Raw genomic sequence first — 57671 nt, 5'->3', positions numbered from 1 at the left:
TTATTTATCAGTGCTCCAGTATGCGCCCTCATTGTCGCGCTTTGTAGCGGTATCCCGGTATTTTTAGGCGACGTGAATTTCGTTGAAAACTACATGAGTGGTTTTTCGGGTTTTGTTGCCGCATGGTTTTTTATGTTCCTGCTGGGCTCCATCTTCGGCAAGTTTATGGAAGATACTGGAGCTGCCGATAGTGTCGCTGAGTGGATTATTAATAAACTCGGAAAAAGCAAAGCGGTGCTCGCCGTTGTTCTAGCCTGCGCGATTCTTACATACGGTGGCGTCAGCGTATTTGTCGTAGCATTCTCCGTCTATCCGATGGCATTGAGTTTATTTAAAGACGCCAACCTGCCACGCCGCTTTATCCCGGCCGCGCTGGCATTTGGTTCTGTGACTTTCACCATGACCTCTGCCGGTTCGCCGGAAATTCAAAACTGGATTCCTATCGCCTACTTGGGCACATCACCTTACGCTGCTTGGGAAGTAAGTTTGGTGGTGGCGATATTTATGGCGATTTTTGGTTACTGGTGGTTGATGAAGATCATCAAGAAAGCCGTGGATCGGGGCGAACACTTCGTTGAGCGCAAGGGTGATCCGGTATTAATGGATCGGCGGCGCCCGCACCCTATTACGGGATTAATTCCACTCGCTGTGGTGCTGACTCTGTCGTTTATATTCCATACCAAATACGCACAAATGGCCTTAATAATTGCGCTTCTCGGTGGTGTACTCGCCATTATGGTGATCAATTGGAAGTACTTTCACGATATGCAAAGCGCTTTGGGCGCAGCAACCACAGGAGCACTCATCGCCATTGGTAACACGGCTGCAGTGGTCGGTTTTGGCTCAGTTGCCCGGGTTACACCAGCCTTTGAAGCTGCTGTGCTAGCAATGACATCCATCCCAGGGAATGAGTTGATAGGTGCCGCTATCGCCGTCAGCGTCATCGCCGGTTTAACTGGGTCGGCATCGGGTGGACAGGCCATCGCGCTGCCCGAAGTGGGGCCGCACTATCTTGATCAGGGGGTCAGTCCGGAAGAATTGCATCGCGTCGTGTCTATTTCATCGGGTGCGCTCGATTCGTTGCCGCACAACGGGTATGTCGTAACCACGATTCGTGCGATTTGTAATGAAAGCCATAAAGACGCGTACTGGGCTGTAGGTGCGGTCACTGTGGTTGTGCCAGTAATTGGCTTGGCATTAGCGATTACCTTATTTAACTTGTTCTAAGAGGAGTTTCAGATGCAAGGGGTTGTGACCGGCAACATGATGGATACTCCGCTGCTTATCATTGATTTGCTTGATTATGCGCGTCAGCAGTTTCCTGATCAGGAAATTGTTAGCCGCCGTGAAGAAGGCGATATTCATCGTTACGGATATCAGGATTGCTGGAAACGCAGTTGCCAACTTGCCCATGCGCTTGATGGATTAGGAGTGACGTCGGGAGACTGCGTCGCATCCTTGGCTTGGAATACGTACCGCCACATGGAATTGTACTATGCAGTGTCGGGCGTCGGCGCGATTCTGCATACGGTGAACCCGCGATTATTCAGTGAACAAATCCAATATGTGATTGCGCATGCGGACGACAAATATGTGTTTGTCGATCTTAGTTTTGTGCCTTTGCTAGAACAGATTCAAGAGCAGTTACCACGGGTGCGCGGATATATCATTTTGACCGACGAAGCGCACATGCCAAACACAACCTTGGCCAATGTAAAATGCTACGAAACCCTGCTAAAGGATCAATCAGAAAGCTATTCTTGGCCACGTTTTGATGAAAACCAAGCAAGTTCAATCTGCTACACCTCCGGCACTACGGGTAACCCGAAAGGGGTGCTGTACTCTCATCGAGCGATGGTGCTGCATGCGCAAGCCACCGTAAGTAAGCACTTACTTGCGCTCGATACCGACAGCGTTTTGTTACCTATGGTTGCCATGTATCACGCGAGCGCATGGGGGGCACCGTACGCAGCGCCGTTAGCGGGATCGAAACTCGTGCTTCCTGGCGCCGGTATGGATGGGGCAAGCATGTGGCAGCTGATTCGGGATGAAAACGTCAATGTAGGTTTAGGTGTACCCACGATTTGGCTTACCTTGCATAATTTCCTCAGTGAACAAGAGATTACCGAGGTGCCTTTAGAGCGGGTGTGTGTGGGCGGCGCAGCGTCACCTTTAGGTATGGTAAAAACCTATGCAGAACGCTATCAGGTATACTGGCAACCGATTTGGGGGATGACAGAAACCGGCCCTCTGGCAACATCATTGCCACCCACTCCGGCACTGATGGCGCTGCCCAAAGAGCAGCGTTATGAGTTGCAAACCACCGCCGGCAAAGCCGCCTTTGGCGTGCAAATGGAAATTTTTGATAGTAACGACGAGCCGCTGCCCCACGATGGTGAACACAGTGGCGAATTACGTGTGCGCGGCCCGTGGATTTGCTCGCGCTATTTTAAAAATGACGATCTGGCAAGCTTCCCCCAGGGATGGCTAGCAACCGGTGATATTGCGGTGATTGACCGAGATGGCCATATGCGTGTGGTGGATCGTAAGAAAGACGTGATTAAGAGCGGTGGCGAGTGGATTAGCTCGCTAGAAATTGAAAATATTGTGAGCGCTCACGCAGCGGTCAATGAGTGTGCTGTGATTGGGGTCAAGCACGAGAAATGGGATGAGCGCCCGCTGTTGTTGGTGGTCTTGAACCGAGGTGCGCAAGCGGATGCGGATGCTATTTATGCTCATCTCAAAGGAAAAATCGCCAAATGGTGGACACCAGATGCCGTTGTTTTTGTTGATGAGCTTCCAAAAACAGGCACTGGAAAAGTGCGAAAAAATGAACTTCGCGACCACTGGTTTCATTACCTACAGCAGTAACACGATGTCGACTCATGCGCTCTAGCAACGAACATGAATATAATTCACTTTATAGGTTACTTATCATGAATAGATTTCAGTCATTGATCAAACCGGCCATTACCGCACTCGCGCTGAGCATGCTGATTACTGCTTGCTCGCCTGCGCAGGTGCAGGCGTTGCCTTTGGTCGAAAAACATGAGTTTGTCACTCATAACTTTACAACCTTTGGCGGTGAGATGATTCCTGAGGTTCGGGTGGGCTGGGAAGCCTATGGCGAGCTCAATGAAAACAAAGATAACGTTGTGTTAGTGACTCATTTTTTCTCAGGTAACAGCCATGCAGCCGGCCGTTATTCTGAAGATGATGCACAGCCGGGGTACTGGGATGCCATTATTGGTCCCGGCAAAGCGATCGACACCAACATATATTATGTGATCAGTGTCGATACGTTGGTGAATCAAGAGCCGAATAACCCGAATGTCATCACCACGGGTCCGGCAACGACGAATCCGGAAACGAGTAAGCCTTACGGTCTCGATTTCCCCGTGGTGACGATTCGTGATTTTGTGAATGTCCAGAAAGAAGTACTCGACTCCTTGGGCATTGAGAAGCTGCATGCGGTGATTGGCGCATCAATGGGCTCGTTGCAGGCGTTAGATTGGGCCGCCGCCTATCCGGATCGGGTAGAGCGCATGATTTCAGTGATTGGTATGGGTGCGGCTGATCCTTGGACCATAGCCACATTGCAACAGTGGGCCAATCCCATTATTCAAGATCCAAATTGGAATGATGGCAACTATTACGACGGAGAACCGCCTCTGGCGGGTACCCAGCAAACCTTAGGTATGATTACCCTAACGGCCATGCACCCATTGATATTTAATCAGCTGTACGCGGACAGCTCACCGCGGGAAGCTGGGCCATTGCAGGATATTCGGCAGAACTTTAAGGTAGTAGATGGCCTGCAGGCAGCCGCCAAAGCACGCGCAACTTACGCGGATGCGAACCATATCTTGTATTTAGTGCGCGCAAACCAGCTATTTATGGCCGGTTACCAAACCGACTTAGCGTCGGGATTAGCGCCAGTGCAAGCGCGTTCATTGTTTATTCCGGCAACGCGCGATTTATTGCTGCAGCCCTATTTGGCAAAACATACGCACAATACCTTGCTCGAGTTAGGTAAAGAGAGCACTTATGTTGAGTTAGAAGGCCCTTGGGGGCATCTTGACGGAGTTTTTGAGATTCACCAGAAGGCCGATGTTATTAGAGATTTTCTTAATAATTAGAAGAACATAGTATTTGAAGGCTTCATTCTGTTAATAATTTGTAACAAAATGAAGGTATACCACTAAAAAGCCCCATGCTAATTTCTTTAGCACCTAGGGGCTTTTTTATTACTGCACTCACTTGATTGTGCAAACCGCGTGAATGAACGCAAGCCCTAGGTAACTTGAGGCTAATGGAGAGAGCGCAGGCAATGGATCGGCCTACTCAAGCAAATAATTATAATAGCGGCAGAACTTGGGTTTGAACTTGCGCACAAGGATGTGTGCTTCATTTCTTACCTGCGATGCCTTATAAACCCAAATGGACTGGGTAATCGCTTTCAACAACGCTAACACGGATGTCGATGACCTCAAGGAAGAGGTCAGTTTTTACTCATACCCGTTTGCTATACCCACCTGCTTTCATTCAAATAGCCCGGTTCCAGCACGAAGAAGCGCTACGGTGAAGCTATGCGTACTATCTTATAACATTCATCATATTTCAGACAAAACCATATAAATCATGATCTTAGTGATTATATGACAATTGTTATATATTACTCTTTTCTAAATTAAATCCTATTCTCCAGACACCGGTTAGAGTAGTCATGGTGAGCCGGTAGGATGTGGTTCTGTGGGGTATCAAAACCACGCTGCTTTCCATGTACGAGCAAGGGCTCGTGAAGGAAACAAGATATGAAATACGGTATTAAAACAATCGCAACCCTATTCGCTCTTATCGTTATCTACAGTATGCAGTTTACGGCCGTGGCTAACGAAACCTGTCAAACGCTGTTAGCGGGCCAGCACCACAATGCCGGCACCGTGTGTGTGAGCAATGATGCGGATACGGTGACAGTTACTTTTGCAACAAATGGCGCTTGGAGTTTACTGCAAACCCACCTATATGTAGGTGCTGACGCCAGTGGTATTCCTACTAATCGTGCCGGCAATCCACAAATTGGTCATTTCCCATTTGGCGGTCAAGTCAATGGGAGCGTGGCTAGTTACACATTTAACCTTGCCGATTTCGGTCTCGGTTGTAGCGACAGCCTTGCGATTGCTGCTCACGCAGTAGTTGCCGGCGCTTCGGGCACCGAAACTGCTTGGGCTAACGGTACCCGCATGGTCGCCCGCGGTAACTGGGCGATGTGGTTTACTTATCAAGCACAATGTCCTAGCAACCCGCCGCCACTTGCGCAAACCTGTGTAAGCTATGGAACGGGTTATGCGTTTGGTAATGTAACCTTCGGTAGTGTGGGTGAAAACGGTTGGGGCTGGACAATTACTAATGTTGCCCCAGGTGATTCAGGTTCAGCAACTATCTATGCGAATGCTGGCATGCAATACAAAACCAACGATCCGGTTGGTACCTTTAGTTGGAACTATGGTAACAATGGATTCTTTGGCGCAACCTTTACAGCAGACGCGGGCTTTGGATTTAGTGACACTCATCTTCACGTGGGTGGATTTACCACGGAAGTGAATGGCCGTGGTAACTATAACTTCAACGACGCGGTCACTTTATTGGCCCAAGATGAAGTTCATTACTATGGCGAAACCAACGGCGGCACCGTGAATGTGACGGCTCACGTCGCATCGTGTAAGTTCTAACACGCCGTAATTATCAGAAAGCGCCCCTCGGGGCGCTTTTTTTGTGTCTGATTGCGTGTTTTTAACGGTCAATGTTACTTTTTCTTTGCTTTTCTGTTGTGCAAAATCACACTTTTCTATACAAATGTAGTAACGATGTGAAATTATATGAGTAGAGTGCTTGCTAGCACGCATATAAAACTATTGGGAGAGTCGGGTGACCGCATACAATACCCGTTCATCAGCGAGTGCAGTCTACTACGTAGCCGCCTTAACCGGTGCCGCTATGGGTGTATTAGGCTTGTTGTTCGCGTGGCTAGCTGCCCCGCACGCGTTGCTCGAAATTATCTCGCCACGTACGGCTGTTGGCGCGTTAATCGTGTCCTTGGGTTTTATATCCGTGGCGCAAGGCAAACGGTTATGGCAGATAATTCCGGGCTGTGTATGTATCTTGTTAGCGCTCCTGCAAGCGTGGAACCGAATCTTTCTCTCCGGCCTCGATTTAAACTGGTCATTAAGCTTTGTGTTACTGTATGGCATTAACATACACTTTCTTTTCTTAGGACTGGCATTTCTTTTCCCGCCGGGTTCATCGCTTGGTCGATTGGTGTGGCGATTTACCCTGTATCTATCGTTGCTGCTGGCCGTTGGGCTATTGATTTACGCATGGATACCAAATACCACCAACCTTGATTTACCTTTACCCATGAGCTTTATTGCCGTCGCGTTCCTACTTGCGCTAACGGCAGTTATGTTGCACTCACAACTCAAATACCGCTTTTCGCGGTTTGCTTTAGATTGGTCAATTGTTCTGCCAGCTGTACTCGTGTCTACCTTAGGGATTTTTATTTGGTTTTCGTTATCCGCGATGAATGTGCGCGATATCGATGACCGTGCAGAAACCCTGCTCGAGCAAACCATTTCAAATGTTGAGCGGCGGTTAGGCGAACATCACAGCGCCTTAGGCCGACTCGCGCTGCACTGGAGTCATCTATTTAACCAAAATGGCGCGATGCTGACGGATAGCATGGCGTTTTTGCAAGATCATCCCCTGATAGTGAGTGTCGCTCTGTATAACACCGATGGCACCCTCGAGTTTGAAGCCTTGTCGCCCCATGAGCACAACCACTACTGGACCACCTCTGCAGACTTACGCGATCCGCCAAAGGAATGGCTGATGCAAGCGATGGGTGGTGAGAATATTCTCATTTCCAGAGAAACTACGGCCCTTGGCATGCCCTTAATGTATTTAACCTTGCCTATGCATGTGGAACGCTTAAATGAGGCGCAGCAAGTGGTACAGGAGCCGACCAAGCAAGTGGTGATGACGTTGGATGTACGGAGCATTGTGGATACACCAGCAAATCGGTTCTTAGATTTCTTTACCGTGTATGTCGAGTTAAACAGTGAGCTCATCATTTCAGCGATGCCGGTAGGCTTCCAGTACTTAACGAAAGAGGCATTTGAACGCAAATATCCACTGATGTATTCACGCGTGACCCTCATTTTAGAGGAATATGAACGCACATTTTATGTCACGCTTGGAAGCACCGAAGTGATTTGGAAAAATGCCCGTATTAATCAATTCGTGTTTATTTTATCAAGCATGTTTGCGTTGCTATTGGTCGTTGTTGCCGATGCCAATAAACAGCTAAAAGAAGAGCGCGATAAGCTCGATGTACTGGCCACTTATGATGGTGTAACCGGATTGGTTCGTCGCGACGTGTTAGAGCGGCGGTTAAGCGAACTGTTAATGCGAACAGATGCTCGCGTACATGTCATGTTTATTGATTTGGATGGGTTTAAACCCATCAATGACACTTTTGGCATTGCCTTGGGTAACCAACTCTTGGCCGATGTAGGGCGCCGCATTATGCGCGTGACCCGCGATACTGCCATTGTCTCTCGCTTTAGCGGTGATGAGTTTATTTTGGTCAGTCAGGATTACCGCTCGGAAGAACTCAAAGCGCTTACCACCCGGATCCTCTCAGAAATTCGTCAGCCCTTTCTCTTAGACGGTGTGAGTGTGCACCTTACCGCCAGTATTGGGATTGCAGGTGCAGAGAGCATGAAAGGCTCCGCTGAAACCATGATTCAAAACGCAGACGTTGCGATGACCGGGGCCAAGCGCATGGGTGGGGATACTTATTTATTCTTCGCACCTATTATGACAGAGGCATACAACCGCGAGGTAGAGTTGCGCGCGCGCATTCAAGAAGCCATTTTAAATGACGAATTTGAAATCTATTATCAACCGATAGTTGCGACGGAGACGGCCGATATTGTCGGTGTTGAAGCACTTGCACGCTGGCCGCAGGCAGATGGCAGTATGATCTCCCCCGGTGAATTTATTCCGGTGGCGGAGCAAACGGGGCAAATCTATGAAATTAGCGACCTAGTGATGAAAAAGGTGTTTGCCCACCTTAAAACGCTACAAAATAAAGTGAACTGGTTTGTGTCGATTAACTTTTCGGCGAGCTTGTTTCAACGGGGCGATATTGTAAAACGCCTCGATCACTTGCTAGACCAAGCAGGAATTGATGGTCGTCGAATTCATGTAGAAGTAACGGAAAGTGTGTTTGCCGATGACCAACATCAGATTCCGGAAAAATTACGAGCCTTGCAAAAACGGGGTATGAATATTTCGATTGACGATTTTGGTACCGGCTACTCAAGTTTGAGCTTGCTTTATAAGCTGCCGCTTGATGTTATTAAAATCGACCGTACCTTTATTACCGATTTACAACCCAATTCTCCGGCCTACCAAGTAGCCAGTGCGGTGATTGACCTGGCCCATCGCTTAAACAAGCAAGTGATCGTGGAGGGTATAGAAACAGAAGCACAAGTGGCGTTTTGCCGCGAGAAGGACTGTGATTCAATTCAGGGCTTCTTCTATTACCGGCCCATGCCATTTGCCGATTTACTGCAACTGTTAGATCACGAGGTGCAGGTGTAATATCGGTTTATACCGACTGCCCAGCAACCCAACCGGAGCTCCACGCCCACTGGAAATTGTAGCCGCCTAACCAGCCGGTGACGTCGAGCACTTCGCCGATAAAGTATAATCCCGGTTGTTTGAGGCTTTCCATGGTCTTTGAACTTACTTCGTTCACGTTCACGCCCCCAAGTGTCACTTCAGCGGTTCGATAACCTTCAGTACCATTAGGTTTCATCACCCAGGTGTGAATATCGCGGTCTATGCTGTCGATGGCTTGATTGGATAAGTCGGCCAAATTGCTCTGCGGCCATTGCTGACGCGCCATCAACGCTTGCACTAAGCGTTTTGGTAAATAGCGACTGAGCGCATTGGGTAAGGATAACTTAGGCTGCTCTCGGCGCAGATCACGCAGACGCTCACCCACGGAATCTCCGGGCAAAAGATCGATCGCGATAGCATCGCCCGCCTGCCAATAGCTCGATATTTGCAGCATGGCTGGGCCACTTAAACCGCGATGCGTAAATAGCATGGCTTCTTTAAATTGAGTCTGATTGGCCGCGGCAATCACGTCGGTAGCAATGCCAGTTAAATCGGCAAATGCGGCTTTATCATGATCGTGGAGGGTAAAAGGCACTAAACCGGCACGCACAGGAACAATGCTGTGGCCAAACTGCTTGGCAAGCTCATAACCGAGGGGAGATGCCCCTAATTTGGGCATAGACAGGCCGCCGCAGGCTACCACGAGGTTATCGGTTACATAAGTGCCCTGTGAGGTGTCTACATGATATTGGCCTTGATAGCGGACGCTCAGAACGTCCGTGCGCAGTTGCACTTTGGTACCGACATCTTTGCACTCTTGCATGAGCATATTGACGATATCTTTAGCGGAATCATCACAAAAGAGCTGACCAAGGGTTTTTTCATGCCATGGTATTTGATGTTTATCGACCATGCTTAGAAAATCCCATTGGGTGTATCGACTAAGGGCAGATTTACAAAAATGCGGATTTTGCGACAAGAAATGGTCTGGGCTAGCGAACATATTGGTGAAATTGCAGCGACCACCGCCGGAGATAAGAATCTTCTTACCGGCTTGCTTCGCATGATCAAGAATAAGCACGCGTTTTCCACGCTGCCCTGCGCTGATGCCGCTCATTAAACCGGCGGCTCCCGCGCCAATGATGATGACATCATAGGGTGTCTCAGAAGTGCTCATTTCATCCAATCTCATTCGCTAAAGGCGCGCAGTATAACACGGCTCACGGCCACAAAAAGCCGCAGGTAACATACTTTGTTACAAAGTAACTTTTGCCGTTTTCTCCGTTCGTTGCGTATATTTTAAAGGCTGTCCTGAAGTTTTGGCGTCAGTATATTTTATCTAGGGAAAGAGTCAGCCGCTTTGGTTGGCAAGTGAGGACACTATGAAATTACCAATTATTGTCGGGCTTTCGCTCGTATTATCCAGCGTATTTGCAATATCGCCAGTTGCAGCCGGTGAGCGTTGCGACACTGAATCATGTCGCGCCCAAATTGAACGTTTCCAACGCTATGCCCAAAACGGTAGCTTTGAAGCGATGCTTATCTTAGCCGTCGCTTATGCCAATGGTGAAGGTGTTGAACAAGATATCGACGAAGCACGAAAGTGGATGAAAGAGTCGATTCGTTTGCGTAATCCGCAAGCGTTTCATGTGAAATCAAGCTGGCGCCGTCATGGCGTGGTATTTCCACAAGATCTGGAACGTGCCGATCATTTCCGCGATCGCGCCATCGAGTTAGGCTTTGCGCCGGCCATGTACGAGAAGGCGATTGATTTACTGCGTGCTAATCAGCAAGTGGACGAAGCTCTTGAATTGCTAAGTGAAGCGGCAGAGCAAGGTCACCCCGAGTCGATGTACGCGGTTGCACGTTTTTATGAAGAAGGCGTGTTAGGTGAGCAAGACTTGCGTGCTGCAGGCGAAATCTACAAGCACCTCGCAGTGGTAGGTCACGGTGATGCGCGGTCTCGCTTACGGGCAATTGCTGAAGAGTTTGAGCAGCAGTCGGAAGAGGGTCAATCGATTGCTCGCCAGTTACGTGAATATGAGAACATGGAGCGTATTGAAGTGCGTGCCATGACAGGGTCGCTTGAAGATCGTTTAGCGCAAATGAATGACTTGCTATTCAAGCACTTTGATAATCGCCCGCCGTCGGGAACTCGTATTCGTCGCGCTCATGCGTGCTCGGGATTTGGCTGTTCAGTGATATATCAACGAGGTGAAAGTGATTTTGTAGGGCCTACGTTGCTTGAAGCCTTGGGGATGGATCGGTAAGCATCTCGTTCCTATATGAGAAAGCCCAACAATTTATTGCTGGGCTTTTTTTATGGGCCTATTTCAGAGAGGTTAAGCGAACGCCACCAGTGTCGCTGTCACTACGCTGGCCACATCGGGTTGTACATCTGGTTGTACATCGGCGCCATAGCCAAAGATGACGGTGAGTATCAATACCACCACACAAGCGAGCATTAATTTACCAAGCAGTGGTAAGCAGAAGCGGAACCAGCGATCATAAGGCACGCCAGCAATACCGATAATTCCCATCAATACCGCATTGGTCGGTACAATCATATTCGAGAAGCCATCACCGAACTGATAGGCCAAGACGGCGACTTGCCGAGGCACGCCCACCAAATCACTCAGTGGCGCCATCAAAGGCATGGTGACAAACGCTTGCCCACTTCCGGAAGGAACGAATAGATTCAGTATCGTTTGAATTACTAACATACCTACCGCTGAAATGTATGAAGGTACATGGGACAACGGCATAGACAGGCCATTTACAATACTGTGGAGCACCTGACCATCTTCCAAAATGAGGGCGATCCCGCGGGCGACACCGATCAATACCGCGGTGGTCGTGAGATCTTTCACGCCCTCAATAAAACTCTCAGCGGCCTCATCGAACTTTAAACGACCCAATACAGTGATGAGCAGACCCCAACCAACGAAGCAGGCACCGAGTTCGTACAAATACCAACCGAACTGTGAAATGCCGTAAATGGCGATGGCAATGGTGACTAAAAAGGTACCTAAAATTAAACGGTGGCGACCGTTTAATTTCGGATAATCTTGCTGCACTTTGCCTTCTAAGGGACAGGGTAAGTCTGCGACCAAACTTTGCGTGGGATCCGCTTGTACTTTCTTGGCGTAGCTCCATACGTGGTGAAAAGCAATGAGTACAAACGGCAGAATGAGCAAGAGGCGCAGCCACAGGCCCGAATAGGGCGGAACTTCGGCAATGCCTTGGGCAATGAGCACGGTGAACGGATTAAAGGCAGAGACGCCATAACCCACACCGTAACCGGCCACAGTCATGCCCACTGCGGTCATCGCATCCAGTTTCATGGCTTTACACAGGGCCACTAAGATCAGAACGAAGGGAATATATTCGCCGGCGGTCCCAATAGCACCAGAGGCCAAAGAGAAAAAGAAAATCACCATGAAAATTAGTTTCTCAGGGCGATCTTTATGTTTCTCGAGTAAGCGACCAATGAGGGCGTCGACGGTACCGGTGCGGCGCGCAATAGCTAATACACCACCAACGATAAAGACGAAGAAAATAATGTCTTGGGCGGCGGCAAACGCACGAGGAACCGCTGTTAATAATTCCCAAGGAGTGAGAAACTGGCGTTCTTCAACGAGCTCAAAGGTGCCAGGGACAACCACGCTACGTCCGGTGTCTGTGAGTTCAGTTTGGAAAAACCCTTGCGGCACAACCCAAGTTGCAAGCATCGCAATGATCATCATACTGAACAATAAAGTCAGAGTATGTGGAACTTTAAACGCTTTCTTCATAAACAAGCCTATGTGTTGTTATATGTATCATTATAATTAGGTGGTCCGTGCGGACGGCCTGTGTGGGATACGCTAAGTCTATCGGATGCACAGCAGTCAACCAAGCGTAAAATGTAACCCAATTGTTGGGAAATGACGATTTACACCAAGAAAAAAGGAAACCCGATGAAAAAATATGTGTTGCTCCTATGCCTTACGCTCTTTTTGTTTGGGTGTGCTCAACTCAGCCAAATCGCCAGTTATCGTGTTGAACAAGGGCAGTTAGAGCAAATTCTCTGGGATCGCATCAATGCAATGGATACACGCGTGACGATTTTAGGCATGTCGGCGCCGCTCGAAGTGGAAAAGCTGTCGTTAGAAATAGGTCCGGAGGATACTAACTTGGTTCGCGTGCACACGGCATTCACCTTGCAGATATCAGGATTGGGCATGAGCTATCCGATTGCGGTGGAAATGTCGGTGGAAGGCGCGCCTATTTATCGCCACGATCAGCACGCGGTATTTGTGCGCAATCTAGATATTCTCAATGCATCGATTGATGCTGGCGGTTATCGTGGTTCGCTTGGGTTTCTTAATCGAGAAGTGAAACAAATCCTCGATGAGATAATGGCTGAGCAGCCAGTGTATCGTCTTGATGCCGATAATCCGCGTCATCGCATGCTAATGCGCTTCCCTATTTCCATGGAAGTGGAATCGGGCGGATTGCGTTTTCGCGCACAGCAAAACAATGATTAAGTGATTTTGGGGTAAGCTTGCTTAATATAGATATCAAAGCGGTGCTTTTTACTGGTCACTTGTGATTGTGGGGTTTGTCCTGCTAAAAAAGGCGCTTTGTTAGGGCGTTTTACCACGACACGGTAAGTGGCCAGTTCAAGAGCGATGGGGAGTAATCCGTCTGCATCAAAATCGGAGCCAACAAGCTGTTGAAGCATCTGCATATCTTTTTTTACCGCCGCTGATTTTTCCCGTTCAGGAAACATGGGGTCGAGGTACACCGCGTCCGGATTTACGTCTAAAATTTCGTCGGGTAGAGGATCATGTTCGAGCAAGCTACCGGCCCCTAGTACATGCAAGCGTTGGCGCCGCCAATGGTCATTCGGCTGATGGAGTTGAAAGTGCAACACGGCTTGATCGAGGAGCGCATGGACCGCAGGGTTTCGCTCGAGAAAGAACAGGTCGCAGCCGGCGTGGGCTAACATCAAGCCATCACGACCTAAGCCTGCTGTGGCATCTAGCACGCGCGGACGCATGCCGCGTGCTACACCGATAGCCCGCACGATGGCTTCCTGCCTGCCACTTCCCAATTGTTGCCGCCAAGCCTGCCGACCGCGCGTGTAATCAAGCATGAGCGGCTGCATGTCCGGACGCTCTAACCAACGTAACTGCAACCCATCTCGGGTGAGTTCAAGCACGAAGTCTTCGCCACAATGTTGCTGCGGAAGTTGAAAGCGCTCCGCTAACTGCGCAGCTGCAGGCTGTAGTTCCGGTTCAGCGGGAAGTAACGGCACAAGAAAGGTCATGGGTGATACTCCATGTGCCGATGGGGAATGCCATCCTCCAGATATTCATCGCCGAGGACATGAAATCCAAGGGAAGTGTAAAACTCGAGGAGGTAACTTTGTGCATTTAACTCAATGGGGTAATCCGGTGCGCGCTCAATCACTTCCGTAATGGCTCGCTGCATAAGCAGGCGACCGTAACTTTTGCCACGCCCACGTTGATGCACCACAACGCGACCAATATGCGAGGGTTCTTGGTTCGTGCACTGGACCCGCGCATAAGCCACGAGCCCTTGCTCATCAAATGCACATAGGTGGAGCCAATCCGGATCAATGCCATCAATATCTGGATAAACACAATTCTGCTCCACAATAAAAATATCTTGGCGCAGGCGAAAAATATTGTGCACTAACTCGTTACTTAGTTCGTTGAATGTGGAAATCGTGAAATTCAACATGGCATCTCTCCTTGCGCAACGTGACCATCGGCTACTTCCCTACTTTAAGTCCAGGCACCTGCGGAGCAAAGTAAGCAAGTAGTTCCCCTACTTTATTCCGAGTACTGCCATTTTGACTAATAAAACGATGAACTTGTAGTGGGGTAAGGTTAGCACTTTGATACAGTTCACGGGCAAAAACGGTGTCGTGATTGCTGATCAGCACGGGAATACCGCGCTTTGCAGAGGCATCGATGGCCTTTTGCGCTAAAATTGCTTGCTCATCGAGGCCAAAACCATTGCCTGCATAACTGGTGAAATTGGCAGTTGGACTGAGCGGTAAATAGGGCGGATCACAATAGATCACGTGCCCGCGCCGAGCGCGGCGAAAGGAATGCTGAAAAGGCTCGCAGGTAAAGGTTGCCCGTTTTGCTTTCTCGGCAAAGAACTCGAGCTCTTGTTGCGGAAAATAGGGTGCCCGATATTTGCCAAAAGGGACATTAAAAAAGCCGCTGCTATTGTATCGACACAGTCCATTGTAGCCATGGCGATTGAGGTACAAAAAGTACAGGGAGCGTTCGTACGGGTCACGGCTGAGATTAAAATCGGCGCGTATGCCGTAGTACACATGCGCTTGATTAGTCGCCGGCACAAACAGCTTGCGCGCGTCTTCGATAAAAGTTTTTGGGCGCCGCTTGATGATTTTGTACAGGTGAATTAAATCGGCGTTGATATCATTGAGGAGATACTTTTCATAATCGGTGTTGAGAAACACCGAGCCGGCTCCCACGAAGGGTTCAATTAGCTTATCGCCCCCCGGCAGAAGATTACGAATGGGCTCGACTAGGGTGTATTTGCCACCTGCCCACTTAAGAAATGCGCGTTGCTTTGTTTTCATTATTATGGGAACGCCGGGCACCAGTTGAATACGTGAAAAACCGATTGTAACCTGAACCGATCAGGAATAACACGGCCTCAGGCTTGCGCAATCGATTCATTGATAACGCGAGTAAGCTCGGCTTGGGTCACATTACTAAAAATTTCCGCCGCTCCGGGACCGGTCGGCAAAATGAAGCGCATGGTTCCGTCTTTCACTTTTTTATCGCGACTCATCAACTCAAGCCATGTGTCGATGCTCATGGCGATGGGCGGAACAGTTGGTAAGTGGGCTGATTGGATTAGATCGATAATGGCATCGCGATAAGTGGTGCCAATGAAGCCACGCAAACAAGAGAGGCGCGCGGCCATAACCATGCCGGTAGCGACTGCTTCGCCATGCAACCAGCTGCTGTACTGGGTTGCTGCCTCAATGGCATGGCCAAAAGTATGCCCTAAATTCAATAATGCCCGTTGCCCTTGCTCAGTTTCGTCCGCCGCAACCACGCGGGCCTTGATAGCGCAACTGGTGTGAATCGCGTGGGCTAAGGCTTGCGGATCTTTATCCAGCAACGGCTGCATATTTTGCTGCAGCCAGCGGAAGAATTCGGCGTCAGCCATAATGCCGTACTTAATAATCTCAGCAATGCCAGCGCCCAATTCGCGATCGGGTAAGGTGGTGAGCACCTGCGTATCAATAAGAACTGCGGCAGGCTGATGGAAGGCACCAATGAGGTTTTTCCCACCGGGATGATTCACTGCGGTTTTACCACCCACTGATGAATCCACTTGCGCGAGTAGGGTCGTGGGAATTTGCAGGCATTGCACTCCCCGTTGCCAAGTTGCAGCAACAAAGCCGGCAAGATCACCGACCACGCCGCCACCGAGGGCGATGATTACGCAGTCGCGGTCAAAGCGCTGCTTCACCAAAACATCCATGACATCGCTATAGGTGGCGAGGCTTTTATAGCTTTCGCCATCAGGAATGAGCATATGGTGTACGTTATAGGCTTTGTCGTGGTTTTGAAATGCGTGCAGTACGGCGTTCAAATAATGGCCGGCAACCGTTGGATTGCTCAATACCAGAATATTGCGACCATGCTGGGGCAGGCTTTCGTGAAGTAAGGGTAAGAGCTGCTCACTGAGAATGCCGTCGCCAATGAGAATGGGATAGCGCCGCGTTCCAAGTTCAACATGCAAAGTGGAGAGCGGCGCAGTCATGATTATAACCCTAGTTTCTCGATGATTTCGTTTGCCACAACCTTGGCGCTCTGCTCATCGGTTTGAATAACAACATCAGCAATTTCTTCGTAGAACGGGTTGCGCTCGTCAGCAAGTTTTTCCAACACTTCCCGCGGGTTATCCGCTTCGGCAATGAGCGGTCGGCGCTTATCGCGCTCGGTACGTGCCACTTGCTTGTCGATGGTGGTTTTCAAGTACACCACCACCCCGCGCGCGGATAAGCGATTACGGTTTTCTTTGCTGATCACTGAACCACCGCCGGTGGCCAGCACAATCCCAGTATTTTCGGTGAGCTCGTTGATCACTTTCTCTTCGCGATCGCGGAATCCCTCTTCCCCTTCGAGCTCAAATACCCAACTAATATCGGCACCTGTGCGGCGCTCAATTTCAGCATCTGAATCAAAAAATTCAAGGTGAAGGGATTTGGCGAGTTGTCGCCCAATGGTGCTCTTGCCGGCCCCCATAGGGCCGATGAGAAAAATGTTACGCTTATCAGCCATAGCTTTATACGTCACTTCTGTATTTGCTGTATTAAATCAAATGAGTGTCCAACCACCCCTGTGCCCCTGAAAAAGACACGCGATTATCGCAATTTGTATGGGCTATGGCAACCAGAACACGGGGGAGGATCGTGCCGGTAAAAGCGGAAACTCCACAGGGATACAGTCTCGATCGGGTGCGAACAGGCGCAAAAGCCCAGCGTCAGATATGCTTACATGCAGTGTAGACGTTTCTGTAAGTATGGGGAAATACGAAGAAATTGGCATCAGATAAGGTTTTGACTGGGTCGCGATACGCGCTTCTTGGTAATTCTGCGGTGGCGTAAATGCCAGCACGGTTTCGTTCCATTCGACATCAGAAATACAGGGTGTTTGTTGTGTAAATTCCTCATCGCTGCCTGGAGGCGTGTCGGTGTGGTCCACATATCTGTTTTGCCAAGCTGACGGAATCGTGAGCGCAGCGCTGCCTGCCCAGAGCTGTTGCTGGTGCATCTCACCCGATAAGCGCAGTTCTTGCCCATCGAAGATGAGCGATAGGCGATGAAATAGCCAAGGCGTGCTTTGTAAGGCGTGCAGCCAGTGCATCATGTGTTCGCTTGGTCCGAATAGCTGTACTTGGCCCGCATCGTTGGAAAATTGCCAATGGTCAAATTGAATCGGTAGTCTGGGTATAGGTATCGGTGTATCCGCGCGTGTTGGCGCGGGTAAGTCGCGGTCGGCAACTGCCTGGGCCTGCGCTTCTAGAACTCTAAGTTGCTGGCGCTGACTGATTCGCTCCTTAGCGAGAGGCGCCCGCCAGTATATGTCAATCGCCCCCACAATCCCTGCCAGAGTGAACATAATGATAATGACCCGCTGCCAAGCCGAGCGCACCACGAACTTAGCCCATAGCTCCGATCTATCCAACATAGTGAAAGGTCCAGATCACCCGAATCGCGCTAGTGTTTCCAGATTCAGGCGCAATGGTAACTGAGGTTTGTTGCCACAAGGGAATATCGAAGGTGGTTGCGTTGATTGCAAGTGCCTCTCGGTGGGTAAACTGGAGCTCTAACTCAAGTTGCTTGTCAGCCCAAGTTACCGCCTTGAGTGTCGCTGTATCGGCAGGCCACTGCGCCACGTCATGCCAGTGGGTTAGAAAATTGAAAAACGACTGCAAGGGGTGGTGAGCAAGGGAGGCATGTGCGAGCTGAGCCCGAAGTTGCTCTCGCTCCCTTAACTCAAGCGCTGATAGGGCGGAAGGCAAGCGCAGAATCTGAACAGCACAGATCGATACGAGAATGGCTCCGGCAAGCCAGAGTTGCATCACTGCTTGCCGGCGTTGTCGGTACCAGCGTTGGGGAAAGGGCTGGAGGAAATTAAACGTCATAGTCATGTCCCGAAATCGCCTGATCAGTGTTTGGTTGCTTGAGATTAGCGCCAAGCGCCACGGCTACCGTGGCGGCCTGAATAAGTGCATGGGTATGATCTGATGGTGTTGCAGCAGTGGTTTCAGCCGCTTTTTCAGCACAAAAGGCACGCGCCGCTGGATCCTTCTCAATGAGGCTGATGGCAAGGTCGCGACTCGCGGTGATCTGATCTGAAAATAAGGGGGGCTGCGGATGAATCGCCAATTCCGGCATGGGGCTGAATTGATGTTGCCAGTGCTTTAACAGGCGCCGATAAGGAGCCATGGTGGCTCGAGCCACGCTTCGAATCTCGGTTTCATCACCGTGTAAATGGATGTCCCAATCATCATTAAACGGACAATGTACGCCACGTTCGGCAATTTTTTCATGCACAATATGGCGTTGGTCGGGCACGGTTAAATCGTCGGGCATAAACAGGGTATAGCGTTGGTACTGATCGATCGCCCAAGTGCAGATTACTTTTTTTTGTTTTTGCCACCTTAATCGGGAACTTTTCCCAAAACCCAATCTCAAAGCTATGTGTGTGATAAGAGTATGCGAGTTTAGTGTGAGGGCTAACTCCGCGGAAGCAAACTGGAAGACATGCCGAAGTTTGGGGCATGTCGCCCAGTCCTCCAAAACCACCATAAATGTGTCGGATTCTGTGTGGTACAAGCCGGCGGTTAAAACACTTTTCTGTTTATCTGCAAAGCCCGCCCAAGAGCGTAAGTTCCTACTTGAAAGCATCCTGCAATCCCCTAATACGACTATCCATAAATGAAGCGACTGAGAAAGTTACGTAAATTCAACAACGCTTTGGTTAAATTTAGCGCATAATCTTTCTATAATGCGCACTTCAATACAGGGTAATGGCGGAAATTTTGTGATTAGATTTATAAAGTACAGCGTGCTGACACTTCTCATTCTGTTTGTGCTTGCTAGTGCAACAGTGGGTGGTTTGTACTTTTATGTAAAAGATGATCTTCCTAGTGTCGAAACATTGCGTGATGTGCGATTACAGATCCCCATGCAAGTTTTCAGTGCCGACGGTCGCTTGATCTCGCAATTTGGTGAACAACGCCGAATTCCGCTAACCCTCGATGAAATCCCCCAATCCATGATCGATGCCATCCTAGCAACAGAGGATTCGCGCTTTTATGATCATCGGGGTGTCGACCCTATTGGCGTTATGCGCGCTGCCCGTGTTTTGGTGACAACCGGCGAGATACGCGAAGGGGCGTCGACGATTACGATGCAGTTAGCGCGTAACTTTTTCTTAAGCCGTGAACGGGTGTGGATGCGCAAAGTAAAAGAAGCATTTATTGCCATTCATATTGAGCGCAAGCTGAGCAAAGATGAAATTCTCGAGTTGTATTTAAATAAACTGGCGTTAGGGCACCGGGCTTTTGGTGTGGGTGCGGCGGCGCAGGTGTACTACGGCCGAGACATCCATGAATTAACCTTGGCTGAAATTGCAACAATTGCCGGGTTACCGCAAGGACCTTCTATTCTCAACCCGATTTCTAATCCGCAGGCATCAGTGCAGCGGCGTCGCATTGTGTTGCGGCGTATGTTGGATGAAGGCTATATCAGTCGTGCCGAGTACGATGCGGCCTTCAATGCGCCAGTGACAGCCCGTTACCATGGTGCCGAAATCGAGATAAATGCACCATTTTTAGCGGAAATGGTGCGTCAGGAAATGATCGAGCGCTTTGGTATGGAAGCGGCGTATACGGCTGGTTTGCGCGTGTTTACCACAGTGAACTCGGAGCACCAGTTGGCGGCTCAATTGGCGCTGCAAGAAAACTTGCATGCCTATGATGAGCGCCATGGCTATCGCGGACCTGAGCAACAACTTTGGGGTATCGACCCGGAGCGCTTTTTCCGCGGCGGCGAAAATATCGGCCGCGCGCTGCCCGATGAAGAAACATTAGCATTAATGTTGCAACATGCCGGTGCACGTTGGAGCGATGAGGAAATTATTCAGTATTTGAATCGACAAACCCGCATTGGTCGTTTGCAACACGGGGTAGTTCTTGCTGTGCACGAACAAAGCGTCGATGTGATATTACGCGGCGGTATGCGACATACACTTGAGTGGGAACACTTAGATTGGGCGCGCGCCTATATTGATAGTGAACGCCAAGGACGCGCGCCACAGCGAGCCGCGGATATCCTCAATGAAGGTGACCATATCTTGGTGCGGCCGGTTGATGAGGGTTGGAAACTCGCGCAAATACCGGGACCAAGCTCCGCAATTGTGGCGCTTAACCCGCAAAATGGGGCGATGCAGTCGATTGTGGGTGGCTATAGCTTTAACTTAAGCCAGTTTAATCGTGCTACCCAAGCAAAGCGGCAAGTGGGTTCGACCATTAAGCCGTTTATTTATGCTGCGGCCTTCGAAGATGATTTTACCCTGGCCTCGTTAGTGAACGATGCGCCTATTACCCAGTGGAATCCCGGCTCGGGGGTGGCGTGGCGACCGCGCAACTCTCCTGAAGTCTACGATGGTCCAATTCGTTTGCGCGAAGCTCTCGCACGTTCAAAGAACGTAGTGTCGGTGCGCTTAATTCGTGACGTGGGCGTTGATCGCACGGCGGATTACCTTGCTAACTTTGGATTTGCGCCCCATGAAATTCCACGCAACGAATCATTATCCTTGGGCTCCGCGTCGTTTACGCCGTTAGAGTTAACGCGCGCTTTTGCGGTGTTCGCCAATGGAGGCCATTTAATAACGCCGTATTTTATCAAGCGGATTGAAGACCAAGACGGTCATACCATTTATGAAGCAAGCCCAGAGTATGCCTGCGCCCCTTGTGTTGAAGCGAAATACCGAGAGGAGCATGGGCTTGGCCCAGATGCACCATTGGATCGTGAGTTTAAACAGGCACCGCAAGTTATCGCTGAGCAAACCGCCTTTTTGGTGACCGAAGCCTTGCAGTCGGCAATATGGGGCGGCGGAAGTTGGGCTCATCAAACCGGGTGGAACGGCACTGGCTGGCGCGCACAAAGCTTGCGCAATCGTAATATCGCGGGCAAAACCGGGACCACCAATGATGTGCGCGATGCTTGGTTTGCAGGATATAGCCAAGGTACGGTAGCGGCCACATGGGTGGGCTTCGATAATCTAGAATTTGCCCTAGGGCGTACCAGTTTGAACGCGAACTTAGGTCGTCAACGGCAACCGATCGTGGGTTCCGAAGCGGGTGGTACCACGGCGCTTCCAGGATGGATTTTATATATGGAACGGGTGCTTGGGGACATGGATACAAGCCCCTACGAGTTGCCATCGGGTATGGTGTCAGTACGTATTGATCAGCCTACCGGTAAGCTGACCAATCGCTCTGATCACACAAGTATGTTCGAATATTTTGTGCGCGGTACCGAACCTAAAGAGTTTGCAGATTCGGATGGACGACGGCCGCAGCTGTTTGAAGATGACGATGGGTTATTCCGTTAATATCAGCGGCCTACACTGAACTACAAAAAAACACCGCCACAGTCATATGGCGGTGTTTTTTTTGTAACGACGAAAGCGTTGTCTAGACTTCTTTTTGAATTGATAAACGTGCCAATAATTGATGCAGATCCGATTGCACACCGCCGGCGGTCACTTGTCGTCCGGCGCCAGGGCCACTGATAACGAGTGGCATGTCTTTGTACCAATCACTGTAAATGACAAAAATGTTCTCGCCCGGAATCAAATTCGTGAGCATATCGTCGATAGAAATATACTCGATGCCGACACGGGCATGGGAGCGTTCTTCACCCACCGAGAAACTTGCCATCAAGCGCGGCACTTTGCGCTCCGCCTGAGCTTCATGCCACAGCTGTTGCATGGGCGCATCAAGCTCGGGCAGGCGTGTTAAGAACTCTTCTAAAGAAATATCCTGTAGCGGTTTCGGCACTAAGCCGTGAATTTCTACATCGTCCCAATCCAGTGATGCGCCAATATCGCGGGCGACAATGAGTAGCTTGCGCACGATATCGTGACAAGACAGATCTTCACGGGGATCCGGCTCGGTAAAGCCCTCTGTGCGTGCTTGTCGCACCAAATCGCTGAACTTAACTTCACCATCAAAATTTTCAAACAACCAACTCATGGTGCCACTGAAAATACCGGAAATGCTGCGAATGCGATCACCGGAACGGATTAAGTCATTGAGTGCGTAATTTAACGGTAAGCCAGCCCCCACGGTGGTGTTATATAACCATTCGCGTTTGTATTCATGTTGAATCGTGCGGATCTCGCGATACAAAGACTCTTGAGCAGAACCGGCGCGTTTGTTGGCACTAATAATATGCATGCCATTGGCAAAAAAGCTCGGATAAAGCTGTGCAATGGAGGCGGCGTCAGTGAGATCAAGCACGACCATATCGTCGCAAGGCGCGTTGGGAAGCTCGCGCAGCAATTCGGTAAGGACATAAGGGCGCGCCAAACGCTCGAAGTTGTCTTGCCAATCTTGCAGATCTACACCGCTGTAATCGAGCCAGATGCGCGAGGAGTTGGCGATCCCCATAATGCGCACATCCACATTTTCATTCATGCGATCCCGTTGTTGCCGGAACAGCTCTAACCACTCGGCACCAATGTTGCCCCGCCCTAACACCAACAAACCGATGCTGCGGCGGAAATTAAAGAGCTGACTGTGCAGTCGGCTCAGGAGTCGGGTGTCGAGCTTCTGGCCCAAAATAGCAATAGCGGATGTTTTCTGAGGGGATACCAAGAACCGGCGTAATTGTTGTTCGCCAGCTTCTCGACGCAGCACGGCAAATTGACGACTTTCTTGAATACGCGCCCCGACTAGCGCAATCATGCTATATCCGCTCACTTCGTGAACGTGATGTTCCGCGTCTTCTTTGCTTAACCAATCGCGGATAAACTCCAAGTGGTTTTGGTGAAAGGCGTAGTATTTTTCTTGGCTCTCTTCTTCGATCCAGCTTACTAAGGGCTCAAGTTGGGTGCTTTCAAAGCGCGCAATGAGGGCGCTATCGCCAACATGGATACTAAAGAGCACGACATCTTGAAGCGAGGTGAGCACCTTGCCTTGGGCCTCGGTATAATCGTATTGGCCGATGCGGGTTTGTTGATTCTCAACTTTCAAACTCGAGCGCACGCTGATGACCATACGCTCACGATTAACCGGTTGGAAGGTGCGCGGATGCAACACCGGACTGCCCAAGCGTGCTAACTCTTCGGCTTCACTCCAATCAAGCGTCGGTAAACTTACCACCCGCTCAACTTTGCGCGGATCCGCCGAATATACGCCAGCCACATCCTTCCAAATGGTCACTTGGCGGCTATCGATCAAGCTGCCAATTAAGGTGGCTGAATAGTCCGAGCCATTACGGCCCAATAATAGGGTACGGCCGGTTCCTGATTCGCTACAAATAAAGCCAGTGACAATAAAGCGCATGCCCGGATAAGGCCCTAATCGTTTTAGCAGGGCATCTCGAGAACGCTGAACATCAATAACAGGTTCTGCGGCATCTGCCGCGGATAAGAAGGTGCGGGCATCGATATAATCCGCACGTGTGCCTTGTTTTTCCAATAATGCGGCAAGCAAGCGCGCTGACCAAAGTTCACCGTAAGCGCACAGCTCAGCGCGCTCGATGTTTTCTTTACCAATAAACCATTGCTGCCAACGTGCAAAATCTAGCTCTGAGGCAGCCATCACGCGCGTTAATTGGCGCCCCGATAACAGTTCTTCAATAAGGCCTTGCTGATAGCGTTGCAGTGACCCCAATAAGGTAGCGGCGTATTCAGGTTGGGCTTCGCGGGCTTCAATAATGGCTAGAATGCGATTGGTGGTGTCCCCAGCCGCCGATACCACAACCAGGTCACTAACGCCTGCGTATTCGGTAACAATGCGAGCCACACGGCGATAGCAATATGCGTCGGCGAGGCTACTGCCGCCAAACTTATGAAGGTGAATTTCATCGGCGATAGCGCGAACGCGCTCTGGATTGGGGAGTTGATCGCTACTCATGCTGCGTGACTGCGTGCCTCATTGATGTATGGAGTGTCGGCATCATATCGAACTTAAATGACAAATAGAAGTTTAGATGGCTAAATACAGCAAAAAATGACATACTAGCCGCCACAAGAGCATAAGCATATTCCAAAAGGATCTTGCGCATAGGCTCCGATGTCATAACAAGAATAGCGCAATGCGCATCAAGGCAGTACATATTTACCGGAGGTTTTCAGAATGAAATGGGATGGTGAGTACATCTATCCGTATGCCGAGCATGGCAAAAAGAGTACACAAGTGAAGAAAATCACGGTGTCTATTCCTGTCAACGTACTCAAAGTGCTTACTGATGAGCGCACGCGGCGACAGGTGGCAAACCTGCGGCATGCGACCAACAGTGAACTCCTATGTGAGGCATTTTTGCACGCCTTTACCGGACAGCCGTTACCCAGCGATGATGACCTGCGCAAAGACAACCCACACAAAATTCCTGCCGAAGCACGGCGCATCATGAAGGATTTGGGGGTTGAATATTCAGAAGAAGACCTCACGTCTGATCCTGAATAGTTTTTATTTTTTATCAAATCAGTGGAGGAAACATGAGCCGCCATTTTGAGACTGCGCCAGGTGTATGCGAGGAGCACGATGAGGCAACCCACGCCTACGTGTTTAACCAAACCATGTTGCGGATTAAAGATCCGGAAGTGACCCTTGATTTCTATACCCGGGTGCTCGGCATGACGCTGGTGAAGCGGTTACCCTTTCCTGAAATGAAATTTACCTTGTTCTTTCTCGCGGCACTGACCCCAGAGCAGTTGAAAGATTGGTCGGAGGATGCGGATACACGCTTAGTCGAAACCTTTTCACGTCCCGCCATGTTGGAGCTCACGCACAACTGGGGAAGTGAAAACGACGATGATCTGACCTATCACAATGGCAACGATGAACCGAAAGGGTTTGGTCATATTGGCTTTGCCGTACCCAATCTTGATGAAGCCTGTAAACGCTTTGAAGACTTAGGCGTTTCTTTTGTGAAACGTCCACAAGATGGGAAAATGAACGATATTGCCTTTATCCAAGATCCGGACGGCTATTGGATAGAGATATTCGAACCGAAGCGGTTACCCAAAGGCTTAGGCAGCCACCTCGGTTCGTAGTTTAGCGCACCGATTTTACTGATAAATGAGATGGCCGGCTTGCACGCGCGTGAACAAGCCGGTGCCCGCCAGTGCCTCGACCACGTAACGATAATCGACATCGGCGCCGCGTGGCTCAATCCAGAGGCGGTTTCCAGACACGCCAAAACGGATGGGATAATTCACTGCCCAGCGAATCTGCCGCTCCGCTTGCGCTAATTCTGTGGGCAGTTCACTACCCCGTGGTAATGCGGCATACGCCAGGTGTTGTTCCCGTAATGTTTCATCGTACCATTGAATATCAATCGGACCGGAATGACGAAAGTCAGCCATGCCTGGGTCGTCGCGAAAGGCTCGAAGGGTTTGAGGATTCTGGTCAAGAGCTATGATCGGCTCCGCATCGTTGCTCCCCGGACTTGCACAGCCACTCATCATGAGGGCGATGCCGACGGCCACGCTAGCCAATAAAAGTTTGCGCATTCTAACCTCCTTCAGAAAAATAATTCTCTGGTAAATCGATGCGCGCCACGCCAGATTCAACAGCCGCAATGGCGACAGCTCGGGCAACGCGGGCGCACAAACGTGGGTCCATAGGCTTCGGAATAATATAATCTTTACCGAATGAAAGTGCGCTGACATTGGCCGCAGCTAACACTTTCTCAGGCACGGTTTCTCGTGCTAAATCTTTGAGTGCATGAACGGCCGCAAGTTTCATTTCATCGTTAATGGCACTTGCGCGCACATCAAGGGCGCCACGAAAAATAAATGGGAAGCACAACACGTTATTTACTTGGTTTGGATAGTCTGAACGGCCTGTGGCCATGATCAGATCATCGCGCGCGCTGTTGGCGATATCCGGGTGAATTTCTGGGTCTGGATTAGAACAGGCAAACACGATGGGATTATCTGCCATCAGGCGCAGGTCGTCGGCACTGAGCAGGTTCGGGCCAGATACCCCAACAAACACGTCTGCCCCGGTAATCACTTCTTGTAAGGTCCGTTTATCAGTGTTGTTGGCGAACAACAATTTGTATTCGTTTAAATCGGTGCGTCGGGTGTGAATCACACCTTTCGAATCGAGCATATAAATATGCTCACGTTGCGCGCCGCACTGAATCAGTAATTCCATACAGGCAATAGCCGCAGCGCCGGCACCCATGCATACAATTTGTGCTTCTTGGATGGTTTTGCCTTGAATATCTAGGGCGTTGAGCAAGCCCGCTGCGGTAACAATGGCGGTGCCATGCTGGTCGTCATGAAATACAGGAATATCGCAACGTTCGATAAGCGCCTTCTCAATTTCAAAACATTCTGGCGCTTTAATATCTTCGAGGTTGATGCCCCCAAAGGTATTAGCAATGCTGGCCACCGTATTAATAAAATCTTGCGTGGTGCGATGGGTGACTTCGATATCAATGGAATCTAAGCCAGCGAAACGCTTAAATAACAATGCCTTTCCTTCCATCACAGGTTTCGAGGCCATCGGGCCTAGATTGCCCAATCCAAGAATGGCGGTGCCATTACTGATCACCGCCACCAGATTTCCTTTTGCGGTGTATTTGTAAACATCATCTGGGTTTTCCGCGATGGCGCGGACAGGCTCAGCCACTCCCGGGCTGTAGGCGAGCGCTAAATCTCTTACGGTTTCAGCCGGCTTGGTGAGCTCAATACTAATTTTTCCAGGCACTGGAAGTGCATGATAATCAAGGGCTTGTTGGCGGAAATCGGTCATGGTGATGTGGTGTCCATAAACAGTGTGCAGGATGAAGAATCCAGAGTAACCAAGAATCCAAGAGTAATAAGGGAGTGTAATGGGTTTTTTAAAATGAACAAATCTTACCAATGGGTTGACGCTTTTTCCGGCACCCGTTGGTCTATGAGACTTGCTTGCAAAACGCCCCGCAGGTATGGTGTTGCTTGACAACTTCAGGGGGAAAGGTAGCGTCGCCATGGCGTGCGCACCTCGGCCACCGCAGGGCCAAATATAAGACTAAAAATACAGAGACGTAACTATATGAAACATTGGAGTCAGTACTGGAAAAGTTCGAACGCACTAAGCAGTTTCGCTGAGGGAGATGCGGGGCGCGGTTACGATGGTGATGTCAGAACATTCTGGGAATTTCACTTAAAAGACCTCGACGATAACGCAGTTGTTGTTGATGTCGGTACAGGAAACGGTGCACTAGCACTATTAGCCCGTCAGTTCGCTAAACAACAAAAGAAAGACTGGACAGTACATGGCGTCGATGCGGCAGCCATTAATCCAGTAGAAGATGTCGACGGGTTGCCTGAATTAAAAGCCATGCTGAGTGAAATTCAATTTCACGGCGAAACGGACATGAGCAAGCTTCCGTTTGATGATGCTTCTGTGGATTGTGTGGTCAGTCAGTTTGCATTCGAGTACGCAGACAAAAAAGCGGCCATGAAAGAAATTCTGCGGGTTCTTAAACCGGGTGGAAAACTGGTGATGCTAGCCCATCATCATAAGTCGACCATTATGCAGGACTCGAAAACGGGCGTTCGTGTTTTCGATTACACCTTAAATGAAACGCCCCTATTCATGCAGGCAGATTTACTCTTGCGCATTGGCCTGCAGTATCTGAAAGCTGGCTCGGTGGAGAGCTGGAAGACGAGCCAACATGGTCAAGCGACGGAGAAAACTACCCGCTGGATTATGGATATGTTGCGTGAGCGCTTTAGCTCTGAAGCGGAGCGGGTTTGGGTCGATGACATCATTGGCCGCGTCGCTCGCTTGATTCAAGTGGTCGATGATGCTGATAAAGCCGAGCAAGCCCTGCGTGCGCTAGGCCAGGAATACAACATTCTGTTAGCCCATCTGATGCGGGTTCAAGATCAGGTGAATGCGTCACTCACCGAAGCCGATGTAAAAGCCATGATTAAGTCTGCTGGAAAAGCATCAAAACAGAACGATTACTCTGATTTTGTGATTGGTTCTGAACCTTTTGCGTGGGCCATTGAGATTGTAAAGAAAGCTGATTAATCGATAGTTTTCTGACAAAAAGCCCTTGTAACGATAAAAAACCCCTTTTTCGGAAAAAAAAGGGGTTTTTTTGTACAAATTGAGGGTAAACCCCTATAGCGTTTAATCTATCTTGTTGCCATGCTATTGCCTCAAAAGGGAGCAATGCTAGTTGCTTGCACCTGTCTTTATCGCTTAATCTGGCAGGGTAATGGCAGTTAGTTGGTTAAACAAAGAGGATAACGAAGATGCAAAAGTATCTCATAACGATGATGTTAGCGTTGGGCTTAGTGGCTCAAGCAATGATGGCAGCAGTGGCGGCACCAACAAGTACGGTGACCTATCACAACAACCGAGTGGTTGCTGATGTAAAACTTGATCACGGCCTATCATTCGATTTTTCTATTTCGTTTGAGCACGCGGTAGGCTTGAATGAAACAAACTTTAAAGTGACTGCACAGCGGGTATCACCTTTTGATGCCAGCATCACCAGTCGCTTACCTGATTCAATGCTCACAGCATTGCATGACAGCTTCCCAGTACTGATAACCGTAACTGCGCGTCCTGACCGTGGTTTCGCGTTTACTGGTGAAGCACAATTAGAGCTGTACACCCAGAGCATCGATTTTGCGGATAATCTGCGGATGTTCCGTTCACATAATCAAGCCCAGTTTGAAGACATTACCACGCTCACTGCAGCGGGCAGTCTGCGGGCGCGTGGTTCAACAGGGCAATTCTCTGATTTCCTAATTTTGGTCGACAACCGCGACCCACAAGCGCAGGCTGTTGCAAAAGTGCAGGAAATGTCGAGCTACTTATATTCGTATGTTGATTCGCTCGGTGATGAAGTCGGTTCAGAATTACGTGCACTCAGCCGTAATGCAGAAAACCATGTACACGAAGGTCGTTATAACGCCGCGGCGTCTATGGTAAATAACTTCATCCGTGTCCTTGAGCGCACCTCTGGTGACAGCATTCCTGATGTATGGCGCTCATCAGATGATATCGAAAACGTAAAAGGTGAGCTGTTAACGCGCGCTCGGAACTTGCGCTTTACGCTTTCACAACTTTAATCACGAAGTGAGCGTGAATTATGCCATTACGACTTCAACTTCGTTATCCTCACCGACCCGCAGAGAGTCATATCCTCTTTGAAGGAAAAGACTATCTGCTTGGTCGGGCGGACGATTGCGATATCATCATCGACGATCCGCAAGTATCTCGTTACCATGCGCGCCTTGAGGCGCGCACTGGTAATTGGACGCTTGTTGATCACAACAGCCAAAATGGCTGCTTCAATGGCGCTGATCGTATTAACAAATTGCATTTGGCAAAGCGGGCGGAAATTTCGCTGGGGCCGGTGAGCTGTTATTTTGAGCAAGTACCCCATCGCCAGATTACCGCAGAAAGTAGTTTCCGCCAGTGGCGTTCTCGATTCGTTGAGACTGCATCAGAGCAGATGTTTCGAGAAACCTCACTTAATCGTTTGCTGATGTCGGCAACTGAAACCTTAAGCACCATTCTTTCAAGTGATCGTGCGGCGGTTATTTTCCTTGATGAGCAAGGTGATATATCCCGTTGTACCGGATTCCCTGAGTGGATGAATGCTGATCAGTTCACAGGAAGCCGAACCGCCATTCAGCAGGCACTCACAACAAATACGCCCGTTGTGTTATCCAAGGTTAGTGCTGACCCACTGCTTTCTCACGCAAAGAGTGTGATTAAAAACCATATTCAAGCGTTGTTATGCTACCCGGTTACCTATCGGAATCAGGTGGTTGCGGTGTTGTATGCGGATAGTACCGCAGAGCAACGTAGCTTCTTGGATACAGACTTGGTTATTGTGCGTGCGTTTGCTCGTCAATTGTCGATGGCGCTTCAAGTTCAAGACCTTGAACAGCGCTTGTCGACGTTACAAGCAATATAATTTCGCGTTTTCTGTACATATGTTTTTGCAAAGGTATTACCAAGCAGAGTATTCTTGGTAGTATCAGCAAAAGCACTGATGGAGAGAATACGTGACAGTCACCCCTGACCGGCCAAGCGGTACTGCCGGTCACCAGACAGCGTCATTAACGAACACGAGGACATTACCGGAAGGTCATGTCCTCGCTGGTCGTTTTCGCATTTTAGGGGCCATTGGCATTGGTGGTCAGGCGCAAGTGTACGCCGCTCGCGATGAAATTCTCGGCTCTGACATTGCCGTAAAGCTTATTGCTCCCCAACATGCTTTAGACGTCGAACAAGTTCAGCGATTACGACAAGAAGCCTTGCTCGCTCGGGAACTGAATCATCCCAACATTGTACGGGTGTTTGAGTTCTATCAGGATGGGCAGTGGGTATTCTTAACCATGGGCCTGATTGAAGGTCGCAGCCTCGCCGAGTTTTTGCACGAGGGGATAAGTCGTAAACAAACTGAGCTGTGGAGCGAACAACTTCTTCTCGCCCTGCGTGCCTGTCATTCCCACAATATTACCCATGCCGATGTGAAACCGGAAAATATACTCATTGATGAGCGCGGCAACCTCGTGCTGCTCGATTTTGGTATCGGCGTCCATGGGGATTTCGAGCGGGCTGATTTTGCTGGCTCACAAGGATATAAAGCGCCGGAAGTCACGCAATTTGGCAAGGCAAGCCCGCGCAGTGATAGTTACAGCAGCGGTCGGTTGTTCGCTGATATGTTAGCCGCCACGCGATTTCGACGCTGGCACATGGGCGATTGGCGCTGGTTTCTGCGCCTCAAACGCATCGCTAAGCACTTAAGTAAGCCGCTTGCTCACCAACGCATCACCATAGAAGAAGCCCAAGAGCGGATTGCACCAGCGCACCATCGCAATATGGCATACACCGCCAGTGTGATAGGGGTAAGTTTGGTCGTCCTGTTGTATTTGGTGTGGTCAAAACCTGTGGGTGAAGTCGATGGGCCCGTAATCGCGGATAACGTCGTTACTCGCGTGGCAATTGTTTACGCCCCGGATGATCATTTGTTGGGCGGGATCTCAGAACTCCTGCAATTACATCTTATCTCACAAAGTGGCGTCGATGTGGTGGAGCAAGATCGGGTGGACACCTTGGTCCGTAATCTGGGACTACGCCCATTCCGACAGCAAGATCATCGCAATCGTTTAGCACAGCTAGTGAACGCCGATGTATTGGTACTCCTGCAGAACAGTCAAATTAGCTCGGGTGAATCACCTCGGGTGCAAGTGCTGCTTGCCGAAATGCCAGGCAATCGTTTGTTTGGCGCGTTTCAGGGGACCGTCAGCAACGATGCCCTGCCGCAAACAATGGAGCAAATGCTTACTCACCTGAATGAGCAGCTTGCCCTACCCGCGCGCCAACCCATTGTACGGCCAGAAGAACTACAGCGGGTCGAACCGGTATTGCGAGCCATGCGTGAAGGTCGCGACGCGGAAGCGCAAACCTTTGTTCGTTCATTGCAAGAAGAATGGCCTGAATTCGCCGGGGGTTGGCTTGCAGGCGCACGGTTAGCCGGTAATCAGGGCAACATCCAGCAAGCTCGTGATCAGTTGGATCGGGTCTTCCAGCTTTCTCAAGACGATGAGTATTGGCACCTTGAGGGCCGCGCACTGGAGGCGGAGCTATCCGGTGATGTCAATGCGGCGATTGCGGTAACCGAACGCCTTATTCAGCTCTTCCCAGGCCGCAGTGGATTGTTGGAGCGGCGCGCTGAACTGGCGCTCTGGATGGACGATGCGGATACGGCGATTCGCATGTATCAAGCAGCCCTGGATTTGGACCCAAGCTCGCCTGAACGTTGGTTTGAGTTGGCGCGCCTGCGGATTATTCAAGGTCAGATCCAACAAGCCCTCGATAATGAATTAACCCAAGCCTTAATTAAGTTCCGCCAACAAGAGAATCTACGCGGGCAGGGTATGGTGTTGAATGCCTTTGGGGTGGCCTATCTGCGTTGGTCTGATCCGTCGACGGCGGCACGTTACTTTAATGAAGCCTTAACGTTCCGTACGGAAGAGCGCGACCCCGCCGGCCGTGCTGTGACTTTGGCGAATTTAGCCAACGCCAAGAGTATTCAGCGTCAGTATCCAGAAGCGGAAGCAGCGTTAGCAGAAGCTGCAGTATTGTTTTCGCAAACCAATGACCAATTAGGTCTTGCTCAGGTAGAAAACGAATGGGGTATTTTGCTCGAAGAGCAAGGCCGCTATCGTGAAGCGCTCACCCATTATCGTATGGCTTTGGATTTGCGCGTTGAAGCAGGGGCAACGTTACAGCAAGCAGAAAGCATCAATAACGTTGCCTACATGCATTTCTTGATGGCCGACTTTAGTCAAGCCGACATATTCTGGAAGCAGTCGTTAAATGTGTTTACTCGTATCGGTGATCAAAGCGGAATTTTGCGCACCAAGTTGAACTTGGCGCATTTGAGTTTAACCCGTGGCGATTACACAAGTGCAACACATATTCTCAGTGAAGTATTGGAGCAAGCGAAAGACCACCGTCCGGAAGAAGAACTGGTAACCCAGTACTTCTTAAGCCATCGTAATTTCTCACTGGGGCTCATTGAAACAGCGATGCAAAACAGTGTGCGAGCGCTGAGTCTGTCTGAAGAAATTGGCAACATTCGGGCGGTTATTGAAACTCGCATTTGGATCGCCGAGATGTGTGCTCAGCTCGCGGATAGCGATTGTATTATTGAGCAAATCGAATTGCTGGAAGAAAACCAAGAGCAACTCAATGCTGAGCAAGTCATCCTATTGGAATGGCTGCATAAAACCGTTGGTGTGTACCACAATACCGCCACCGCTAGCGAAATAGCGGCATTTTGGTCGAAATTCCGTAAGCAGTTACTGCCGGTGCAAACCGAGCTGCGGGTGTTATTAATGACCCTAGAGCTGCATCCGTTGCCTAAAGATAGCTGGCAATGGGAACGAGTGCGTGAATTAACGCGCCCAGTGATGTATAAAGAACATATGCACGGCTTGTATTTACAAGTGATACAATTTAACGATGCGCAAGCGCGTGAAAGTTTACGCAGAATGTTGCAGAATCATCCGTATCACTGGCGTAATCACTTGTATTATGAGATTTTTAGTGACGAAGATTCGCAACGGCGGGCCGATGAGCTTCGTACCGCGTTGTTTGAGCATATGACCCCGGATCAGATTGAGGCATACCAACGCGTCTATGAGCGACCCCAAACTCAAGATCGAACAGGAAATTGAGGCGCTTCGACGCAGTCAGGCCGAGTTGCGGCATTTGCTGCAACAAGAACAAGACACCCTTCGTGATTTAGCCCAGCGTTTATGGAGTCAGCAAGAGGCCGAGCGTGCTCGTTTGTCTCGTGAGCTTCATGATGGTTTGGGTCAACTTCTCACTGCATTAACACGCCGATTACAAAGTGCCGCCGATGCAGGTATGATTGGCGACGAGATTCCTGAAATTGCAACGCAAGCACTTGACGATGTGCGTCAAATGTCGCGTTTAATGCGGCCACGGATTCTCGATGATCTTGGTTTGGAAGCGGCATTGCATTGGCTTGTGCGCACCTTGTGTGAAGGCGAAGATTTACGTGCTGATGTAAAAGTAGACATTGATACGCCACCCGATTCGGCGTCTGCTATTTTGGTGTTTCGCATTGCACAGGAAGCGTTAACCAACGCAGTCCGTCATGCCAATGCCTCCATGATCAACGTATATGCAAGTCGCGCGGGTACAACTCTGCGCCTTGATGTCATAGATGACGGGTGTGGTTTCGATATGGATACGGTCGAGCAAGGGGTAGGGTTAACAAGTATGCGCGATCGGGCAGCAGCGTTTGCCGCTGAATTTTATGTAAAAAGCCGTCCTGGTGGCGGCTGCCATATAAGTGTATTGGTACCCCTATGACAATCAATGACAATAAGATCCGCCTTATCGTAGCGGACGATCATACCTTGGTACGCCAAGGCATTGTGCAGATGCTTAAGCAACATGATGAATTTGAAGTAATTTGCGAATGCGAAGATGGTATCGCCTTGGTGCAAGCCGTCGTCAAATACAATCCCGATGTGATTTTGATGGATATCTCCATGCCGAAAATGAACGGCTTGGTGGCCATCGACCGCGTGATTCAACAACGTTCAGATGCCAAAGTACTGGTACTTACCATGCACGACGAGATTGAGTACATGGTTGCATTGCATCGTGCTGGGGCTCGCGGCTACCTTCTGAAAGAATCCTCAACCGATCAACTCGCTACGGCGATTCGCGCTTTGTATCGCGGGCGCACGTTTTTCCCTGATATTTTGGAAAAATCCCTTGAGCGAACTGCGAGCGGACGGGGCAGACCGACGTCGTTGCTGGGCGGCTTAACGCGCCGTGAGCGGGAAGTGTTTTTCTTGGTCGTGGCGGGGCATACCACCAAAGATATCGCCGGCTTGCTCGACATGAGTCACAAAACCGCGGAGAACCATCGGGGTCGTGTATTAGCGAAAATGGAAGTAGCGAATACCGCCGAATTAATTCGTTTAGCCGCCCGAGAAGGTTTGCTCGAATAGAATCAGGTACCCAACGCATTGCGTTGGTCCGTAGTTGATTCGGCCTTTGCGGGTTATCGGCCCCTGACCAACGCGGTGCGTTGGCTACGTCGTTTACGTGTGTTGGCTGCGTGTAGGTCCCGCAAAACGTGAAGCAAACAAAAAGGCTGCCCGAGGGCAGCCTTTCTTGTTTTCTTTGCTCAGCGCGAGCAGGTTCAAACGTCTTATTTAGACTTAAGTGAACCAAAACGCTGCTTGAAGCGATCCACACGACCACCAGTATCCAGAACTTTCTGCTTACCAGTGTAGAATGGGTGACACTCAGAACATACGTCGATGTGGAAATCTTCACAACGGGTAGAACGAGTTTCGAAAACGTTACCGCACGAACACGTGACTTTCACTGTGTCGTACTTAGGGTGGATACCTTGTTTCATGGGGTTACCTCAGTTCAGGCCGCATCGCCATCCGTGCTTTCCACGAACACCACGCGTAATTAATTCGATTCGTTTGCTGATTGGATGAAACTTCACCTAATCAAGGCCGCGGATTATAGAGGGATTTGTTCGGATGATCAAGCGTGCTCTGAGGTATGGCGCCACGCAGCGGTGCATAGGGGCTGTAGAGATGGGGTGTCAAAGGGATACCCCTGAGTAAAGAGAGCGTGGTAGCATAAACCTCATCTTAATACAGGAAGTGGCCGGCTATGGAAGATCAACAGGAGCAGCGTTGTGCGCGCGTGGCGGTACCCGTCCCGATGCGGCGTCAGTTCGACTATCTGCTCCCTGCGGATGGCGCAGACATTGCCGTGGGTGCTCGGGTAAAAGTGCCCTTTGGTAGCCGTTCGCTGATTGGCTTTGTGACAGAGCCACATGTTGTTACTGACACGCCTCCAAATAAACTAAAGGCCATTGAACACATCACGGATCCGAGCCCCTTGTGGCCCCCCTCAATGTGGGAGTTATTGCTGTGGGCGGCCCAGTATTATCATCACCCACTGGGGGATGTGTTGGCTCATGCAGCGCCCATTGCGCTGCGTCATGGCGAGGCCCCGGAGTTTCAGCAGATTAAACGCTATGCGCTGACCGATGAGGGGGCGGCGGTTGACCTAGATTCTTTAAAGCGTGCCGTACAACAACGTAAAATCATTGCTGCTCTACGTGAGCGAGCGCTTACTTCAACCGACATAAAGGCCCTTGAGTTAGCGCCTGCTGCGTTAAAAACCGTGCAAGAAAAAGGCTGGGTCAGTGTTGCTCACGAGCCCCTTGGCGTGGGAGCTTGGCGCCTAGAACGTGACGAGCAACCGCATCCGCTCAATCCCGAGCAAGCGGTTGCTGTGGCGGCGCTTCATTCCGGTTTGGCAGAATCTGAGGCCCGAGTTTGGCTGCTTGAAGGGGTGACCGGCAGCGGTAAAACCGAAGTGTATCTGCAAGCCATGGAGCCGGTATTGGCGCGTGGTCAGCAGGTGCTCGTGATGGTGCCCGAGATTGGCTTAACACCGCAAACCGTTGCTCGTTTTCGGGCGCGGTATAAGGTGCCGGTGGTGGTCATGCATTCCGGCTTAAGTGATCAGGAGCGGTTGCAGGGGTGGCTGCAAGCGCGCGAAGGGCATGCAGCGATTATTATCGGCACACGCTCATCCATTTTTACGCCCATGAAGAACTTGGGGCTGTTGATCATCGACGAAGAGCACGATGCGTCATTTAAGCAGCAAGATGGTTTTCGCTATAACGCCAGAGATTTGGCTATTAAGCGGGCTCACCAAGAAGGCTTCGGGGTTGTTTTGGGGTCTGCCACCCCCTCATTAGAAACACTGAGCAATGCGCAACAAGGGCGTTATCACCATCTGCAATTAAAGAAGCGCGCGGGCAATGCAAAACCTGCCAAACACTTTTTGCTGGATTTAAAACAACAACGCATGCAGCAAGGCTTATCAGAACAGCTAATAAGTACCATGCGTAAGCACTTGGAGCAGGGAAACCAGGTGCTGTTGTTTCTCAATCGGCGCGGTTTTGCCAATGCACTCATTTGCCATGAATGCGGGTGGGTGGCGGAGTGCCGCCGCTGTCAGGCAAATATGACAGTGCATCAGCATAATCACAGTTTACAGTGCCATCATTGTGGCGCCAGTCAGCGTATTCCGCGTCAATGTGGTGGTTGTGGAAGCACGCAACTTGTGAGCCGAGGCGTGGGCACAGAGCAATTGGAACAATGTATTGAGCAGCTGTTCCCAGCGTACTCAACGGTACGCATCGACCGCGATAGTACCCGTCGTAAAGGCCAACTTGAGTCACACCTGAATGCGGTGAGTGCAGGCCAGCACCACATTCTGATTGGCACGCAAATGCTCGCCAAGGGCCATCATTTCCCCAATGTAACACTGGTGGCGCTACTGGATGTGGATGGTGCTTTGTATAGCGCCGATTTTCGCGCTGCCGAACGCTTAGCGCAATTATACATTCAGGTGGCAGGTCGCGCAGGTCGTGCAAGTAAAGTAGGCACTGTGGTGCTGCAAACCCATCATCCTGAACATCCATTAATTCAGGAGTTGGTAAATAATGGGTACACCGATTTTGCCCGCAGCGCCTTGCTAGAGCGTTCGCAGGCGATGTTGCCTCCTTATGCGGCAATGGCATTATTTCGCGCTGAAGCGATGGAAAAAGATGCGGCTGAAGCCCTCCTTCAAGCCATTGTGGCGGTACTTGAAGAGGATGGAACAGGCGAAGTGACCGCGATTGGACCGATGCCAGCACCGCTAGCACGTAAAGCTGGACGTTATCGGTATCAGCTGATGTTGCATGCGGCAAGCCGAGCAGCCTTGCATAAATTATTGTTATCTAAGCTAAGTTTGATTGAAACCTTAGCCCAAACGCGCAAGGCCCGATGGAGTCTTGATATTGATCCGCAGGATTTCACTTAAGAAGCGCTGTTCAGCGGTTTTTTTTACGGCGCTGAACGATTAAACTATCGGGCTCGAAAGAAACTGATTTTTATCCCAATTCCAAGGTTGTGCGGCACCCATGAAACAGCAAATAGAAGCGTTACTCCAGTCGGCGGTTGCAGATTTGATTGCCCAAGGCACTTTGCCTGAAGATATCTCATTCCGTATTCAGCTGGATCGGCCGCGCGATAAAAGCCATGGTGATTTCGCCAGCAACCTTGCCATGATGTTGGCAAAGCCTGCAAAGCAGAATCCACGGGCCTTGGCCGAGGCCATTATTGCCGCTATCCCAGACAATGATTTACTGGCGAGCGCCGAGATTGCAGGGCCAGGGTTTATCAATTTTAGCGTTGACCGTACGCACCTGATTGCGCAACTCGAGCAAGCATACACAGATGCCCGTTTGGGTGTGCCCCAGGCCGAGCAACCGCAAACCGTGGTTATCGACTACTCATCGCCCAACCTCGCCAAAGAAATGCACGTGGGTCATCTACGGTCGACCATTATTGGTGATGCCGTTGCACGCACACTGCAGTTACAGGGGCATCGGGTGATCCCACAAAACCACGTGGGCGATTGGGGCACCCAGTTCGGCATGCTGCTAGCGCACATGGAAGATATACAAAAAGAAGGCGCGTCCACGGCGCTGGAACTGAGCGATTTAGAAACCTTTTATAAAGCTGCGAAGAAGCGTTTCGATGATGAAGCGGGCTTTGCGGATCGGGCACGTAGCCTTGTGGTGAAGCTGCAATCTGGCGATGCCCATTGTCAGCAGTTGTGGACTCAGTTTATTGAAACGTCGTTAGCGCACTGCCAAGAAGTGTATGACCGCTTGGGCGTGCAGCTCACTCGCGACGATGTGATGGCAGAATCAGCCTATAACGACGATTTGCCCAAAGTGATTGACGATTTACGGGCCAAAGCATTGTTGGTTGAAGATCAAGGTGCCCAGTGCGTGTTCCTTGAAGAGTTTAAGGGCAAAGAAGACGAGCCCCTCCCCATTATCGTGCAAAAGAAAGATGGCGGGTACCTGTATGCCACTTCGGATTTGGCGGCGGTCCGCTATCGCACAGGCACGTTAAACGCCGATCGCGTGATTTACGTGGTAGATGCGCGCCAATCGCTGCATTTTCAACAAATCTTCACCTTGTCGCGTAAGGCCGGCTACGCCCGCGATCACGTGCGTCTTGAGCATTTAGGCTTTGGCATGGTGTTAGGAAAAGATGGTCGTCCGTACAAGAGCCGTGACGGTGGCGTTACCAAATTAGCGGATCTACTGAACGAAGCAGAGCGCCGAGCAGGTGAACTTATCGCCGGCAAAGGCACGGACTTATCGGCAGAAGAGCAAGCCCGGGTCGCACAAGTTGTTGGCATCAGCTCGGTAAAATATGCGGATTTATCGAAAAACCGCACCAGTGACTACGTGTTTGATTGGGATACCATGTTATCCTTCGAAGGCAACACGGCCCCCTATTTGTTGTACGCCTACACACGGGTGAACAGCTTGTTCCAAAAAGCGGGTCTTGCCTTGGCCGATGTCACCGGTGAGATTCGTTTGCATAGCGATCAAGACGAAGCATTGGCAAGCAAGCTGGCGCAATTCCCAGAAGTGATTGCGTCGGTGGGTAACAAGGGGATGCCACATTTCCTCTGTGCTTATATGTTCGAGTTAGCAGGCGCGTTTTCGTCATTCTATGAAGCCTGCCCTATTCTTAATAGCGACGATGAAGCACTGAAGAATAGCCGTCTGAAACTGGCTGCCTTAACCGCGCGTACGTTGCAGCAAGGCTTGGCACTGTTAGGAATTGATACACTGGAGAAGATGTAACCTTATGCCTGTGGACTACGCAAAAAAAGGCGCTCCGAAGAAACGTAAACCGGCGACGAAAAGTCGTAATGCGGGTGGACGATCGGGTGGGGCTGTGCGTAACCGAAAAGGCAACGGTTCGCCCAAGCCGCCGATTAAACAAGTGCTGATCACGCTACTCGTGGTACTCGCCTTTGGCGTCGGTTTGTGGATGCTGAAAAGTGGCGAACCAGAAGTAGTGGTATCATCGCAAGATTCCCCCAATGCATCCTCGGAGCGAGAGCTTGAGCCCTTACCCGAGAAGCCGGAGGAGCGTTGGCAGTACATTCGCGAGCTGGAGAACAGCACGGTTGAAGTAGACGTTCCTGAGCGGCAAGAATCGAGGCCGCGACTCATGCAGTGTGGCTCATTCCGCAATTTCAACGATGCCGATACCTTGCGGGCCAACATTGCCATGCAAGGTTTTGAATCTCAGGTGCGCGAAAGCCATGGCTCGAATGGCCGTTGGTTCCGCGTGATTCTTGGGCCGTTTGAGAATTTGCGGGCAGCGCAACGGGTCAACAACCAACTGCAACGGGCAGGTATTTACGGCTGCCAAATTTGGCTGTGGAATTTAGATTAACACCCTCACCTATTGAAATTTCTGCTTAGCGCCCTCACTTCCTCTTTATCAGCGATAAAGAGGAAAGCACATGACCACAATCGTATCTGTTCGCCGCGGCGATAAAGTCGCCATCGGCGGTGATGGCCAGGTCTCATTGGGCAACACCGTAATGAAAGGTAACGCCCGCAAAGTTCGTCGGCTTTACAACGGACAAGTCATTGCCGGTTTTGCCGGCGGCACCGCCGACGCCTTTACCTTATTTGAGCGCTTTGAGGCGAAGTTAGAAAAGCACCAGGGACATCTCACCCGCGCCGCCGTTGAACTGGCAAAAGATTGGCGTACGGATCGCATGCTACGCCGCTTAGAAGCCTTGCTGGCGGTAGCCGATAAAACCACCTCCCTCATTATTACCGGCAATGGCGATGTGGTGCAGCCAGAAGAAGATCTGATTGCCATCGGTTCCGGTGGCCCTTATGCCCAAGCAGCGGCACGCGCCTTGTTAGAAAATACCGAGTTGAGTGCGCCAGAAATTACCGAGAAGAGTCTCACTATTGCCGGCGACATTTGCGTGTACACGAACAATCACCACACCATCGAAGTACTCGATGCAGAACCTGCGACTAAGGAGTAAGCATGTCGAATATGACCCCACGTGAGATTGTCGACGAACTCAATCGTCACATTATTGGTCAGCAGGATGCTAAGCGCGCCGTTTCTGTAGCGCTGCGTAACCGCTGGCGCCGCATGCAGCTCGATGGTGAATTGCGCCAGGAAGTCACACCGAAAAATATCTTGATGATCGGCCCTACCGGTGTCGGTAAAACCGAAATTGCTCGACGTTTGGCAAAGTTAGCGAATGCACCCTTCATCAAAATTGAAGCCACCAAGTTTACCGAAGTGGGCTATGTCGGAAAGGAAGTGGACTCGATTATTCGTGATCTAACCGACACAGCCGTTAAGATGATGCGGGAACAAGAAATGGCGCGTTTACGCCACCGCGCGGAAGATGCGGCGGAAGATCGGGTGCTTGATGCCTTATTGCCGCGGGCCAAGAAAACCTGGGGTGAGGAAGAATCTCGGCAAGCGGATGATCAGGAAAACACCCGTCAGGTATTTAGAAAGAAGCTGAGGGAAGGCAAGCTCGACGATAAAGAAATTGAAATTGAGATCACCATGCCGCAAATGGGCGTGGAGATTATGGCTCCCCCGGGCATGGAAGAGATGACCTCGCAGTTGCAGAGCATGTTCCAAAATATGGGCTCTGGCAAAGCGAAGAAGCGCAAGTTGAAAATCAAGGATGCGATGAAGCAGTTGATCGAGGAAGAAGCAGCGAAAATGCTAAATCCCGAAGAGATCAAAGAAAAGGCCATCGAGTCTGTTGAACAAAATGGCATCGTGTTTCTCGATGAAGTCGACAAAATTTGTAAGCGTGGCGATATGAGCGGCCCCGATGTAAGTCGTGAAGGGGTGCAGCGGGATTTACTACCGTTAGTAGAAGGAACCACCGTCAGCACCAAGCACGGGATGGTGAATACGGATCATATTCTGTTTATTGCGTCGGGCGCATTCCAGATGTCCAAGCCGTCGGATTTGATTCCAGAACTGCAAGGGCGGTTGCCCATTCGGGTAGAGTTAAGTGCGCTTACCACAGAAGATTTTGTGCGTATTTTGACTGAGCCAAGCGCGTCGTTAACGGTGCAATATAAGGCCTTGATGGCTACCGAAGGTGTGGGTATCGCGTTCACGGAAGATGGTATTCGCCGGATCGCAGAAATCGCCTGGCAGGTTAATGAGAAAACCGAAAACATTGGTGCGCGCCGGTTGCATACGGTGCTTGAGCGGCTCATGGAAGAAGTGTCGTTTAATGCCTCGGATATGGATGGTCAGCAACTTACGATCGATCGTGAGTATGTCAATGAACACCTAAACAGCTTGGCGGACGACGAAGATCTAAGCCGGTTTATTCTTTAATCCCCCCAGGATGATGAGTGGGTGAGGCGTGCACGTGCGTAAGCATGAGCGCGCTGAACCCCGCTCAGTTCTCACACTCGCGTTAGGCCCGTAAGGTTCCCGGCAGGGTTGGCTTGTCGATAGCGGATTCATCACTCGATTTGGCTTGGCTCAGGTGCAAAAACTCACGCCAGAACTTTTGCAATATACCGCGTGATTTCTCTTCATTGACCGGTGGCGAGAAGTAAAAGCCCTGTACTGAATCACAATGCATTTCGCTTAACAGCGCAAACTGCTCTGCGGTTTCTACGCCTTCTGCCACAATTTGCTTATTTAGCACGTGGGATAGCTCAATCAGTGTGCGCACAATGGTGGAATCTTCTTTGCTCGCCATAAGTTCGTTAATAAAGCTGCGATCAATCTTAATTTTATCCACGGGCAATTTACGCAAGTACGCCAGTGATGAGTAACCGGTTCCAAAATCATCGATGGCGACACGAATTCCCATATCGCGTAGGCGATTAAGTACGTTCATTCCTGTGGTGATATCAGACATGGCCACGTTTTCGGTAATTTCTAGCTCCAAATCGCCGGCTTTGAGCTTGTATTCACGGAACAGACGGCGCAATTTGTCGGTAAGTTCAGGCTGCTGGAAATGCCGGGCGGATAAATTAACCGCAATGGGCAACACCTTTTCCCCTTGAGCGCGCCAGCGCGAGATCAGCTTTGCACAATGACGCAGTACCCAGTCGTCTACTTCCGACGACAACCCCAGCTGCTCAACAAAGGGTAAGAAGTTATCAGGATTGAGCATCCCTTTTATCGGATGCTGCCAACGGAGCAAGGCCTCAAAACCACTTAAATATTGCGTCCGGACATCAAAAATTGGCTGTAAATGCACCACAAACTCGTTGCGTAGCAGCGCTTTACGAAGTTCAGGCTCCATATCTACAAGTTTGATGTATTGGTCATCCATACCATCACGATAGAAAACGACCGACGGACTTTCCGGCAGTTTTGCATTGGCTAAGGCAATATTGGCCTTGCTGAGCAAGCCTTCAGCGCGGGTGCCCTGCTGCGGATAGCGTGACACCCCAATACTGCAGGTGATGTTCATGGTTTTGCCATCAATCATCATTGGCTTTTGAATAATACGTTGCAGATCGTAGGCCAGGTTTGATACATCTTCGCGCCCGCGCACATGGTCATAAATCACCACAAACACATCACCACTAATGCGTGATACCGCAACAGGACGGGTTTGCAGGTTTTGTAAGCGTTGACTTAACTCCACCAGCACCCGATCGCCACCGCGCAGGCCCATGGTATCGTTAATGGCTTTAAAGCGATCCACCCCCAACATAAAGAGAACCAGCTCGCGCCCATCGCCTCGGCAAGAGTCAATAAACACCGGTAGCTTGGTCATCAATTCATCGCGGTTCTCGATGCCGGTGAGCGCATCGTGGGTATTCACGTATTCAGCTTTTTGAATGGCATCAATGGCTTTATGCCGCTCAGCCTCGAGCAACCAAATCGTAATACCGAGCATGGCCGAGGTGAGGAATACCACGTTAACAATGCCGGTGATTACCCACACCATTTGCGACCCAAGCCAGGTGCTATCGATGAGAAGAAGGCTCACCAAGAAGGTATTTTTTAACGCCTGTAGTATAAAAGCGGCGGCAATTAACCGCGGCCCCATGGTCGGTGTCGATTGAGCTAAAATCACACCGCCAATGACGCCAAGGGTGATGGCGCTAATAAGATATAGGCTGGCATTTTGGAAGAACGGCTGCCACGTTAGCGGATCGCCAACAGGGCCAAGTTCTGTTGAGGTAAATAAGGCAATGGCTAAGCAACCGAAATAGATACGCCACCGGGCACGTCGCTCGGGAATGCGATCAACGGTAATATCAAACACGCCGATAGCGAGCAATCCTAAGGACAAATACATCAGGGTTAAGCTGGTAGTTTCCAGTGCAGAAACCATAAACCCCGGTAACGCCAACCAATCTTGGCTGGCGCCGATCACTAATTTTACCGCAGAACTACAGCCTAACCAGACGGCGGCATAAGACCAAAAGCGCAGATAAGGACGTCGATAAAGCCGGAAATAATGGGTGAGAAGCAGCGCAAAGCCAAGAACCATAAGCCCTTGCCCAGCGTTTGTTGCTCCCAGAACTGCTTCGTCGCTGAATAGCATCAATACACGAATCTTTTTTTTATTATGTGTGTAGCCCTGATTTAACGCGTTTTTTGCCCAAAAATCAACCTGAACTTGGCGTAGGTGACCCACACATCGGAGTCAGGTGGCCCCGCGTTGGGGTGAGGCAACCAACCCATTGCGTTGGTTACGGAGAATTCTGTCGTTATCGTTTCGCTCCTTGCCGGAAAAGGTTTATACTAAGCGTCAATCCCCTCTTATCCGTAACACCGCAGGAGCGTTTCTTATGGAATACAACACCTCGGAACTATGTGACCTATACGCAGATCAAGTAGATGTCGTTGAACCCATGTTTGTGAACTACGGCGGACGGGTATCGTTTGGCGGACAGATCGTGACCATTAAATGTCACGAAGACAAAGGGCTGATCGAAACAGTTTTGGAAAACCCAGGTGCTGGGAAAGTGTTGTTAATCGACGGCGGTGGCTCTATGCGTCGCGCCCTGATCGACATCACCATTGCAGAATTAGCACTAGAGAATGATTGGGAAGGGATTGTTTGTTACGGATGCGTTCGTGATGTGGATGCGCTTGAAGATCTCGACATCGGTATTCAGGCATTGGCTTCAATTCCGGTAGGCGCGCCCTCTGAAGGGATCGGGGAAAGCGACGTGGCCGTGAATTTTGGTGGGGTAACTTTCCTGCCGGAAGATCATTTGTACGCAGATAGCACCGGAATTATCCTATCTCCGGAAGCACTCGATATCGAATAAAACAAAGTTAGGTGTTGCAACGTGATGCATCATACTCCTTCATATTGGCGCCCGGTTAATCCGGGCGCATTTGTTACTAGCCGGGCTGGCGAAACCCGCATTGGTGAATCCATTGCGGCGCCGCAGCAATGGTCGGCCTTGCTAGAAAGCCTGAATGACACGGCGATTGTATTGGTCGGTGTGCCAGAGTCGATCGGTCCGCGCGCGAATTTAGGTCGGGGTGGAGCCGAGGCTGGCTTTGCCGCATTTTTGCAGCAATTTTTGAATATGCAGGACGCCGGTCGACTCCCGCTCGACCGACTCGTGCTTGGCGGTGAAGTAGATTGCCAAGATTTAATGTCTGCGGCCGCTCCTCTCGATGGAACAACCCCAAAAGATTTAACCGCGCTGCGCGATTTATGTCAGCAACTCGATACCCGTGTGCGTGATGTACTCACCCCACTGTTTGCCAGCGGTGCTCGCGTTATCCTGATCGGGGGTGGCCACAATAATGCGCTGCCCCTCATTCAAGCATTAGCGGATGCAAGCAACAGCCCGGTGGGGGCGGTCAACCTTGATCCTCATTCTGATTTTCGACCTTTGGAAGGCCGCCATAGCGGTAACGGATTTTCCTATGCTCATCAGCAAGGAAAATTGCAGCACTATCAAGTGGTCAGTTTGCATGAAGCGAAAAACTCGCGGGCAACGTTAGATCAGCTATCCGCTGCCGGTGCTAGTTATGTGTCTATGCACCAGTTGCAGCAGAGTCGCATGGATAAAGTGATGGCAGAAGTGGCTCGGCAAGCGTGCGATTGGCAGCTTCCCTTTGGTATTGAACTTGATGTGGATGCGATTACCGGCGCTCCGGCCAGTGCGTTTAATTACACCGGCGTCTCATTCGCCCAAGCGCAAACCTTTGTGCAGCGGTTGGCGGCGTATTCTACGGCCCGCTACCTGCACTTAGCGGAAGCTGCGCCTGCCTGTCACCCGGCGGGGCTTGAGGCAGGCAACAAAGCCTGTGGTCAATTACTAAGTGAGTTGGTCTTTACTTACTTGCTTGCCACCAATCAATAAGTGCCGCAGCGGGTTGATACCGAACTGGTAGCAAATCGCTTCGGGACTGTCTAAATCCCACAAGGCAATGTCAGCGCGTTGATCTACGGCAAGCGTGCCCTGTTGGTGATCCCCTAATGCGGCAGCCGCATGCTTGGTTACGCCAAGCCAGGCTTCTTCCGGTGTGAGTTGGAATAAGGTGCAAGCAAAGTGCATCATCAACGGCAGGTGCACCAGTGGTGATGAACCTGGATTGGCATCGGTCGCAATCGCGATAGGCACCTTGGCATCGCGTAACGCCTGAATCGGCGGCAGTTTGGTTTCGCGCAGAAAGTAGAAAGCGCCGGGCAAGAGCACAGCAACCGAGCCGGCGTCGGCCATGGCGCGAATGCCTTTATCAGATAAATATTCCAAATGGTCTGCAGAAAGTCCCTGATAGGATGCCAGTAACGCCGACCCATCTTGATCGCTGAGCTGCTCTGCATGCAATTTCACAGGCAGGCCAAGCTGCTGCGCGGCACGAAACACCCGATCGGTTTGTTCGCGGCTAAAGCCAATGTTCTCGCAAAATACGTCGACGGCATCGACTAACCCTTCATTCGCGGCGGCGGGCAGAATATCCCGTACCACGTAATCAATGTATCCATCGCTATCGTCGGCGTATTCCGGGGGCAGCGCATGGGCGGCTAACAGTGTCGTGCTCACGCGCAGTGGCAGGCTCTCACCAATTCGGCGGGCGACTCGCAACTGCTTCAGTTCGTCTTCTAATCGCAATCCGTAACCTGATTTAATCTCAATATGGGCGACACCTTGGCTGAGCAACGCTTTCGCCCGTGGCAGAGACATATCAAAAAGTGCCGCTTCAGAGGCTTCCCGCGTGGCTTTTACCGTAGAGAGAATGCCGCCGCCTTTCGCGGCAATCTCCTGATAACTTGCGCCATGAAGACGTTGGCGAAACTCATTGGCACGACTTCCTGCCCACACCAAATGGGTGTGGCAATCGGTAAGAGCCGGAGTAGCAAGCATGCCGCGGCCATCAATCATGGTCACGTCTTGGCGCTCCTCCGCCGCGAGCACAAGATGCTGAAACTCCATGGGTAGTGCATTTTCTTTGCCTATCCACCGAATCACACCATGTTGGGCCACAATTGCGGCGTCATCGATCAGGCCAAGGGTTGCGTCGGTCATGGTCGCGGCCTTCACATTTTTAATGAAGGTGACTGAGCCGGGTTGAATGGAGGTGTTCGACATAAAAAAACCCTTTGCTAAATTCTACGAACTTGCTAATGTATATACAACATAGCAAATTCCTACGTAATTACAAGACGGACCTATTATGGCTAAGTTTGCGGTTATTAAAGAACATATCTATCAGAAAATAGAATCTGGGGAGTGGCCCGAGTACCATCCGGTGAGTTCTGAGAATGAGCTGTCGGCTGAATTTAATGTGAGCCGAATGACAGCTCGGCGTGCATTGCAGGAGCTCTCCGATGAGGGGTTAGTGACGCGAACGCGCGGTTCGGGCACGTTCGTGGCGCCGTTAAAAAGCCAGTCGGCATTATTGACGATTCGCAACATTGCCGATGAAATTAAGATGCGCAATCACAAGCATCATGCGATGGTGCGTTCGTTAGAAGCCGTACCAACCCCACCTCATATTGCTGCCGCCTTGCAGCTCGACCCAGATAGCCAAGTTTTCCATTCCGTGATTACGCACTTTGAGAATGGTCAGGCGGTGCAAGTGGAAGATCGCTATGTTAATCCGGTACTAGTGCCGAATTATCTTGAACAAGATTTTACCCAACGTACGCCGCACGAATATTTGTGCGAAGTGACCCCCCTTACCGAAGCAAGTCATTTAATTGAAGCGGTGCTACCGCGCAAGGAAACTGCGGAGTGGCTGGATATGAGCGCAATTGAACCTTGCCTACAAATTCAACGACGTACCTGGTGTCGCGATGGCGTGGTAAGCCAAGCCACGCTCACCCATCCGGGCAGTCGCTTTCGCTTAGGCGGACACATGACATTTAAATCAACACAACGATCAAGCCGCTAAGCGGCAGCAGCATCATCTTAAGGAGACGAGCAATGAGCTTTACTCGGATCGACAAAAGCCGGGAAATTCGCTCCCCTCGGGGCAGTGAAAAAACCGCGAAGAGCTGGCAGACAGAAGCCGCCAAACGCATGCTAATGAACAATCTCGACCCTGAGGTTGCTGAACATCCACAAGGTTTAGTGGTATATGGCGGTATTGGCCGCGCAGCCCGCAGTTGGGAATGCTTCGATAAAATCGTTGAGGTGTTGGATCGCCTTGAAGATAACCAAACGCTTTTGGTGCAAAGCGGCAAACCCGTCGGCGTGTTTCCAACGCATGCAGATGCCCCGCGGGTGCTCATTGCGAACTCTAATTTGGTACCGGAGTGGGCCAATTGGGAACACTTCAACGAGCTCGATAAAAAGGGCTTGATGATGTACGGGCAAATGACAGCAGGTTCGTGGATTTACATTGGTTCTCAGGGCATCGTGCAAGGAACCTATGAAACCTTTGGTGCCGTTGCTCGCCAGCACTTTGGCGGTGATGCGGCAGGTAAGTGGGTACTTACTGGCGGTCTCGGCGGTATGGGTGGAGCCCAGCCTCTAGCAGCGACCATGGCGGGATTCTCAATGCTGGCCTGTGAAGTCGATGAAAGTCGCATCGATTTCCGCTTGCGCACCCGTTATGTCGACGAGAAGGCCGAGGATCTCGACGATGCGTTGGCCCGTTTAGAGCAAGCAAAGAACGAAGGTCGCGCGGTATCAGTTGCCTTACTGGGTAATGCGGCCGATGTGTATGCAGAGCTGGTGAAGCGCCAAATCACCCCGGATGTGGTGACCGATCAAACATCTGCCCATGATCCATTGAACGGCTATTTGCCGCAAAATTGGACCATGGAGCAAGCCGCGCAATTGCGTGAGCAAGATCCGCAGGCTGTGGTGAAGGCAGCGAAGCAGTCGATGGCCGTGCAAGTGCAAGCCATGCTGGATTTCCAACAACGCGGTGCGGCCGTGCTTGATTACGGCAATAACATTCGACAAATGGCGAAAGACGAAGGGGTGAACAATGCCTTTGATTTCCCCGGATTTGTTCCGGCTTATATTCGCCCGTTGTTCTGCCAAGGTATTGGTCCGTTTCGTTGGGTGGCGTTATCTGGCGATCCGGAAGATATCTATAAAACCGATCAGAAAGTGAAAGAGTTACTGCCATTGGATCAGCATTTGCACAACTGGCTAGATATGGCAAAAGAGCGCATTTCATTTCAAGGATTACCGGCGCGCATTTGCTGGGTGGGTTTGAAAGATCGCGTTCGTCTGGGGCTAGCCTTTAATGAAATGGTGAAAAACGGCGAGCTAAAAGCACCGATCGTGATTGGCCGTGACCATTTAGATTCAGGCTCGGTGGCCAGTCCAAATCGGGAAACCGAAGCCATGCTTGATGGCTCAGATGCGGTGTCCGATTGGCCGCTGCTGAACGCATTACTGAATACTGCTGGTGGTGCCACTTGGGTGTCTTTGCACCACGGGGGTGGGGTTGGTATGGGCTATTCCCAACACTCCGGCGTGGTGATCGTTGCCGATGGCACCGATGCGGCGAAAGAGCGCATTAACCGTGTTCTTTGGAACGACCCAGGTACGGGTGTAATGCGTCACGCCGATGCAGGCTATGACATCGCCAAAGAAGCGGCACGAGAGAGCAATCTCGATTTGCCCATGCTTGATAACGAATAACTAGGCCCCTGAAAAGGGTTTCCTGAAGTAGGAGCTCGTAATGACTAGCGTATATGAATTAGAACTATCCCCAGGCCAGCTGTCGCTGAGCCAGTTGCGCACCATGAGCCGGCAGCCGGTGCGTGTCAGTTTGCCTGAACAGGCTCGCAAGGATGTCGCCCGCGCTGCAAAAACCGTGGCTGATGTGCTCGCTGAAGGGCGGGTTGTGTACGGTATTAATACCGGTTTTGGGTTGTTAGCGAACACGCGTATTCAACCTGAGCAGCTAGCGGATCTGCAGCGTCGCATCGTGCTTTCTCACGCCGCAGGTGTGGGCAAGATGATGAGCGATCATGTGGTGCGCTTAATGTTGGTGCTAAAAATTAATTCACTGGCACGGGGTTACTCTGGGGTGCGTCCAGAAGTGATTGATTTCCTCATTGAGTTGGTGAATCACGAAGCGTATCCCTGCGTGCCCGAGAAGGGGTCTGTAGGCGCTTGTGGCGACTTAGCGCCGTTGGCGCACCTGGTATTGCCTTTATTGGGCGAAGGCGAGCTACGCATCGCTGGGGAGCGCATGCCAGCGAAGGAAGGATTGAAAAAACTCGGGCTAGAGGCGATGGAGCTGGCACCAAAAGAAGGGTTGGCGTTGTTGAACGGCACCCAAGCATCGACGGCGTTAGCGTTGCATGGTTTATTTGCCATTGAAGACGTTTTCGCATCGGCGCTCCTTGCCGGTGCTATGTCGGTGGAAGCCGCCCTTGGTTCGCGCACACCTTTTGACGCGCGCATTCATGCGGTACGCGGACAGCCGGGCCAAATTGACGTGGCGACAGAATTGCGGCGGATACTGGCTGAGCGCAGCGAAATTGGCGAATCCCATACCAACTGTGGCAAGGTGCAAGACCCCTATAGCTTGCGTTGCCAGCCGCAAGTAATGGGTGCAGCCTGGGATCAAATCCGCTATGCGGCCACGGTATTAGGTTGTGAGGCCAATGGCGTTACCGATAACCCGTTGGTTTTTGCCGAAGACAACGACATTCTTTCGGGTGGCAACTTCCACGCGGAACCGGTGGCAATGGCGGCAGATATGTTAGCTATTGCGGTGTCGGAAGTGGGCTCGTTATCGGAGCGTCGTACCGCCCTGTTGGTGGATCGCAACTTGAGTAACTTGCCCCCGTTCTTGGTGGAAAATGGCGGTGTAAATTCGGGCTTTATGTTGGCTCAAGTCACAGCCGCGGCCTTGGCATCAGAAAATAAAACCTTGGCCCATCCGGCTTCGATCGATAGCTTACCCACGTCGGCGAATCAGGAAGACCATGTATCTATGGCTACCTTTGCGGCACGTCGGTTAGAAGATATCGCTGAGAATGTGGCCAACATTGTGGCAATTGAGCTGCTCGGTGCGGCTCAGGGTGTCGATTTCCGCCGCCCGTTGAAGTCGTCGGCCGCCATTGAGAAAGCCCATGGTGCAGTGCGTGAGCGCGTTTCATTTTACGATGAAGATCGCTACTTCTCGCCCGACATTATCGCCATTGCTGAATTGGTGCGTTCCGGTGAACTAACTGAGATGGTAGAACTGCGTTTAAGTTAATCAAATCGCGCAATCTAAAATCAAGGGCTCTTCCATGAAGAGCCCTTTTTTATGAGTCGCGGGGCGCTAAAATAACGTATTGACCCGTAAACTCAGCGGCTACGGCGTGGTTTTCGCCATCGTAAATACGCGTTGTCAGTTGAATGCGGGCATTCTTGCCTTGGGTCACCACACTCATATCCCCTTGCATATCATGCAGATGAACGAGGCCGCGCGGGTGTGAGCGCACGGGTTGCTGATATTGAATAGTGCCTTCGGCAAGCACAACGGCGCCTTCAATACCGCGCTCGCGCATTTGTAAACTGATCAGGCCCCAACCGGTCAGGGTGGCGAGGGTGTAGATACTGCCAGCAAACATGGTGTTATGAACGTTAATATTGCGCGGCAACGGCGCCCGTAATTCAAATTCACGGCCGGTGTATTGATGCACGCGAATGCCCATGGCTTCGCTAATAGGAATTTTTTCGTGCCATGTGGCCTCAAGCTCTACACACCACTGCGGTCGATAAACAATATGGTTTACCGGATCGAGCTTCTTCACCAACAAATGTTCTGCCATGGGGTTATCCACCGTATTGCCTTCTTGGTGAATCTCATAACCACACTTAAGATAAAAACCGAGGGTGGCATCGCGGGAACGAATAATCACGCGCTTGGCGCCACTTTCCCGAGCGAGCACTTCTAATGCATGGAGCAGGCGTACGCCGTGGCCTTCGCCTTGTACCTTCGGCTTTACCACCATAAAACGCACTTGAGCTTCGTCGCGGCTGTTAAAATGCAGACGACCAATACCCAGCAAATTTTTTTCATCATCGATAAGCATGCGATGCTCAGCAACAATATCGTACTCATCCTTTTCAGAGCCGCGCGGACGCTCAAACGGCTTGCGCAATACTTGATAACGCAGGTCGTAGTAGTCGGCAAATTCTTGCTCGGTTTTTGGTGCGACGATCTGATATTCCATGATCTGTTCCAAAATAAAGTAAGACAGACGAGGGTATGCGAGCGCTGCCAGAGAATCAAGATAGGGAATTGGCGACTTGTCGTAAATTTAGATGCCTGCCACAATAAGAACTCTTCATTGACGGAAGGTATGACCAATTTATGAGAAGTAGCAAAGAATTGTGGCAGATTTTTAGAACCCATGCTCCGGGCGCGATTCGCACCAGCTTCGATTTTCTTCGCTATTTCATGCGCCGCTGCGCCACTGACCGCATCAATGTGATGGCAGGTCACCTTACCTACGTGAGTTTGCTTTCCTTAGTGCCCTTGCTGGCGGTGATGTTTGCGATGTTCGCGGCCTTCCCAATGTTTGCAGAAACCCGCGAGGCCTTGCAATCAGCGCTACTTGATAACTTAGTACCGACCAGCGGTGAAGCCTTTCAGGAATACCTAAATCGATTTGTAGTGAACGCCAATCAGATGACAGCCATTGGTGTGGTGTTCCTGTTCGTAGTGTCCATTATGCTGATTAACGCCATCGACAAAGCCATGAATCAGATTTGGCGGGTCGAGAACAAACGGCGCATGATCATTAGTTTGGCGGTGTACTGGATGGTGCTCACCATGGGCCCGGTGCTGGTGGGTACTGGCATTGGTTTGTCGTCGTATTTGTTATCTATCGCAGCGCTTGCGGATGGTTATGTCACCGGGGTGCAAGCGGCCCTACTTACGTTATTCCCATTTTTCACCAGCGCCATGGCGTTTCTTTTGCTGTATGTCATGGTGCCTAATAAGGTGGTGAAATTTCGTCACGCCATTTGGGGTGCGGCGGTTGCTGCCATTTTGTTTGAGTTAGCCAAAAACGGATTTCGTATTTATCTGCAGTATTTCCCTTCCTACGAGCTGATTTATGGCGCTTTGGCGACGATACCTATTTTGATTGTTTGGATTTATCTGTCGTGGAACATCATTTTGCTTGGGGCTGAATTGAGCGTCAGTATCAGTGAGTTTCTAGACGATCCAGATGAGCCGCTGCCGCCGTCGGAGCAAGAAGAGGAAGCAGCCGACGGGGAAGATGCGACGGAAGAAGAATCGCCTGCGAAGATGCAGGACGTTGAAGAGAAGAAACCGGAGAAGAAGAAAACCACCAAGAAAAAAGCGAGCAATACGAAGAAAAAGAGTAGTGCAAAGGGCAGCGCATGATTGCTTTAATTCAACGGGTGACGCAAGCCGCGGTTTCGGTGGATGGTGAAACGGTGGGCGCTATCGATCAGGGTATATTGGTGCTACTCGGTGTGCAGCGTGACGACACTGTGGATGATGCTAAACGGCTGGCGGAGCGGGTTGTCGGCTACCGAATTTTTGCCGATGCCGAAGACAAGATGAATTTGGATGTCCGCGATATTCAAGGTGAAGTGCTGGTTGTTTCGCAATTCACTCTGGCCGCCGATACTCGCAAAGGGCGGCGGCCCAGCTTTTCCTCAGCTGGCTCACCGCAACACGCTCAGGCGCTTTATCATGCCTTTTGCGATGCAGTACGCAGCTTTAACGTGTCCGTTGCCACCGGTCGCTTCGCCGCCAACATGCAAGTAAGCCTCACAAACGACGGCCCGGTCACGTTTACCCTAACCTCCCCGTAGCCAACGCACCGCGTTGGTCCCTGGCTACGTGCGGACACGGGGTCAGGCATGTCCCCGTGCGGGACGCCGTAAACCCATCCATGGGGGCTTGGGCGCGGCATCCATGCCGCGCACACCCGCCCGGCGCCACTCCCTGACCCCATATCCCCGGCACCGCTTGCGCGCACTGGTAGCCAACGCACCGCGTTGGTCCCTGGCTACGTGCGGACACGGGGTCAGGCATGTCCCCGTGCGGAACGCCGTAAACCCATCCATGGGGGCTTGGGCGCGGCATCCATGCCGCACACACCCGCCCGGCGCCATACCCTGACCCCATATCCCCGGCACAGCTTGCGCGCACTGGTAGCCAACGCACCGCGTTGGTCCCTGACTACGTGCGGACACGGGGTCAGGGCATCTCCCCGTGCGGGACGCCGTAAACCCATCCCTGGGGGCTTGGGCGCGGCATCCATGCCGCACACACCCGCCCGGCGCCATACCCTGACCCCATATCCCCGGCACACCCGCCCGACGCCACACCTGCCCCATATCCCCGGTGCCGTTGGGGATCTATCGAACTCGGTAATCGGTTTTAACTGATGGATGCGTAAATAATAATCGCTATTATCGATATATAGATCGATGTATTTCATACATTGACGGCAGGAGGGTTGTTTCATGAAAAAGACATTTTCATTCGCCATTGTGCATTTTACGGTGGCCTTTGGCGTGACGTGGTTGCTTACTGGCAGCTTTATTTTAGGTGGATTGGTGGCGTTAATTGAACCAGCAGTGAACTCTATTGCGTACTTCTTTCATGAGAAGGCGTGGCAGCGTTTCGACAAAAAAGATTCTGCGGCGGCGTCGGATTCCCTTGGTGTGTCGGTGTAACTTATGTCGAGTTATGACTGAGGAGTTGGTATGGCAGTGTACGCGGTGTTTGGATCCGGAGGTGGTTTGGGCGAGGCACTTGTGCAGGAATTGCATAAGCGCGAACCTGAGGCTGTGATTCATGGATTCAGTCGCGGTGAGTGTCCGTCATCATTGTCTGAGATATCGAATCTGCGGTGGCATCAATACGCCGGTGAGGTGATCGATGCGGCCGCGCAAATGGTCGATCAATGGCTACAAGAAGAGGTGCAACTCAAGGGTGTTATTTCCACGATTGGCTGGTTGCATCAACAGCATCCTGAGCATGGCGAGTGGCAACCCGAGCGGCGCATCGAACAATTGAAACAAGAACAGCTGCAAGAGTATTTTCGCGTCAATGCCACCATTCCAGCACTACTTATTCAAGTTCTCAAACCTGTGCTTGCGAGAAAGGAGTCGTGTTTCTTGGTGCAACTCGGTGCCATGGTCGGCAGCATCGGGGATAATCAATTGGGTGGTTGGTATGGCTACCGCGCCTCCAAGGCGGCGTTAAATATGCTGTTTAAAACTGCGGCCATTGAACTAAAGCGCACACATAAAAATCTGACTCTGGCGGTCATTCACCCGGGCACGACGGATACAAAATTATCGGAGCCTTTTCAGGAGCGTTTGCCAAAAGATAAGCTTTACTCGGCGGAGCAATCTGCGGAGCGGATTTGTTCGGTGATCTGGAATTTATCTCCGCAAGATTCCGGAGATTTTTGGTTCTGGGATGGTAAGCGACTGCCGTGGTAGTTCCTGTAACCACGATGCAATCTGACCCATAAAAGGGTATTCCCACTTGCCGTTTGTCGTAATCTGAGCGATTCTTGTGGCTTCTTAATAATTGCGCAGAACGCGAACCAAATAACAAGAAAGGATCTGCATTATGAATTACTTATTGGCGTTAGTGTTGCCCCCTGTTGCCGTGTGGATGTCCGGTGCACGTAAACAAATGTGGCTGAGCTTAGCCATTTATTTGGCGTCTCTTTTGCTATTTCGTGTCGCAACCGGTGGAGAAACTCCCGGAGCTTATGCGGCAGCGCCGGTTCTGTATGTGGTCGCTATTATCCATGCATTTGTGTTAACCCACCGCCATTACCAACAGGCCGAGGGACAAGTTCATCCGCATAGAGGTTCGGCAACCCAAAGTAAACCGCCAAAAGACGAAACTAAATAGGTCTGTCCCTTGAGTTTCTGCGTATCCGGTGCCATAGATCTAATTCAAGATCGCACTTTTGGGAGCGGCTATGAAAGAAGATTTAAGCGTACGATTGATTCTATCGGTATATGAGAAAATCAAAGATCACGGTGAACATAAAGACGAGCGCAATGAGCTTGAAGGCATCACCGGTTTTACCGATCACGATGGTTATACGGTGTACCTTGAAGGCTTCAACGTGAAGTTGCGCACTGGCTTTCACAACACCTATCACCTCGATTACGACTCAGAGCGGGCCTTCGAGAACTTTGCGAAGAAACTCAAGTATATCGATGAAAACTATGATTAAATGCCCATGCGAAATGCTTGGTAGCCAACGCAATGCGTTGGTGCGGGGCTGAATTTCGCTTGAGGCTATGGGCCAACGCGGTGCGTTGGCTACGGAGTGTTCCAACCCGGGCGTTGGTTAGAGTGCCTTCCAACGCGGTGCGTTGGCTACGGAGTGTTCCAACCCGGGCGTTGGTTAGGGTGCCTTCCAACGCGGTGCGTTGGTTACGGATGAACGAGTAACTGATTAGAGGTGATGAATGGGTTCAGCGAAGAATTACACGCTCTTAGAGGAAGTTGCCCACTCCGTCAGCCATGGCGTCGGTGCTGTGCTTGGAATTATCGGGTTAACCGTGATGGTGGCCTTGTCGGTGAAGTACGGCGACATTTGGATGGTTGTCAGCACATCGATTTACGGCGCGTCGGTCATTTTATTGTATACCGCATCCACGCTTTATCACGCCATCACCCATCCGAAAGCAAAGCGCGTGTTCCAGCTTATGGATCACGCCATGATTTTTATTCTTATCGCGGGTACCTACACGCCATTCTTGCTAGTTAACTTGCGCGGCCCTTGGGGCTGGACCTTGTTTATCATTATTTGGAGTATCGCCATTTTAGGCGTCCTGCTCGAAACAATGAAAAAAGAACGGGTGAAGTGGCTGTCACTCACGCTCTATTTAGGCTTGGGGTGGATGGCGCTTGTGGCGATGAAGCCCATGCTAGAACACGTGCCTATGGTTGGTTTAGTGTGGCTGCTAGGTGGCGGTATTTTGTATTCCCTCGGCGTGATTTTCTACGTGCGCAAGCAGATGCTATTTCACCATGCGATTTGGCATGTGTTTGTGTTGGCCGCGAGTGTGGCGCATTTTCTGGCAGTGATTTACGGCGTAATTTTAGCTTAGAGCTTGCTTGTCAGAAAGCCTCTATGGCTGCGTTATAATCGAACCTCAATCGGTCACGTACTACGTGTACGCTCCCTCAATCGCTCCGATTATGCCTTGCCCTAGAGGTTTCTGCCTGCGCTTCGAGTTCGGTGTGCTTGCTTGTCAGAAAGCCTCTATGGCTACTGAATTGCAGGCAAAAAAAAGCCCCGGA

General features: G+C 50.8%; 49 protein-coding genes and 1 pseudogene (1 of these 50 running past the window's edge). 33 read left to right on the top strand and 17 right to left on the bottom strand.

Annotated features, from left to right (window positions below):
• From HXZ99_RS11395 to HXZ99_RS12395, 5 genes are all read left to right on the top strand, one after another.
• Positions 1-1227, top strand: partial view of a GntP family permease gene (locus HXZ99_RS11395; protein WP_194757415.1) — the 3' portion only. The gene continues 69 nt to the left of window position 1, outside the view; 1227 of the gene's 1296 nt are visible here — the last part of the coding sequence; its start codon lies beyond the left edge, outside the window; it ends in the stop codon at positions 1225-1227.
• Between the two features lie 12 nt (positions 1228-1239).
• Positions 1240-2871: a long-chain fatty acid--CoA ligase gene (locus tag HXZ99_RS11390; protein ID WP_194757414.1), complete on the top strand. Its 1632-nt coding sequence runs from the start codon at positions 1240-1242 to the stop codon at positions 2869-2871.
• A gap of 65 nt (positions 2872-2936) precedes the next feature.
• Positions 2937-4139, top strand: a complete 1203-nt coding sequence (locus HXZ99_RS11385; RefSeq protein ID WP_194757413.1) for an E22 family MetX-like putative esterase — start codon at positions 2937-2939, stop codon at positions 4137-4139.
• Between the two features lie 675 nt (positions 4140-4814).
• Positions 4815-5732 (top strand): hypothetical protein, encoded by a 918-nt coding sequence (locus HXZ99_RS11380; protein ID WP_194757412.1) that lies wholly within the window; start codon positions 4815-4817, stop codon positions 5730-5732.
• Positions 5733-5928: 196 nt separating this feature from the next.
• Positions 5929-8667 (top strand): putative bifunctional diguanylate cyclase/phosphodiesterase, encoded by a 2739-nt coding sequence (locus HXZ99_RS12395; protein WP_194757411.1) that lies wholly within the window; start codon positions 5929-5931, stop codon positions 8665-8667.
• Positions 8668-8674: 7 nt separating this feature from the next.
• Here the strand turns inward: HXZ99_RS12395 and HXZ99_RS11370 are convergent, their stop codons facing one another.
• On the bottom strand, positions 8675-9865 hold the full coding sequence (locus tag HXZ99_RS11370) for a BaiN/RdsA family NAD(P)/FAD-dependent oxidoreductase (protein WP_194757410.1): 1191 nt from the start codon (positions 9863-9865) through the stop codon (positions 8675-8677).
• A gap of 205 nt (positions 9866-10070) precedes the next feature.
• On the opposite strand from HXZ99_RS11370, the gene HXZ99_RS11365 reads away from it, so the two are divergent.
• A complete protein-coding gene (locus tag HXZ99_RS11365; protein ID WP_194757409.1) occupies positions 10071-10958 on the top strand; it encodes a tetratricopeptide repeat protein in 888 nt (295 codons plus the stop codon).
• A gap of 72 nt (positions 10959-11030) precedes the next feature.
• Here the strand turns inward: HXZ99_RS11365 and HXZ99_RS11360 are convergent, their stop codons facing one another.
• On the bottom strand, positions 11031-12482 hold the full coding sequence (locus HXZ99_RS11360) for a YfcC family protein (RefSeq protein WP_194757408.1): 1452 nt from the start codon (positions 12480-12482) through the stop codon (positions 11031-11033).
• A 165-nt stretch (positions 12483-12647) separates the two neighbouring features.
• Between HXZ99_RS11360 and HXZ99_RS11355 the strand changes: the two genes are divergently transcribed.
• Positions 12648-13217, top strand: coding sequence for a DUF1439 domain-containing protein (locus tag HXZ99_RS11355; RefSeq protein WP_194757407.1), 570 nt, complete (start codon positions 12648-12650; stop codon positions 13215-13217).
• On the opposite strand, the gene HXZ99_RS11350 is transcribed toward HXZ99_RS11355, so the two are convergent.
• From HXZ99_RS11350 to HXZ99_RS11315, 8 genes are all read right to left on the bottom strand, one after another.
• Positions 13214-14002, bottom strand: a complete 789-nt coding sequence (locus HXZ99_RS11350; protein WP_194757406.1) for a class I SAM-dependent methyltransferase — start codon at positions 14000-14002, stop codon at positions 13214-13216. The two genes, HXZ99_RS11355 and HXZ99_RS11350, sit on opposite strands and share 4 nt — an antisense overlap.
• A complete protein-coding gene (locus tag HXZ99_RS11345) occupies positions 13999-14439 on the bottom strand; it encodes a GNAT family N-acetyltransferase (protein ID WP_194757405.1) in 441 nt (146 codons plus the stop codon). Before HXZ99_RS11345 ends, HXZ99_RS11350 begins: the two co-directional genes overlap by 4 nt.
• A gap of 31 nt (positions 14440-14470) precedes the next feature.
• Positions 14471-15316 (bottom strand): Dam family site-specific DNA-(adenine-N6)-methyltransferase, encoded by an 846-nt coding sequence (locus HXZ99_RS11340; protein WP_194757404.1) that lies wholly within the window; start codon positions 15314-15316, stop codon positions 14471-14473.
• Between the two features lie 77 nt (positions 15317-15393).
• A complete protein-coding gene (gene aroB / locus HXZ99_RS11335) occupies positions 15394-16515 on the bottom strand; it encodes a 3-dehydroquinate synthase (RefSeq protein ID WP_194757403.1) in 1122 nt (373 codons plus the stop codon).
• Between the two features lie 2 nt (positions 16516-16517).
• A complete protein-coding gene (gene aroK, locus HXZ99_RS11330) occupies positions 16518-17036 on the bottom strand; it encodes a shikimate kinase AroK (protein WP_194757402.1) in 519 nt (172 codons plus the stop codon).
• A 102-nt stretch (positions 17037-17138) separates the two neighbouring features.
• Positions 17139-17945, bottom strand: coding sequence for a hypothetical protein (locus HXZ99_RS11325; protein ID WP_194757401.1), 807 nt, complete (start codon positions 17943-17945; stop codon positions 17139-17141).
• Positions 17935-18402 carry a hypothetical protein gene (locus HXZ99_RS11320; protein WP_194757400.1) on the bottom strand — a complete coding sequence of 156 codons (468 nt, stop codon included), beginning with the start codon at positions 18400-18402 and terminating at the stop codon, positions 17935-17937. Before HXZ99_RS11320 ends, HXZ99_RS11325 begins: the two co-directional genes overlap by 11 nt.
• A complete protein-coding gene (locus HXZ99_RS11315; protein ID WP_194757399.1) occupies positions 18392-18853 on the bottom strand; it encodes a hypothetical protein in 462 nt (153 codons plus the stop codon). Before HXZ99_RS11315 ends, HXZ99_RS11320 begins: the two co-directional genes overlap by 11 nt.
• Positions 18854-19307: 454 nt before the next feature.
• On the opposite strand from HXZ99_RS11315, the gene HXZ99_RS11310 reads away from it, so the two are divergent.
• A complete protein-coding gene (locus HXZ99_RS11310) occupies positions 19308-21881 on the top strand; it encodes a penicillin-binding protein 1A (protein WP_407928526.1) in 2574 nt (857 codons plus the stop codon).
• An 82-nt stretch (positions 21882-21963) separates the two neighbouring features.
• Here the strand turns inward: HXZ99_RS11310 and metL are convergent, their stop codons facing one another.
• Positions 21964-24411: a bifunctional aspartate kinase/homoserine dehydrogenase II gene (gene metL / locus HXZ99_RS11305; protein WP_194757397.1), complete on the bottom strand. Its 2448-nt coding sequence runs from the start codon at positions 24409-24411 to the stop codon at positions 21964-21966.
• A gap of 222 nt (positions 24412-24633) precedes the next feature.
• On the opposite strand from metL, the gene metJ reads away from it, so the two are divergent.
• Together metJ and gloA are read left to right on the top strand one after the other, a co-directional pair.
• On the top strand, positions 24634-24963 hold the full coding sequence (metJ, locus tag HXZ99_RS11300) for a met regulon transcriptional regulator MetJ (RefSeq protein ID WP_194757396.1): 330 nt from the start codon (positions 24634-24636) through the stop codon (positions 24961-24963).
• A 32-nt stretch (positions 24964-24995) separates the two neighbouring features.
• Positions 24996-25553, top strand: a complete 558-nt coding sequence (gene gloA, locus HXZ99_RS11295) for a lactoylglutathione lyase (RefSeq protein WP_194757395.1) — start codon at positions 24996-24998, stop codon at positions 25551-25553.
• Between the two features lie 15 nt (positions 25554-25568).
• Here gloA and HXZ99_RS11290 read toward each other — a convergent pair whose 3' ends face one another.
• Complete coding sequence (locus tag HXZ99_RS11290; protein WP_194757394.1) at positions 25569-26012, bottom strand: hypothetical protein; 444 nt, start codon at positions 26010-26012, stop codon at positions 25569-25571.
• A 1-nt stretch (position 26013) separates the two neighbouring features.
• The gene (locus HXZ99_RS11285; protein ID WP_194757393.1) at positions 26014-27264 is read right to left on the bottom strand and encodes a malic enzyme-like NAD(P)-binding protein; all 1251 of its coding nucleotides are present in this window, start codon (positions 27262-27264) and stop codon (positions 26014-26016) included.
• A gap of 282 nt (positions 27265-27546) precedes the next feature.
• On the opposite strand from HXZ99_RS11285, the gene HXZ99_RS11280 reads away from it, so the two are divergent.
• From HXZ99_RS11280 to HXZ99_RS11255, 6 genes are all read left to right on the top strand, one after another.
• Complete coding sequence (locus HXZ99_RS11280; RefSeq protein ID WP_194757392.1) at positions 27547-28533, top strand: class I SAM-dependent methyltransferase; 987 nt, start codon at positions 27547-27549, stop codon at positions 28531-28533.
• Positions 28534-28760: 227 nt separating this feature from the next.
• On the top strand, positions 28761-29585 hold the full coding sequence (locus tag HXZ99_RS11275) for a DUF6689 family protein (RefSeq protein WP_194757391.1): 825 nt from the start codon (positions 28761-28763) through the stop codon (positions 29583-29585).
• 20 nt (positions 29586-29605) lie between these two features.
• On the top strand, positions 29606-30439 hold the full coding sequence (locus tag HXZ99_RS11270) for an FHA domain-containing protein (protein WP_194757390.1): 834 nt from the start codon (positions 29606-29608) through the stop codon (positions 30437-30439).
• Between the two features lie 91 nt (positions 30440-30530).
• Positions 30531-33713, top strand: coding sequence for a protein kinase domain-containing protein (locus HXZ99_RS12390; protein WP_194757389.1), 3183 nt, complete (start codon positions 30531-30533; stop codon positions 33711-33713).
• Positions 33676-34377: a sensor histidine kinase gene (locus HXZ99_RS11260; protein ID WP_194757388.1), complete on the top strand. Its 702-nt coding sequence runs from the start codon at positions 33676-33678 to the stop codon at positions 34375-34377. The genes HXZ99_RS12390 and HXZ99_RS11260 overlap by 38 nt, the downstream gene beginning before the upstream one ends.
• Positions 34374-35027 (top strand): response regulator, encoded by a 654-nt coding sequence (locus HXZ99_RS11255; protein WP_194757387.1) that lies wholly within the window; start codon positions 34374-34376, stop codon positions 35025-35027. The genes HXZ99_RS11260 and HXZ99_RS11255 overlap by 4 nt, the downstream gene beginning before the upstream one ends.
• Before the next feature lie 203 nt (positions 35028-35230).
• Here HXZ99_RS11255 and rpmE read toward each other — a convergent pair whose 3' ends face one another.
• On the bottom strand, positions 35231-35443 hold the full coding sequence (rpmE, locus tag HXZ99_RS11250; RefSeq protein WP_194757386.1) for a 50S ribosomal protein L31: 213 nt from the start codon (positions 35441-35443) through the stop codon (positions 35231-35233).
• Between the two features lie 269 nt (positions 35444-35712).
• On the opposite strand from rpmE, the gene priA reads away from it, so the two are divergent.
• From priA to hslU, 5 genes are all read left to right on the top strand, one after another.
• Positions 35713-37926, top strand: a complete 2214-nt coding sequence (priA, locus tag HXZ99_RS11245; RefSeq protein ID WP_194757385.1) for a primosomal protein N' — start codon at positions 35713-35715, stop codon at positions 37924-37926.
• A gap of 100 nt (positions 37927-38026) precedes the next feature.
• Entirely contained in the window at positions 38027-39775 is a 1749-nt protein-coding gene (gene argS, locus HXZ99_RS11240; protein WP_194757384.1) for an arginine--tRNA ligase, read from the top strand.
• A 10-nt stretch (positions 39776-39785) separates the two neighbouring features.
• On the top strand, positions 39786-40376 hold the full coding sequence (locus tag HXZ99_RS12385; RefSeq protein WP_331458497.1) for an SPOR domain-containing protein: 591 nt from the start codon (positions 39786-39788) through the stop codon (positions 40374-40376).
• Between the two features lie 70 nt (positions 40377-40446).
• Complete coding sequence (hslV, locus tag HXZ99_RS11230) at positions 40447-40989, top strand: ATP-dependent protease subunit HslV (RefSeq protein WP_194757382.1); 543 nt, start codon at positions 40447-40449, stop codon at positions 40987-40989.
• 2 nt (positions 40990-40991) lie between these two features.
• Positions 40992-42329, top strand: a complete 1338-nt coding sequence (gene hslU, locus HXZ99_RS11225) for an HslU--HslV peptidase ATPase subunit (RefSeq protein ID WP_194757381.1) — start codon at positions 40992-40994, stop codon at positions 42327-42329.
• 82 nt (positions 42330-42411) lie between these two features.
• On the opposite strand, the gene HXZ99_RS11220 is transcribed toward hslU, so the two are convergent.
• On the bottom strand, positions 42412-44511 hold the full coding sequence (locus tag HXZ99_RS11220) for a putative bifunctional diguanylate cyclase/phosphodiesterase (RefSeq protein WP_228517964.1): 2100 nt from the start codon (positions 44509-44511) through the stop codon (positions 42412-42414).
• Between the two features lie 247 nt (positions 44512-44758).
• Here HXZ99_RS11220 and rraA point away from each other — a divergent pair, with 247 nt between their 5' ends.
• Together rraA and HXZ99_RS11210 are read left to right on the top strand one after the other, a co-directional pair.
• Positions 44759-45244: a ribonuclease E activity regulator RraA gene (gene rraA / locus HXZ99_RS11215; RefSeq protein ID WP_194757379.1), complete on the top strand. Its 486-nt coding sequence runs from the start codon at positions 44759-44761 to the stop codon at positions 45242-45244.
• Between the two features lie 24 nt (positions 45245-45268).
• Positions 45269-46297 carry a formimidoylglutamase gene (locus HXZ99_RS11210; protein WP_194757446.1) on the top strand — a complete coding sequence of 343 codons (1029 nt, stop codon included), beginning with the start codon at positions 45269-45271 and terminating at the stop codon, positions 46295-46297.
• On the opposite strand, the gene hutI is transcribed toward HXZ99_RS11210, so the two are convergent.
• On the bottom strand, positions 46253-47527 hold the full coding sequence (gene hutI / locus HXZ99_RS11205) for an imidazolonepropionase (RefSeq protein WP_194757378.1): 1275 nt from the start codon (positions 47525-47527) through the stop codon (positions 46253-46255). The two genes, HXZ99_RS11210 and hutI, sit on opposite strands and share 45 nt — an antisense overlap.
• An 85-nt stretch (positions 47528-47612) precedes the next feature.
• Here hutI and hutC point away from each other — a divergent pair, with 85 nt between their 5' ends.
• Genes hutC through hutH form a run of 3 tightly spaced genes read left to right on the top strand, consistent with a single transcriptional unit; the run spans position 47613 to position 51614 of the window.
• Positions 47613-48332 carry a histidine utilization repressor gene (gene hutC / locus HXZ99_RS11200; protein ID WP_194757377.1) on the top strand — a complete coding sequence of 240 codons (720 nt, stop codon included), beginning with the start codon at positions 47613-47615 and terminating at the stop codon, positions 48330-48332.
• A 32-nt stretch (positions 48333-48364) separates the two neighbouring features.
• Positions 48365-50041 carry a urocanate hydratase gene (hutU, locus tag HXZ99_RS11195; RefSeq protein WP_194757376.1) on the top strand — a complete coding sequence of 559 codons (1677 nt, stop codon included), beginning with the start codon at positions 48365-48367 and terminating at the stop codon, positions 50039-50041.
• A gap of 40 nt (positions 50042-50081) precedes the next feature.
• Positions 50082-51614, top strand: coding sequence for a histidine ammonia-lyase (hutH, locus tag HXZ99_RS11190; protein WP_194757375.1), 1533 nt, complete (start codon positions 50082-50084; stop codon positions 51612-51614).
• Positions 51615-51663: 49 nt separating this feature from the next.
• On the opposite strand, the gene HXZ99_RS11185 is transcribed toward hutH, so the two are convergent.
• On the bottom strand, positions 51664-52578 hold the full coding sequence (locus HXZ99_RS11185) for a bifunctional GNAT family N-acetyltransferase/hotdog fold thioesterase (RefSeq protein WP_194757374.1): 915 nt from the start codon (positions 52576-52578) through the stop codon (positions 51664-51666).
• A 140-nt stretch (positions 52579-52718) separates the two neighbouring features.
• Between HXZ99_RS11185 and HXZ99_RS11180 the strand changes: the two are divergent.
• The 7 genes and pseudogenes from HXZ99_RS11180 to trhA form a co-directional block, all read left to right on the top strand.
• A pseudogene (locus HXZ99_RS11180) lies at positions 52719-53588 on the top strand (virulence factor BrkB family protein); the annotation flags it as partial.
• 167 nt (positions 53589-53755) lie between these two features.
• A complete protein-coding gene (dtd, locus tag HXZ99_RS11175; protein ID WP_194757372.1) occupies positions 53756-54196 on the top strand; it encodes a D-aminoacyl-tRNA deacylase in 441 nt (146 codons plus the stop codon).
• 657 nt (positions 54197-54853) lie between these two features.
• On the top strand, positions 54854-55066 hold the full coding sequence (locus HXZ99_RS11170) for a DUF2061 domain-containing protein (RefSeq protein WP_194757371.1): 213 nt from the start codon (positions 54854-54856) through the stop codon (positions 55064-55066).
• A 30-nt stretch (positions 55067-55096) separates the two neighbouring features.
• Positions 55097-55840: an SDR family NAD(P)-dependent oxidoreductase gene (locus HXZ99_RS11165; protein ID WP_194757370.1), complete on the top strand. Its 744-nt coding sequence runs from the start codon at positions 55097-55099 to the stop codon at positions 55838-55840.
• Between the two features lie 133 nt (positions 55841-55973).
• Positions 55974-56264 (top strand): YqaE/Pmp3 family membrane protein, encoded by a 291-nt coding sequence (locus HXZ99_RS11160; protein ID WP_194757369.1) that lies wholly within the window; start codon positions 55974-55976, stop codon positions 56262-56264.
• A 70-nt stretch (positions 56265-56334) separates the two neighbouring features.
• Positions 56335-56595 (top strand): DUF3081 family protein, encoded by a 261-nt coding sequence (locus HXZ99_RS11155; protein WP_194757368.1) that lies wholly within the window; start codon positions 56335-56337, stop codon positions 56593-56595.
• Positions 56596-56833: 238 nt separating this feature from the next.
• A complete protein-coding gene (trhA, locus tag HXZ99_RS11150; RefSeq protein WP_194757367.1) occupies positions 56834-57478 on the top strand; it encodes a PAQR family membrane homeostasis protein TrhA in 645 nt (214 codons plus the stop codon).
• Positions 57479-57671 lie beyond the last annotated feature (193 nt).

Source organism: Aliidiomarina indica, from assembly GCF_015354615.1.
Lineage (GTDB): Bacteria > Pseudomonadota > Gammaproteobacteria > Enterobacterales > Alteromonadaceae > Aliidiomarina > Aliidiomarina indica.
Note: the sequence above shows the minus strand (reverse complement) of the source record. Positions and strands in the feature narration are given on the sequence as shown.

Excerpts from the sequence above, each read along its gene's own strand:
- HXZ99_RS11390 (WP_194757414.1), top strand. The coding sequence starts at position 1,240 with ATGCAAGGGGTTGTGACCGGCAACATGATGGATACTCCGCTGCTTATC.
- HXZ99_RS11385 (WP_194757413.1), top strand. The coding sequence starts at position 2,937 with ATGAATAGATTTCAGTCATTGATCAAACCGGCCATTACCGCACTCGCG.
- HXZ99_RS11380 (WP_194757412.1), top strand. The coding sequence starts at position 4,815 with ATGAAATACGGTATTAAAACAATCGCAACCCTATTCGCTCTTATCGTT.
- HXZ99_RS11370 (WP_194757410.1), bottom strand. The coding sequence starts at position 9,865 with ATGAGCACTTCTGAGACACCCTATGATGTCATCATCATTGGCGCGGGA.
- HXZ99_RS11365 (WP_194757409.1), top strand. The coding sequence starts at position 10,071 with ATGAAATTACCAATTATTGTCGGGCTTTCGCTCGTATTATCCAGCGTA.
- HXZ99_RS11360 (WP_194757408.1), bottom strand. The coding sequence starts at position 12,482 with ATGAAGAAAGCGTTTAAAGTTCCACATACTCTGACTTTATTGTTCAGT.
- HXZ99_RS11355 (WP_194757407.1), top strand. The coding sequence starts at position 12,648 with ATGAAAAAATATGTGTTGCTCCTATGCCTTACGCTCTTTTTGTTTGGG.
- HXZ99_RS11350 (WP_194757406.1), bottom strand. The coding sequence starts at position 14,002 with ATGACCTTTCTTGTGCCGTTACTTCCCGCTGAACCGGAACTACAGCCT.
- HXZ99_RS11345 (WP_194757405.1), bottom strand. The coding sequence starts at position 14,439 with ATGTTGAATTTCACGATTTCCACATTCAACGAACTAAGTAACGAGTTA.
- HXZ99_RS11340 (WP_194757404.1), bottom strand. The coding sequence starts at position 15,316 with ATGAAAACAAAGCAACGCGCATTTCTTAAGTGGGCAGGTGGCAAATAC.
- aroB (WP_194757403.1), bottom strand. The coding sequence starts at position 16,515 with ATGACTGCGCCGCTCTCCACTTTGCATGTTGAACTTGGAACGCGGCGC.
- aroK (WP_194757402.1), bottom strand. The coding sequence starts at position 17,036 with ATGGCTGATAAGCGTAACATTTTTCTCATCGGCCCTATGGGGGCCGGC.
- HXZ99_RS11325 (WP_194757401.1), bottom strand. The coding sequence starts at position 17,945 with ATGTTGGATAGATCGGAGCTATGGGCTAAGTTCGTGGTGCGCTCGGCT.
- HXZ99_RS11320 (WP_194757400.1), bottom strand. The coding sequence starts at position 18,402 with ATGACGTTTAATTTCCTCCAGCCCTTTCCCCAACGCTGGTACCGACAA.
- HXZ99_RS11315 (WP_194757399.1), bottom strand. The coding sequence starts at position 18,853 with ATGCCCGACGATTTAACCGTGCCCGACCAACGCCATATTGTGCATGAA.
- metL (WP_194757397.1), bottom strand. The coding sequence starts at position 24,411 with ATGAGTAGCGATCAACTCCCCAATCCAGAGCGCGTTCGCGCTATCGCC.
- metJ (WP_194757396.1), top strand. The coding sequence starts at position 24,634 with ATGAAATGGGATGGTGAGTACATCTATCCGTATGCCGAGCATGGCAAA.
- gloA (WP_194757395.1), top strand. The coding sequence starts at position 24,996 with ATGAGCCGCCATTTTGAGACTGCGCCAGGTGTATGCGAGGAGCACGAT.
- HXZ99_RS11290 (WP_194757394.1), bottom strand. The coding sequence starts at position 26,012 with ATGCGCAAACTTTTATTGGCTAGCGTGGCCGTCGGCATCGCCCTCATG.
- HXZ99_RS11285 (WP_194757393.1), bottom strand. The coding sequence starts at position 27,264 with ATGACCGATTTCCGCCAACAAGCCCTTGATTATCATGCACTTCCAGTG.
- HXZ99_RS11280 (WP_194757392.1), top strand. The coding sequence starts at position 27,547 with ATGAAACATTGGAGTCAGTACTGGAAAAGTTCGAACGCACTAAGCAGT.
- HXZ99_RS11275 (WP_194757391.1), top strand. The coding sequence starts at position 28,761 with ATGCAAAAGTATCTCATAACGATGATGTTAGCGTTGGGCTTAGTGGCT.
- HXZ99_RS11270 (WP_194757390.1), top strand. The coding sequence starts at position 29,606 with ATGCCATTACGACTTCAACTTCGTTATCCTCACCGACCCGCAGAGAGT.
- HXZ99_RS11260 (WP_194757388.1), top strand. The coding sequence starts at position 33,676 with ATGAGCGACCCCAAACTCAAGATCGAACAGGAAATTGAGGCGCTTCGA.
- HXZ99_RS11255 (WP_194757387.1), top strand. The coding sequence starts at position 34,374 with ATGACAATCAATGACAATAAGATCCGCCTTATCGTAGCGGACGATCAT.
- rpmE (WP_194757386.1), bottom strand. The coding sequence starts at position 35,443 with ATGAAACAAGGTATCCACCCTAAGTACGACACAGTGAAAGTCACGTGT.
- priA (WP_194757385.1), top strand. The coding sequence starts at position 35,713 with ATGGAAGATCAACAGGAGCAGCGTTGTGCGCGCGTGGCGGTACCCGTC.
- argS (WP_194757384.1), top strand. The coding sequence starts at position 38,027 with ATGAAACAGCAAATAGAAGCGTTACTCCAGTCGGCGGTTGCAGATTTG.
- hslV (WP_194757382.1), top strand. The coding sequence starts at position 40,447 with ATGACCACAATCGTATCTGTTCGCCGCGGCGATAAAGTCGCCATCGGC.
- hslU (WP_194757381.1), top strand. The coding sequence starts at position 40,992 with ATGTCGAATATGACCCCACGTGAGATTGTCGACGAACTCAATCGTCAC.
- HXZ99_RS11220 (WP_228517964.1), bottom strand. The coding sequence starts at position 44,511 with ATGCTATTCAGCGACGAAGCAGTTCTGGGAGCAACAAACGCTGGGCAA.
- rraA (WP_194757379.1), top strand. The coding sequence starts at position 44,759 with ATGGAATACAACACCTCGGAACTATGTGACCTATACGCAGATCAAGTA.
- HXZ99_RS11210 (WP_194757446.1), top strand. The coding sequence starts at position 45,269 with ATGCATCATACTCCTTCATATTGGCGCCCGGTTAATCCGGGCGCATTT.
- hutI (WP_194757378.1), bottom strand. The coding sequence starts at position 47,527 with ATGTCGAACACCTCCATTCAACCCGGCTCAGTCACCTTCATTAAAAAT.
- hutC (WP_194757377.1), top strand. The coding sequence starts at position 47,613 with ATGGCTAAGTTTGCGGTTATTAAAGAACATATCTATCAGAAAATAGAA.
- hutU (WP_194757376.1), top strand. The coding sequence starts at position 48,365 with ATGAGCTTTACTCGGATCGACAAAAGCCGGGAAATTCGCTCCCCTCGG.
- hutH (WP_194757375.1), top strand. The coding sequence starts at position 50,082 with ATGACTAGCGTATATGAATTAGAACTATCCCCAGGCCAGCTGTCGCTG.
- HXZ99_RS11185 (WP_194757374.1), bottom strand. The coding sequence starts at position 52,578 with ATGGAATATCAGATCGTCGCACCAAAAACCGAGCAAGAATTTGCCGAC.
- dtd (WP_194757372.1), top strand. The coding sequence starts at position 53,756 with ATGATTGCTTTAATTCAACGGGTGACGCAAGCCGCGGTTTCGGTGGAT.
- HXZ99_RS11170 (WP_194757371.1), top strand. The coding sequence starts at position 54,854 with ATGAAAAAGACATTTTCATTCGCCATTGTGCATTTTACGGTGGCCTTT.
- HXZ99_RS11165 (WP_194757370.1), top strand. The coding sequence starts at position 55,097 with ATGGCAGTGTACGCGGTGTTTGGATCCGGAGGTGGTTTGGGCGAGGCA.
- HXZ99_RS11160 (WP_194757369.1), top strand. The coding sequence starts at position 55,974 with ATGAATTACTTATTGGCGTTAGTGTTGCCCCCTGTTGCCGTGTGGATG.
- HXZ99_RS11155 (WP_194757368.1), top strand. The coding sequence starts at position 56,335 with ATGAAAGAAGATTTAAGCGTACGATTGATTCTATCGGTATATGAGAAA.
- trhA (WP_194757367.1), top strand. The coding sequence starts at position 56,834 with ATGGGTTCAGCGAAGAATTACACGCTCTTAGAGGAAGTTGCCCACTCC.